The following is a 57,671-nucleotide window of genomic DNA, read 5'->3' as shown; positions in this document are numbered from 1 at the left end:
CGGAGGGACGGCTGCCATGACAGGCAGCCCCGAGGATCACTCTTCCGGCTGGTACTTGTAACCGACGCCGTAGACGGAGCGGATGATCTCCCGCTCGGGCCAGATATCGGCGATCTTCTTGCGCAGCTTCTTGATATGGCTGTCCACGGTGCGCTCGGAGACGATGCGGTGGTCGCGGTACATGTGGTCCATCAACTGCTCGCGGGCGAAGATTCGCCCCGGCGAGTGCATCATCACCTTGAGCAGCTGGAACTCCACCGCGGTGAGGCCAAGGTCCTGACCGTCGGCCAGGGCGCGCCAGCCGCTTTCGTCCAGCACCAGGTCGTGGTTGGCTTCGCTGTCCTGCTGGTGTGCCTGGCTGCGGCGCAGCACAGCCTTGACCCGGGCGACCACCTCGCGCGGGCTGAACGGCTTGCAGATGTAGTCGTCGGCACCCAGTTCGAGGCCCAGCAGGCGGTCGACCTCCTCGACTCGGGCGGTCAGCATCACCACCGCGATATCGGGCCAGCGCTGACGGATCTCGCGGCACAGGGTCAGGCCGTCGGTGCCAGGCAGCATCAGGTCCAGCAGCACCAGGCTGGGGCGTGACTCGGCCTCGCTGAGGTAGCCGACCACCTGGTCGCCGTGGTCGATATGGTGGGTGGCGTAGCCGCTACCCTCCAGGTAGTCCGCCACCAGACGGGCGATCTTGGGTTCGTCTTCGACGATCAGGATGTCGTCGAGACTGGCGTCGGTGTCGTTCATTCATCGTCCTCGTGCTGCTGATGGTCCGGCAGGGCCGGAAAACGCAGGGTCCAGCATAACCCGCCAAGCTCGGAAGGGGAGGGGCGCATGTCGGTGTCGTGGGCGCGGGCCAGGGCGGTGGCGATGGACAGCCCCAGGCCGCTGCCGCCGCTTGAGCGGTTGCGCGAGCCTTCCACCCGGTAGAGGCGTTCGGTCAGCCGCGGCAGTTCGTTGACCGGTACCCCGGGGGCGCTGTCTTCCCAGCGCAGCACCCAGTCGTCGGCCTCACGCCGCAGCGATACCTTGAGTCGCCCCGGCGCCTGGGTGTAGGCGCAGGTATTGTCAATCAGGTTGTTCCATAGCTGGCGCAGGCGCTGCAGGTCGCCGCGAATCCACGCCGGGCCCTGAATATCGTGCTCGAGGGTCAGGCCATGATCGGCAAGCCAGCCCTCGGCTTCGTCCAGCCGGGTGGCCAGTTGCTCGCCCAGGTCCAGCGGTGCGAGCTGGACTTCCAGTGCGCCGGCGTCGCTCTGGGACAGCAGGCGCAGGTCGGCGACCAGGCGCTCTAACTGGCCGACCTCCTGGGACAGCGAGCGCAGGTTGTCCTGGTCGAGGGCGCGAATGCCGTCCTGCATCGCTTCGATCTCGCCGCGCAGCACCGCCAGTGGGGTACGCAGCTCATGGGCGATGTCGGAAACCCAGCGGGTACGTGCCTCGCGGCTGGCTTCCAGGGTTTCCGCCAGCACATTGAAGTCGTGGGACAGGCTGGACAGCTCGTCGCGACCGCGCTCCGGCAGGCGGATGCTGTAGTCGCCCTCGGTCAGCCGGCGGGTGGCCAGTGCCATGCCGCGGGCGCGTCGGCCCATCCACCAGGACAGGGCGGCGGCCAGCAGCAGCGAGGTCAGCGCCAGGGCGATGACGATGATGGTCAGGTTGCGTTGCTGCTGGGCCAGAAACAGCCGGTCCATGCGTGCCATTAACTGCTCCGGCGGGCGATAGCCCAGGGTGCCGACCTGGCGGCCCGCGCTCATCACCGGCAGCCAGCGCAGCTCGGCGGCCATGTCGTCCTTGTCCGGGGGCAGGCCGATCACCGGCAGGCCGCTTTCGTCATGGAGCACGAAGTCCCTGGGATCGCCCAGGTCGCCTTCGATGCTCATCGGCGGCAGGTTGTCGCCGGGCCAAAGCTGGCGGCGTACCAGGTGGTGCCAGGCGCGCGGCGACTGGCGCAGCCACTGCCAGTTCTGGCGTCGCGCCCAGGCCTCGCCGAGGCCTTCCGCCAGGGTCTCGGCGCGCTGGGTCTGGGAGCGGTCGAGGTACTCGATGAAGCCCTGGTCGAGGCTGCGCGAAATCGCCACGAACACCAGCCCGGCGATGGCCACATTGACCACCAGGATGATGACGAAGAGCTTCAGACCCAAGCGTGAGAAGGCCGGGCGAAACAGGCGTTTCGCGGACATGCGACGATTCCTTGACCGAAATGGCGAAAAAGATGAACACAGCATGCCATCGTCGGCGCCAAAAAGGCGCCAATAACGGTGAAACCTTTGTGCAGCCTTCGCCGACGGATGAGTCGAGCGATCACCTCAGTCCGTAGCGGTCAGACCGTCAGGGACAGCTTTCCCCGATCAGCAGTCGCGTTCCCAATAGGCGGTTCTCGGCGGGTTCCAGACCCAGCACCATGCGCGCGGCGACGCGCCCCTTCTCGATGCTGTCTTGGCGCACGGTGGTCAGGCGCGGGGCGCGGTACTGGCCTTCTTCGATACCGTCGAAGCCGGTCAGGCGCAGGTCCTCGGGGACGCGGATGCCACGCTGTTCGGCCAGGGTCAGGACGGTCAGGGCGATGCGGTCGGACATGCACAAAAGCAGATCCGGGCGCTGTTCTGCCGGCAGGTCGAGGATCTCCTCGATCACCGTGGCGCAGACCGCGTGGGTGTTCTCGTCGATGTTCCACACCGGGACGCTGGTGGGGTCGATGTCGTGTTCGTCCAGGGCGCGGTGGAAACCGTCCAGGCGCGAGCGGGTGATGGTGCGATGGGCATCGAGACAGCGATGCTCGGCACTCACCGGGCCATTATAGGATTCATCGATCAAGCGCAGGCTGAGGATGCCGACCCGCCGTGGACGTTTTTTCAGTGCGTGGCAGGCGATGGCGTGGCAGGCCGGTTCGTTGTCGATATGGACGGTGGGGCGGGCATCGATATGGAAATCCACCCCGACCAGTGGACGCTGGGCCGGCAGCTCGTTGATCAGCCGATCCCCGGGCATCAGACCATAGACGACAAAGCCGTCGGCCATGCTGGCGGAGCCCGGGTGACAGAGTGCGTCGGCGTGACGGGGAGATTCGGGCTGACGTCCCGACAGCAGCAGCAGGGTGTGCCCGTGGGCGTCGAGCACCTCGGTGATGCCGGTCAGAAGCTCGCTTGAAACCGCGTCGTTGAGGCTGTAGGTCAGTGTCTCTGCCAGCACCACCGCGACGATGCGGGACTGCCCGGTGCGCAGGCTGCGGGCCCTGGCGTCGGGGCCGCGGTAGCCCAGGCGTCGGGCCTCCTCGAGGATGTGCTCGCGCAGGGCGCGAGACAACTGATCGGGGCGATTGAAGGCGTTGGAGACGGTGGCCGTAGAGACCCCAAGTCGCTGGGCCAGATTCTTCAGGGTGATGGGGCGGTCCTCAGGATTCACCACGGGCTTGTCTTCCTTGCTGCGTGCACTCGACAGCATAAAGCGCTGGGCCACCAGGCGTCACGGCTTGGCAGCACAACCGGGCATCTTATTCCAGCATCACAGCGCTACCGAAAAGCGCTGAATGAGTGGTTGTCGTGATCCGGCATCATAGGGCGACCATAAAGCGCTGAATGAGTGGTTGTCGCGATCCGGCATCATAGGGCGACCATAAAGCGCTGAATGAGTGGTTGTCGTGATCCGGCATCATAGGGCGACCATAAAGCGCTGAATGAGTGGTTGTCGTGACCCGGCATCATAGGGCGACCATAAAGCGCTGAATGAGTGGTTGTTGCGACCCGGCATCATAGGGCGACCAGAAACAGAATGAGTGGTGGTGACAGCAGCGACAGGATAAAGCCGCTGACCACGGCGATGGGCACGCAGCGCACGCCCCCGTGCTGCTGGATCACCGGCAGGGTGAAGTCCATCGAGGTGGCACCGCCATAACCGATCGCCAGGGGGGCGTAGCGTCGCATGACCAGCGGAATCAGCACGAAGGCCAGCAGTTCCCGGGTCAGGTCGTTGAAGAAGGCGACGCCGCCCAGAGCCGGCCCCAGGTGTTCGCCGATCAGAATGCCGGACAGCGAGTACCAGCCGAAGCCCGAGGCCATGGCCAGGCCCTCGTTCCAGGCGAGCCCGAGCATCGGTGCAGCGGCGAGTCCACCGATCAGCGAGCTTGCCGCCAGGGTCATGGCGATGAACAGGCCATGACGATTGAGAAGGATCTGTTTGAGCGGCATGCCGGAGTTGCGCAGCTGGCAGCCGATCAGCGCCAGCAATACGTAGAGCACCCATTCTGCCAGGTGTTCCGCCAGCTCGAAGGGCGTCGTCCCCCAGCGTCCCACCAGCATCAGCCCGATGACCAGTCCGGCGATCACCACCCCGACCAGTGACAACGAACCCGCCATGGCCGCCAGCTTGCTGGTCGGGGCGCCGTCGATCACGCGTTTTTCGCCAAGGTCCAGGCGCAGTCGACGCGACAGCCACCACAGGGCGGCCAGGTTGAAGGCCGAGATGACCACGAACAACAACAGCGCCTGGCCGCCCATGCGCGACAGCTGAGTGCCCAGGTCGGGCAGGCCCGCCAGGCTCACCCCCATCAACAGCAGGATCAGGTAGATCGATGCGCTGACGCCGCGATTGATCCAGGCCATGACGCTTGCGCGGCGTACCGGTACCAGATAGCCCAGCACCAGCGGCAGCAGCACGATCAACAGACCGGTGAACATGAACGAACTTCCTTGCTCGATGGAGGCGGTGCATGTCGGTCAGGCACCGCATCGATGAATTGCTGCGCTCGTGAGCCCGTCCGTCGAGGATGAGCAGGACAAATCGGTGGTCAACGGCGCGACCAAAAGCGCAATACTCTATGCAAGTTTCACAAGGGAGAAAAGACGACCAAAGCGTCAGTGGTCGGCAAGATCGGTGCCATACCTCAGACGTCGACAAGGCATCCTGGCAACGAGCCGCCGGCCTCGGCGGGGCGGAAGGCCAGATGGTGGTGAGGCAGGGCGGCTGAACGAGCGCCTGAACAAGCGGCCAAAAAGGCACCCGAAGAAGGGAAAAGCGAAGCAGCTTCAGTTGTTGGAAGTGGTCAAGGAGGTCAGGCTCAGCCGACTGACCCGCTCGCCGCGTTTGATGTAGTCCACCCCCAGCAGCAGGCCGGGCAGGTCCGGGTGGAAGGCCACGACCATGTGGCGGTCGTCCTTGCCGGGCTCGACCAGGCGGACCCGCAGGGCGTCCACCATGCGCCCGTTCACGTCGATGGCGGCGGTGGGCAGCGGGCTTGCGACCAGTGTCTCGATGTCGCCCTTGTGATCGAGATAGCGAATCTCGCAGCCGCTGGCGCAGCGCTCTCGCTGGACGCTACGTGACAGATCCACCAGAGCGGTCTGACGGTCGGGGTGACGCCGAAGCTGACGGTTGTCCAGGCGGTAGCTCTTGCCGATGCCCAGCAGACGATAGCCACTGGAATAGCCCAGCGCACGCAAGCCGTCGCCGTTCTCGGCGAAGCGCGCGGTTTCCTGACCTTCGGCGATGGCCACCTGGGCGCGCATGTCGCTGCGCCAGTGATCGCCTTCGCGGTACACCCGATGATGCACGGTGGCATCGGGCCAGCCATCCACCGACAGGTGGTAGCGGGCATCGAAGCTGGCCATCGATGCGGCTTGTGCTGCAAACGGCAGCAAGAACAGTAGCCATAGCAGCCCCGCCGCGAGGCGCGGGCGAAGAGACGGCGAGCGGTAGGCGATGGAGTTGCTGGGCATAGTAGCGTCCGCTGCTTGAGTGGCATATGGAAACGAGCTGTCACCTTGGGAGGCCGGTGCGCCCTGAAGGTTCCCCGGCGGGCTGGCAGAAGCACGGTCCAGTGGTTACGCTGCATTACAGCATGGTCGCCATCATGACCCTGCGCCGCCCCTCAATGACCAAGGAGTTTGCCACATGGCACGTTTGCTGCTGCTCGCGGGAGATTTTGTCGAGGACTACGAAATCATGGTGCCCTTCCAGGCCCTGCAGGCCATGGGACATCGTGTCGATGCGGTGTGCCCCGACAAGAAGGAAGGCGACAAGGTCAAGACCGCCATCCATGACTTCGAGGGCGACCAGACCTACACCGAAAAGGCCGGGCATCTGTTCGCGCTTAACGAGACCTTCGCCGACATCACCCTGGCCGACTACGACGCCCTGGTCATCCCCGGTGGGCGAGCGCCGGAGTACCTGCGCCTGGACGAGCGCGTGCTGGAAGTGGTGCGCCACTTCGTCGACAGCGAGAAGCCGGTGGCCGCTGTCTGCCACGGCGCCCAGCTTCTGGCGGCGGCGGTGTCACTGTCTGGGCATCGTATCTCGGCCTATCCCGCCTGCGCCCCCGAGGTACGCCTGGCGGGTGGCGAATTTGTCGACATCGAAGTCACCGACGCCATCACCTGCGGCAAGTTCGTGACCGCGCCTGCCTGGCCCGCGCACCCGGAGTGGCTGCGTCAGCTCAACGAATTGCTGTAGGCCCGCCAGTCCGGCCCCTTCTGGCCTGGGTACAGGCCCAGGCCAGGAGTGAGACCAGTCCCCCTGGAAACCTGGCCGCTGGGCTCTTGGCAGAAAGCCACTTGACGACGACTAGACGACTGGTCTAGTGTCTGGGGCATGACAACCAAGGCTCCTACACGTGACCTGTTGATACAGGTCGGCATGAACACCTTTGCCGAGCACGGCTATACGGCGACGGGCATCAATACGGTGCTCAAGGCTGCTGGCGTGCCCAAGGGTTCCTTCTACCACTACTTCTCCAGCAAGGAGGCCTTCGGCCTTGCCGTGGTCGAGGTGTTCGCCGAAGACTACGACGAGCGCTTCCAGGCGCTGCTGGTGAATTCCCACGACGCCCCCGTTGCGCGCCTGCGCCACTATTTTGAAGACGTGCGCCAGGCGATGGCCGAGTGCGGCCACACCCGGGGTTGCCTGATCGGTACCCTCGGCCAGGAAATGTCATCCCAGAGCGATTGCCTGCGCGATGCCCTGGACGCCATCTTCAAGCGCTGGGAAGGCTACTTCACCAGCTGCCTCAAGGAAGGCCAGGCCGACGGCAGCGTGCGTGACGACATCACGCCCCAGGCCATGGCGGCCTTTATTCTGGCGGGCTGGCAGGGGGCTCTGCTGCGCTCCAAGATGGCCAGAACCTGTGAGCCACTGACCGAATTCGAGAATACGTTACTGGCCTGTATCAAACGCTAACGCATCGAGGTGAAGGCGTGGCAGGGTGGGTCCTCTATTCCCCTGCCGTTTTCTTGGCCCTAAGTAATAATAGACTGGTCTATAAAACCCTCTATTTTTGTACAAAAGTGCTTGATATGTGATGCATGAATTGTACGGTAAGGGCTGAACATTCGCTAAGACGTTAGTCGAACACCTTGGGCAGCGGTTGGCGACGAGCCAACGAAGCGCCAGCCACCGTTCAGCCGTGCATCCTCGCTGAGGCCGCAGCGCCTCGTGGTATCAGCTTCACGACAGGAGGTTTCCATGAGCGAGCAAGATCCCCTCTTTACCCCGCAGGTCCTCGGTGACATCACCCTGCCTAATCGAGTGCTGATGTCGCCGCTGACCCGTTCTCGCGCGGCCCAACCGGGGGACGTGCCCCAGGCGATGAATGTCGAGTACTACCGTCAGCGGGCCGGCGCGGGCCTGATCCTGAGCGAGGCCACCCAGATCTCGCCCCAGGGCAAGGGTTACGCCTTTACCCCGGGCATCCATAGCCAGGAGCAGATCGCTGGCTGGCGCCGTGTCACCGACGCCGTGCATGACGCCGGCGGTCGTATGCACGCCCAGCTATGGCACGTGGGAAGAATCTCGCATCCGGAGCTGCAGCCCGGTGGCGCCGACCCGGTGGCGCCCTCGGCGATCAAGCCTGAAGGCGCCAAGACCTTCATCAGCGCCGAGTCCGGCATGGTGGAAGTGCCGACCCCGCGTGCGCTCGACACCGACGAGCTTCCAGGCATCGTCGAGCAGTACCGCCAGGCGGCGATCAACGCCCGCGAAGCCGGTTTCGACGGCGTCGAGGTGCACGCCGCCAACGGCTACCTGCTCGATCAGTTCATCAAGTCCGACAGCAACGCGCGCACCGATGCCTACGGTGGCAGCCTGGAAAACCGCCTGCGACTGCCTCTCGAAGTGGTGCGTGCGGTGGTCGACGTCTGGGGCAAGGGCCGTGTCGGGGTACGCATCAGCCCGACCGGCAGCTTCAACGATGTCCACGACCAGAAGCCCGAGGAGACCTTCCCGGCCTTCGCCGCCGCGCTCGACGAGATCGGCATCGCCTACCTCGAGGTCGTGGAGGATTCCTTCCAGGGCAACCACGAGAACGGTCGCCCCGAATCGATCATCAGCGCCATCCGTGAGCGCTTCAGCGGTGTCTATATCGCCAATGGCGCTTACACCGCAGAGGAAGCGCGTGAGCGCATCGCCGCCGGCAAGACCGATCTGGTGACCTTCGGGCGCCCCTTCATCGCCAATCCGGACCTGCCGGAGCGCTTTCGTCGCGGGGCAGAGCTCAATGAGCCGGACTACGACACCTTCTACGGCGGCGATGAAAAGGGCTATACCGACTACCCGTTTCTCGAAGATCGCTAGCGCTTGAAGATCGCTGGCGCGATGACATCTTTTTCTCGATGACCGCCAAGCGGTTCGCCGTCTTGCAAAAGTCATCGATCTGGAACATTTCAAGGGGCCTTGGAGGCCCGACAGGAGGACAGCATGGACGTGAACAACCTGAATACCGACGGTATCAAGGACAAGGTCGTGATCATCACCGGTGCCAGCAGTGGACTGGGTGAGGCCACCGCCAAGCGCCTGGCCAAGGGTGGCGCCCGCCTGGTGCTGGGCGCACGTCGCGAGGACCGCCTCAAGGCACTGTGCGACGACATCAAGGCAGACGGTGGCCAGGCCGTCTACCGTGTCACCGACGTGACCAGCCGTGAGCAGGTCGAGGCCCTGGCCAAGCTCGCCCGCGATGAATTCGGGCGTATCGACGTGCTGGTCAACAACGCCGGGCTGATGCCGCTTTCGCCGTTGGACAAGCTCAAGGTCGACGAGTGGGAGCAGATGGTCGACGTCAACATCAAGGGCGTGCTCTACGGTATCGCCGCTGTGCTGCCGACCATGCGCGAACAGCACGAAGGCCACGTGATCAATCTGTCTTCGGTCGCCGGGCATGTGGTGTTCCCCGCCGCGTCGGTCTATTGCGCGACCAAGTTCGCGGTCAAGGCGCTGACCGAGGGCCTGCGTCAGGAATCCAATGGCGAGATTCGCGCGACCAATATCTCGCCTGGCGCGATCGACACCGAATTGACCCGGACGATCAGCGATGATGAGACCGCCGAGGGGGTCAACGAGCTCTACACCCTGGCCATCGATGCCGATGCAGTGGCGCGGGCGATCGCCTTTGCGGTAGAGCAGCCGGGGGACGTCGACGTCAACGAACTGATCCTGCGGCCCACTCGCCAGGAGCTGTAAGGGCTGGCGTTCGACTGGCGTCGCCGTCCCGGGAGACGCCAGTCCGGCCGCGGCGCAATACGCCAGGTCGCTCCGAGGTGCTTCGTCTGACGCTATTTTTCGCTAGGCTTGTGTATCTTTACTGCATCAATGAACCCGGCGGTGCCGGGTGGTGCCCCACTCAACGAGAAGGAACATCATGAGCAACGATGCCGAGTATCAGCCGCCGAAGGTCTGGAAGTGGGAAGGTGAGAGTGGCGGCCATTTCGCCAGCATCAACCGTCCCATCGCCGGTGCGACCCACGACAAGGCGCTGCCGGTGGGCAAGCATCCGCTACAGCTCTACTCCCTGGCCACGCCCAACGGGGTCAAGGTCAATATCCTGCTCGAGGAACTGCTGGCGCAGGGCCACGATCAGGCCGAGTACGACGCCTGGCTGATCCGTATCGGCGAGGGCGACCAGTTCTCCAGCGGCTTCGTCGAGATCAACCCCAACTCCAAGATTCCGGCCCTGCTGGACCACACCACCACGCCGCCGACCCGGGTCTTCGAGTCGGGTTCGATCCTGCTCTACCTCGCCGAGAAGTTCGGCGCCTTCCTGCCGACCGAGCACAAGGCGCGTACCGAAGCGATGAGCTGGCTGTTCTGGCAGATGGGCTCGGCCCCCTACCTGGGCGGTGGTTTTGGCCACTTCTACGCCTACGCGCCGGAAAAGTACGAGTACCCGATCAACCGCTTCACCATGGAGACCAAGCGCCAGCTCGACGTGCTCGACCGGCATCTGGCCGAGCACGAGTACCTGGCCGGTGACGAGTACAGCATCGCCGACATGGCGACCTTCGCCTGGTACGGTCAGCTTGCTCTGGGGCGTCTGTACGACGCGGCGGAGTTCCTGTCCGTGCACGAGTACGAGCACGTCCAGCGCTGGGCCAAGGCCATCGATGCGCGCCCGGCGGTACAGCGTGGACGCATGGTCAACCGCACCTTCGGTGAGCCCGAAGAGCAGCTCCATGAGCGTCACGACGCCAGCGATTTCGAACTGCGTACCCAGGACAAGATCGGCGACGACGCTTGATCCTTTGAACGACAATCTGTCGTTTCAGCACCGACAAGGGCGCCTCCGAGGAGGCGCCCTTTTTTTGTGAATCAATCTGGGGCTTGATCCGGGGGCGGGCCTGGAACGCGAGACGATCGCCGCCTCGTTCCTTACCGGCCCTCGCTGGCACTTGCCGGCTCCTGGGTCAGTAGCCCGCGTCGGGGTCGACGGTCTCGATGTCCTCGCCCTTGTCCAGGGCGTCGAGGCTTGCAGCGACCTGATCGAGCGCTTCGCTCAACGGTGTCGGTCCCGCCATGTGAGGGGTGACGACGACCCGCGGGTGGCGCCACAGCGGGCTGGATTGCGGCAGCGGCTCTGTCGGGAAGGCATCGAGCAGCGCGCCCCGGAGGCGACCTTCCTGGCGCTGGTCCTTGTAGCCCAGCGCTGCGAGCAGGGCATCCTCGTCGATCAGGGTGCCGCGCCCGGGGTTGATCAGGCTGGCTCCCTCGCGCATCTTGCCGAGTGTCTCGGCGTTGATGATGTGGCGGGTCGAGGAGGTATCGGGCAGCAGCAGCACCAGGGTCTTCACCCGCGACAGGAGCCGGTCGAGCCCTTCGTCACCGCTCAGACATTCGATGCCGTCGATATCCTTGTGCGAGCGACTCCAGCCGAGCACCGGGAAGCCGTCGGCGGCGATGGCCCGGGCCACCTTGGCGCCGATGGCGCCGAGGCCGAGCACGCCCACCGGCCAGTCCGGCTTGTCGATCACCTCGTGCTCACGCCACTCGCACTGCTGCTGCTGGCGAGCGTAGCGGTCGAAGTCGCGCTGGAAGTGGAAAAGACCGTAACGCACGTAATCGGCGATCAGCTCGGCCATGCCAGCGTCACGCAACTTGACGATGGGAACGTCGCGAGGCAGGGCCGGGTTGCCGAGCAGGGCGTCGACGCCGGCCCCCAGGTTGACGATGCCCTTGAGTCCGGTGCACTCCCGCAGCAGCGTCTCGTCTGGCTTCCAGGCAGCCAGGAAGTCCGCCTGGGCGCGCTGCTCGCGGTCGGCCTCCTGACTCTTCCAGATGGTGGCCTGGGGCAGCCGCTCGCTTAGCGCCTGCTGCCACTGGTCAGCCTGGTCGGTGTGTACGATCACCTTCATGACAATTCCGCTCCGGTCGAATGAATGGGGTTCAGTAGACAATCTGCATCATGGGCGGCGGAGCGTCATCCAGCAGGCTGGCAAGGCGCTTGAGGCCGTCCTCGAGACGTTCGATCTCGGGCTCCGCGCCGAGGCTCAGGCGCACTCGGCGTGGCGCCGGACTCTGTTCGACCATGAAGGGGGTCGCGGTGGTGATGGCCACCCCTTCCTGTTCGGCCAGCTGCTGGAGTTCCTCGGCCCGCCAGCTACCCGGCAGCGACAGCCAGACGTGCAGGCTGGTGGGGCGGGAGGCCCTGCCATGGCTGTGCAGGATGCGTGCGGCGAGCTGCTGGCGCTCTGCCAGCAGTTCGCGTTGCTGCTGAGCCATGCGCTCGATGGTGCCGTCCTCCAGCCATAGATTGGCGACCTCGAAGCATAGCGGTGTGGCCATCCAGGAGGTCGCCCGCAGGCGGGGCAGGGTGTGGTGCAGCTGACTGCGTGGCACCGTCAGATAGCCGGCGCGAAGCCCAGGCAGGGTGGCCTTGGTCAGACTGGTGACGTGGAACGCATGGGAAGGGATGCGCGCGCTGATCGGCATCAGCGGCTCGGGCTCGAGCAGGGTGTGGACGTCATCCTCGATCAGCCACACCCCGTGGCGCTCCAGAATGGCGGCGATCTCGTCGCGGCGCCTCTCGTCCAGGGTGGCCCCGGTGGGATTGAGCTGGCACGAGGTCAGGCACACGGCGCGCGGTTTGAAGCGATGACAGGCGGCGTCGAGGGCGTCGGGTACGATGCCCTGGCTATCGATGGTGACGCCACGCAGCTGGAAGCCCAGGGTGCGAGACAGGGCGATCAGGCCATGGTCGGTCAGTGCCTCGGTCAGGACCAGGTCGCCGTGCTGTACCACGCTGGAAATCGCCAGCATGATGCCGTGGGCGCCACCGTTGGTCAGGATGCGGTCGTCCGCTTCACCGGGCATGCCCAGGCGCTCGTTCAGCCACCAGCTGGCGCGTTCGCGCTGATGGGGCAGGCCGGCGATCGGCCGGCAGGCGGTGAAGACGTCGGGATGTGCGCTGTCGGCCAGCGTTCTCAGGGCATCGCGAAAGTGCTGGTCATGGCTTGGGGGACAGACCGGATGGGCGATCGACAGGTCGATCACCGCCTGTTCGGTTCGCGGCTCGCCGGCCCTCAGGTAGGCGGATTCGCGGTTGTCATCGAGGGCGTTGATCCAGGTGCCGCTGCCGACCCTGGCCTGCACCAGGCCCATCTTTTCTGCCTGTGAATAGGCCCGTGACACCGTCTGGACGCTGACGCCTATGTGCTCCGCCAACTGTCGATGGGGCGGCAGCCGGGTGCCTGGCGTAAGCTCACCGGAACGGATCGCGCGAGAAAGTGCCCGCGCAATCGCAAGATACTTGGGTTGGCTATCGTCCAGATATGGCAGCAGGTCAATTGTCATGATCCAATAAAGCCTTTGACCGGTAGCTTATTCGTAGTGCTAGTATCAGCAAGACGGCATTGATCAGTCATTGTCATGACGTTGTTAAGAGCTTCTCATGACAATTGTGACCTGTCAGCACGCTACAGGGGATGCAATGTCGCTTCAAGGGCGCGCCGGACTCCAATGAGTCCGGTTTTTCGGTGATGACACTGTGTGGCGAGTGGTTTCATGATTCAGGTATCCCTGCCGTTCACTCGTGAGGAATACGCTCAGCGCCTGCGAAAGGTGCGTGCCGAGATGGCCATGCGAGGCATCGATGTGCTGATTGTCAGCGATCCCTCCAATATGGCCTGGCTGACCGGCTATGACGGCTGGTCGTTCTATGTCCATCAGTGCGTACTGGTGGGGCTCGAAGGCGAGCCCGTGTGGTACGGACGACGTCAGGACAGCAATGGTGCCCTGCGTACCTGCTGGATGGACCCTGACAATATCACCTACTACCCCGACTACTATGTCCAGAATCCCGAGATGCATCCGATGGAGTATCTGGCACAGTCGATCATGCCGGATCGCGGCTGGTGCGAAGGGGTCGTGGGCATGGAGATGGACAACTACTACTTCTCCGCCAAGGCCTACCAGAGCCTGATCAAGGAGATGCCCCACGCGCGCTTCCAGGATGCCAACGCGCTGGTCAACTGGTGCCGGGCGATCAAGTCACCGCGTGAAATCGAGTACATGCGCATCGCCGCGCGTATCGTCGAGGGCATGCACTCGCGCATCCTCGAGATGATCGAGCCGGGCCTTGCCAAGTCCAAGCTGGTCTCCGAGATCTATCGGGTCGGCATCGAGGGCTGGACCGACAGCGAAGGGCGCGTCTACGGTGGCGACTATCCCGCCATCGTGCCGCTGCTGCCCACCGGCAGCGACGCAGCTGCCCCCCACCTGACCTGGGACGACACGCCGTTTCGCGAAGGCGAGGGCACCTTCTTCGAGATCGCTGGCTGCTACAAGCGCTACCACTGCCCGTTGTCGCGCACGGTGTTTCTCGGCAAGCCGCCGCGGGATTTCGTGCGTGGCGAGTCGGCACTGCTCGAAGGCATCGAGAAAGGCCTGGCCGTGGCCAAGCCGGGCAACCGGACCGCGGACATCGCCCTGGCGCTCGGCGCGGCCATGGACAAGTACGGCTTCGACCGAGGCGGTGCGCGCTGTGGTTATCCCATCGGCATCAGCTACCCGCCGGACTGGGGCGAGCGCACCATGAGTCTGCGTCCGTCTGACGAGACCATCCTGCAACCGGGCATGACCTTCCACTTCATGCCCGGGATGTGGATGGACGACTGGGGGCTCGAGATCACCGAGAGCATCCTGATCACCGAAAATGGCGCCGAGCCGCTGGCGGAGTTTCCGCGACAGCTGTTCGTCAAGTAGGCCGGGGTTAGCTGAGCAGGGCTTGTCGATCAGGCCCTGTTGACTAGCCCTGTTGATTAGCCCCATGTGATCGGCCCTGTTGATTAGCCTTCTGTGATCGGCCCGGTGTGATCGGTCCTCGGTGACCGACGTTGCCCATCACCACTACAATCAAACCTGACCGTTGTCCCTGTTTCTGGAGTCACCATGAGCAAGCGCAAGAGCCCCATCTCCGCCACCGTCGACTTCGACGCCCAGGGTGTGCAGCACGGCTTTCTGAAACTGCCCATTTCCAATGACGAGTCCGCCTGGGGCGCGGTGATGATCCCGGTGACCGTGATCGCCAACGGCGAAGGCCCCACCGCCCTGCTGACCGGTGGCAATCATGGCGACGAGTACGAGGGGATCACCGCGCTGCAGAAGCTCTCGACCTCGCTCAAGGCCGAAGACGTCAAGGGACGGGTGATCATCGTACCGATGATGAACACCCCGGCGGCCCAGGTCGGCCGTCGCACCTCGCCGATGGACGGTGGCAACCTGAACCGCAGCTTCCCCGGTGACCCGGACGGCAGCGTGACCGAGAAGATCGCCGACTACTTCACCCGGGAGATGGTGCCCATGGCCGACGTGGTGCTGGACCTCCACTCCGGCGGCCGCACCCTGGACATCATTCCCTTCGGCGCCTCCCACGTGCTCGACAACCCCGAACAGCAGCGTCAGGCGCTGGAAGGGGCCAAGGCCTTCGGCGCGCCCTATGCGATGATGATGTTCGAGCTGGACGCCGCGGCGCTGTTCGACACCGTGGTGGAGAACCAGGGCAAGATCTTCATTGCCACCGAACTCGGGGGCGGCGGCACCTCCACGCCGGAGAGCCTGGCCATCACCGAGCGCGGCATCGACAATGTGCTGATCCATTTCGGGCTCAAGGACGGCGAGGTGGCCATGCCCGAGACCCAGGTCTATCTCGATATGCCGGATGCCAGCTGCTATGTGCAAAGCGAGCACACCGGGCTGCTGGAGTTGACCTACGCCCTCGGCGACAGCATTGCCAAGGGAGACGTGATCGCCCGGGTCTACGACATGACCCGCAGCGGCGCCGAGCCGATCGAGTACCGTGCCGAGCGTGATGGTATCCTGGCGGCTCGACGCTTCCCCGCCCAGGTGAACATGGGCGACACCATCGCCGTCATCGCCGAGGTGGTCGAGACCCTGGGCGACTGAACGGGCCAGGGCTCGGGATGCCGTCTTGCCCGAGCCCGCCCGCCGTTTCTCGTCATCAGCGCCCCGCCGAGAGCCTCTCGCGGGGCGGTCCCGTTCAACCACACAAGCCCGGCCATGAAACTCGACCGCTACGACCTCAAGATCCTCTCCATCCTGTCCCGCGACGGCCGCATCACCAAGTCCCGCCTGGCCGAGGCCATCAACCTGTCGGTGAGCCCCTGCTGGGAGCGCGTCCGCCGCCTCGAGAAGGCCGGCATCATCGAAGGCTACTGCGCCCGGATCAACGCAAGCGCCCTGGTCCGGCGTACCCCGGTGTGGGTTCAGATCGAACTCAAGGCCCACAATGCCGAAAGCTTCCAGCGTTTCGAGTCGCTGGTGCATGCCACCGACGCGGTCACCGAGTGTGTGGCGGTGGGCGGGGGAGTCGACTATCTGATCAAGGTCGAGTCCGAGACCATCGACGCCTACCAGCGCTTGATCGACGACTGGCTGACCTCGGATGTCGGCATCGAGCGTTACTTCACCTATATCGTCACCAAGACGGTCAAGGCTCCTCGCGAGGGAGTCGATATCGACGAGCTGGCCAACGGGGCGCTCTGAGCGCCATCGGCACAGGCCCGGAAGTTCTTGTCGGCTTGCAGGTTTTTGCTAAAACAGGCGTTGCAGAAAAAACCGCGTTTTCACGGTTCTGGACAAAAAAAACGCCATCGACAGACGGGCGCTTCAAAAAGTCCGACCCTGGCTTCTCCCTTACCATGACGGCAGTACATGGCGCTGGCCATGACGTCGTTTTCGTGTTCCGCACCCCCTGACCTTGCGGCGGGACACACTTGGGGAGGTAGTGTCATGAAACTCAGCGATCCGCGCCTGTTCCGTCAGTACGCCTACATCGGCGGCAAGTGGACCCACGGTGACGAAGGCCGCGAGGAAGCGGTGATCAACCCCGCCAATGGCGAGGTGATCGGCCATATCCCGCTGCTCGAGCCCGAGCAGATCCGCGCCAGTGTCGACGTCGCCGACGAGGCCTTTGCCCAGTGGCGGGCGCTGCGCGCCGACGAGCGTTGCGAGCGGCTGCTGGCCTGGTACGACCTGCTGCAGGCCCATCGCGAGGATCTGGCCACCATCATGACGCTGGAGCAGGGCAAGCCGATGCCCGACGCCCGTGGCGAGGTCGAGTACGGCGCCAGCTTCGTGCGCTGGTTCGCCGAGGAAGGCAAGCGTACCTACGGCGAGACCATCCCCAGCCACATCCCCAATGCGGCGCTGGGCACCATCAAGGAGCCGGTGGGCATTGCGCTTCTGATCACGCCGTGGAACTTCCCGCTGGCGATGATCACCCGCAAGGCCGCCGCCGCCATGGCCGCTGGCTGTCCGGTGATCGTCAAGCCGGCCAACGAGACCCCGTTCTCGGCGCTGGCGCTGGCGGAGCTGGCCGAGCGTGCCGGTATTCCGGCGGGCATCTTCAATGTGGTGCTGGGCGACGCCGCCCAGGTGTCCTCGCTTTTGTGTGCCGAGGATCGCGTCAAGGCGGTATCCTTCACCGGCTCGACCCGGGTCGGCCGCCTGCTGCTCGAACAGTCGGCGCCCACGGTCAAGCGTGTATCCATGGAGTTGGGCGGCAATGCGCCCTTTATCATCGGCCCCGACATGGACCCCAAGGAAGCGGCCCTGGCCGCGGTGGCGGCCAAGTTCCAGACCGCCGGTCAGGACTGCCTGGCGGCCAACCGCATCCTGGTCCACGAGTCGATCCACGACGCCTTTATCGAGCATTTCACCGAGCGCATGGCCGCGCTGACCGTGGGCAACGGCATGGAAAGTGAAGTCGATCTCGGCCCGCTGATTCACCGCCGGGCGGTGGAAAATGCCCGCGCCACGGTGGATGACGCCCTGTCGAAGGGTGCCACCCTGGTGGCCGGAGACCAGTCCCAGGCGCCGGGCGAGAACTTCTTCATGCCGGTGCTGCTGACCGGGGTGACCCAGGACATGCAGGTGTGGCGTCAGGAGTGCTTCGCGCCGGTGGCCGGTGTCACCGCCTATCGCGATGACGACGAGGTGATCGCCCTGGCCAACGATACCGAGTATGGTCTTGCCGCCTACGTCTACACCCACGATATTCGCCGCATCTGGAAGCTGTTGCGGGCGCTGGAGTTCGGCATGGTATCGGTCAACTCGGTGAAGATGACCGGCCCGCCGGTGCCCTTCGGCGGCGTCAAGCAGTCCGGCCTTGGCCGCGAAGGCGGCGCGACCGGCATCGACGAGTATCTGGAAACCAAGTACTACTGCCTCGGCGCCCTGGGCTCCGTCTCCGGCAGCTGATGCCCTGAAGGGCAGTGATCGCCGGCCCGACTGCGGACCGGCCACCTTTCGATGAACAGATGACGCCGCCCTCCCGGCGAGGGCGGTCCAAGGAAAAAAAGGAAACGAGATGAGCACCCATCAGGACCTGATCGACCGCGACCGCAAGGTAACCTTCCACGCCTCCACCCACCTGCGTGACTTCGCCCATGGCGACGCACCGGGTCGCGTGATCACCGGCGGCAAGGGCATCAACATCGTCGACAAGGACGGTCGCGAGTTCATCGACGGTTTTGCCGGGCTGTACTGCGTCAACATCGGCTACGGCCGTACCGAGGTGGCCGAGGCCATCTACCAGCAGGCGCTGGAGATGTCCTACTACCACACCTACGTGGGCCACTCCAACGAGCCGCAGATCGCCCTGTCCGAGCAGATCCTCAAGCTCGCCGGCCCCGGCATGTCCAAGGTCTACTACGGCCTCGGCGGCAGCGATGCCAACGAGACCCAGCTCAAGCTGGTGCGCTACTACAACAACGTGCTTGGCCGTCCGCAGAAGAAGAAGGTCATCTCGCGTCAGCGCGGCTATCACGGTTCCGGTCTCGCCACCGGCTCGCTGACCGGTCTCAAGGCCTTCCACGACCAGTTCGACCTGCCCATGGCCGGCATCCTGCACACCGAAGCGCCGCACTACTACCAGCGCAGCGCCGAGCAGGAAAACATGAGCGAGCGTGAGTTCTCCGCCCACTGCGCGGCCAAGCTCGAGGAGATGATCCTGGCCGAGGGCCCGGACACCGTGGCGGCCTTCATCGGCGAGCCGGTGCTCGGCACCGGTGGTATCGTGCCGCCGCCGGAAGGCTACTGGGAGGCGATCCAGGCGGTACTGAACAAGTACGACATCCTGCTGATCGCCGACGAGGTGGTGTGTGGTTTCGGCCGTATCGGTGCCGACTTCGGTAGCCATGCCTACGGCATCAAGCCCGACCTGATCACCATCGCCAAGGGCCTGACCAGCGCCTACCAGCCGCTGTCCGGGGTGATCGTCGGCGATCGCGTGTGGCAGGTGCTGGAGCAGGGCACCAGCGAGCTGGGCCCGATCGGCCACGGCTGGACCTACTCCGGTCACGCCCTGGGCTGCGCCGCTGCCCTTGCCAACCTGGCGATCATCGAGCGCGAGGACCTGACCGGCAACGCCCGTGATACCGGCGCCTATCTGCAGAGCCGCATGCAGGCCGCCTTCGGCGATCACCCGATCGTCGGCGAGACCCGCGGCGTCGGCATGCTGGCGGCGCTGGAATTCGCCGTGGACCCGGAGACTCGCCGTCCCTTCGATCCCAGCCACAAGGTCGGTGCACGCATCGCCGCCGCTGCGCTGGAGCAGAACCTGATCGCCCGGGCGATGCCCCAGGGAGACATCCTCGGCTTCGCTCCGCCGCTGGTCACCACCCGTGACGAGGTCGACGAGATCGTTGCCCGCGCCGAGCGTGCGGTGAACAAGGTCACCGACGAGCTGGTCAAGGAAGGCGTACTGCAGACGGCCTGATGCCTGGTCCGATGCCTGGTCCGATGCCTGGTTGAGCCCAGGCCGGTGTCTGGCCTGACGCCCGCACCTTGGCAGGTGCAAAAGGGGCCGCTTCCTTGAAGGAGGCGGCCCCTGTCGGTTTTCATTCAGGTAGGCGAGCGCGGAACAGGTAGGCGAGCGCCGAAGCGCCGACAACGCCTGCCCTCCCTGCCTTGGCAACCGGTCTTCACGATATGAGTTCAAGGAGAAGGTCATGAAGGTGGATTCACCCCCTTGCCCGAGTCACGGCGTGACCCTGGACGAGATATTCAAGGCCCGGGGACGCATCGCCGGTCAGGTAACGCGCACGCCACTGGTGTTGTCGCGGTCCCTGTCCGAACGCTTCGACGCCGAGGTCTATCTCAAGCTCGAGACGCTGCAGCCCACCGGCGCCTTCAAGCTGCGCGGTGCCACCAACATGATCGCCGCACTGATCGAGCGCCATGGACGCGAGGCCCTGGCCCAGGGCGTCACCACCGCATCCACCGGCAATCATGGCCGCGCCGTGGCCTACGCCGCCTCCAGCCTTGGGGTGCCGGCGGTGATCTGCCTGTCGCGGCTGGTGCCGGCCAACAAGGTCGCTGCCATCGAGGCGCTCGGTGCCGAGGTGCGTCGCGTCGGCGCCAGCCAGGACGAGGCCTTCGAGGAGGTGGCGAGGCTGGTGCAGGAAGAGGGCATGACGCTGATTCCGCCCTTCGATGATCCGCTGATCGCGGCGGGGCAGGGCACCATCGGCATCGAGATCCTCGAGGACCTGCCGCGGGTCGATCGGGTCATCGTCGGGCTGTCCGGCGGTGGTCTGCTCGGCGGCATCGGCGCCGCGCTGAAGGGCGTTCGACCCCAGGCCAGAATCAGCGGGGTCAGTCTGTCGGCGGGAGCGGCCATGTGCGAGAGCCTCAAGGCCGGCAAGCCGGTGGCGGTGGAAGAGGTCGAGAGCCTGGGCGACTCGCTGGGCGGCGGCATCGGCCTCGACAACCGCTGCACCCTGGCGCTGGTCGAAGCGGTGATGGACGACCACTGTCAGGTGTCGGAAGGCGCCATCGCCCAGGCCATGGTGGACATGCTCGAAAGCGAGAAATTGCTGGTCGAAGGCGCCGCCGCCGTCGGACTGGCGGCACTGGCCGAGGGCCACCTCGAGGTCAAGGGGGAGCGGGTCGTGCTGGTGCTTTCCGGCAACGGGGTGTCACTGGATACCCTCGATCAGGCGCGCCGCCTGGCGGCGGATTGCGCCAGTCAAGGCCAGCGATAGACCGTCAAGGCCACCAACCGACAGACAAGCCCAGCAACAACCCGATCAGGAGCCAAGGATGCAACTCTACAAGCGTGAGCAGATCAGCCAGGCGGTCGCCATCGACCAGGACGCGCTGGCGGCGGTGGAAGCCGGTTTCGCCGCCCTGGGGCGTGGCGAGGTGGTGCAACCGCCGATCCTGTCCATGGCCATCGAGGAGGCCAACGGCGAGGTCGACGTCAAGACCGCCCATATTCGTGGCAACGAGCGCTTCGCCATCAAGGTCAGCCCCGGCTTCTTCGACAACCCCAAGCTGGGGCTGCCAAGCCTCAACGGGCTGATGATGGTGTTCTCCGCGCGCACCGGGCTGGTCGATGCGGTGCTGTTCGACGAGGGCTACCTGACCATGGTACGTACCGCCCTGGCCGGCGCCATCGCCGCCAAGCACCTGTCGCGGGAGAACAGCCGCCGGGTCGCGGTGCTGGGGGCCGGCGAGCAGGCGGTCAAGCAGGTCGAGGCGCTGCGGCTGGTGCGCGACATCACCGCCATCGACGTCTGGGCGCGAAGGTCCCAGGCCGCCGAGGAATACGCTACCCGCATGCGCGCTGCGGGTCTCGAGGTGACCGTCCACGACAGCGTGCGCGAGGCCTGCCGAGCGGCCGACATCATCGTCACCACGACGCCGTCGCAGACGCCGATCCTCGAGGCGGCGGACCTGCCGGAGGGCGTCCACGTCACCGCCATGGGCTCCGACAGTCCCGACAAGCGTGAACTGGCCGAGAACGTGCTGACCCGCGCGGACGCCTTCGTCTGCGATACCCGGCCCCAGAGCGAGTCCAACGGCGAGCTCAAGGCCCTTGCCGGTCGCGAGGTGCCCTTCAAGGTCCACGAACTGGGCGCGGTCATTGCCCGTGGCGAGCGTCTGCGGCTGTCGGACGCCACCATCACGGTATGCGACCTGACCGGTACCGGTGTCCAGGACACGGCCATCGCCGGGTTCGCCCTGACGCGTCTGTCGGCTGAGGATTCGGCACGATAGGCTTTGCCGAATCAGGCATTTTTGGGGAGGATGGGGGACCCTAATCCCGACAGGAGCCCCCATGCCCTCGCTGCAGTGCCTGCTGCGCCACCGGCGCCGACTGATCGTCATCATCGCCCGCCTGGGCTATACCGCCAAGGGGCTGGTGTACCTGCTGATCGGCGTGCTGGCGGCTCTCGGCGCTGTGGGCCTTGGCGGCGACAACGTCGGTACCAAGGAGGCGCTGGCACACCTGGCTCGCCAGCCCTTCGGCACCCTGATGCTGGGAGCCCTGGTGCTGGGGCTCTACGCCTACGCCGCCTGGCGGGGCTTGCAGGGGCTGTTCGATGTCGAGCACCGCGGGCGTAGCTGGAAGGCCCTGGGCACCCGCCTGGCGCTGGTCATCAGCGGTGGCATCTACGCCAGTCTCGGCTGGTATGGTGTCGAGCTGCTGGACGATCCCCAGGAGACCACCGGCGGCGCAGAGGAGCGCACCGCCATGCTGATGTCGCACCCCGGCGGCGTCTGGCTGGTGGCGATTCTGGGGGCGATCTTTATCGGCGTGGGGCTGCGTCAGTCGTGGCGCGCGCTGGCGCGCAGCTATCTCAATCGCTGGCGTCAGCAGGACATGAGCCAACGCCAGCGTGATCTGGCCTCGGGCCTCAGCCGCTGGGGGCTGGCCGCCAGGGGGCTGGTGTTCGCGCTGATCGGCAGTTTCCTGCTGGTGGCCGCCTGGCAGGTCGATCCCGCCAAGGCCGAAGGGCTCGGCGGCACCCTGGATACCCTGGCCGCCCAGCCCTTCGGCCCCTGGCTGCTCGCCGCCGTGGCCGGTGGACTGATGAACTACGGTACCTACTGCGTCATCAATGCCCGCTTTCGCAAGGTGAAAGTGTAGCGCCTTAAGCGGCCGTTCAGGACGCCCGGGGCTTCTTGGCCCGCACGGTCAGGGCGACGCCGGCAATGGCCAGCGCCATGCCGATCAGGGATACCGGCGGCAGCCCTTCATCGAACAGCCACCATGCCTCCACCGCGGTAACCGGCGGCACCAGGTAGAACAGGCTGGCGACGCGGGACGCCTCGCCACGCTTGATCAGCATCATCAGCAGCATGATGGCGGCGATGGACAGCACCAGCACCAGCCAGCCCAGCGTCAGCACAAAGGTCAGCGACCACTCCACCTCGCGGGTTTCCAGCAGCAGGCAGCCGGCGCCAAGCAAGGCCAGCGCCCCGAGGTACTGCACCACGGTGCCGCCGAGCAGCGGCATGCCGCTGCAATAGCGCTTCTGGTACAGCGTCCCCAGCGAAATCCCCACCAGCGCCACCAGGGTGCAGGCCAGCGCCGGCCAGCCAAACCCTTCGAAGGACAGCGCCGACAGGTCCATCTTGCCTCCCAGCACCAGGCTGACCCCGGCCAGCCCCAGGGCCAGTCCCATCCACTGCAGCGCAGACAGCCGCTCGCCCAGCAGGGGGCCCGCCAGCGCAGCGGTCAGCAAGGGTTGCAACCCCACCAGCAGGGACGCCAGTCCCGCCGGCATGCCCAGGCTGATGGCGTAGAACACGCCGCCCAGATAGCCGCCGTGAACCAGACAGCCGGACACCGCCACATGCCCCCACAGACGGGGACTCGACGGCCAGGCCGAGCGGGTCAGCCAGACGATGGGGACCAGCAGCGCCAGGGTGGCGGCGAAGCGAATGCTCAGGAAGGTGAAGGGCTCGGCGTAGGGCAGGCCGAACTTGGCACCGATGAAGCCGGTGCTCCACAGCACCACGAACACCAGCGGCATGGCCGGCAACAGCCAGGACGGCAGGGCGGGGCGACTCACGGGCACCTCGCACAAGGTGCGGTAAGCGGGCACCCGACAAAAGCTGCGGTAAGCGGCCACCCGACACACGATGCGGCAAGCGGGGGCTGGGCGGTGATCACTGAGGGTGGCATCGCGGGGACTTCCTTGTGGTTCATGTCATCGGCAGGGCGATCGCCCAATCATGATGCCCTATCCCGACTCCCTCAAGGAGGGGATTGCCAAGCGTTGTTCTCGTGCTTTGGTCGTAGGTCGTGGAGGGAGAGTGAGATTGGTCTGACCACGCCGATGCTTGTTTTTGCGCAGTTTATAGGCGAAATGGCCGCTGGTCAGACCAATAATGCAGACAGGTTGCGTTGAATGGGGCCGTTGGCCGCCTGGGGCCTTTTCGCTAGCTTTCTTTTCGATGACGCCCCGGGAGGGGGACGCCTCGCTTGCATCGAAGCGATGTCCCGTTCATGCCCCGAGGAGGTCCTCGCAAGGACGCGCACGGGCAACGCCCGGCTCAAGAGCGCAGCGGCGCACATCGCTTGCAACAGGCGGGCCTCGCTTGCGGCGAAAGTGCCTCGAGCGCTCATGACGATGCCATGGATCGACAACAACAACACATCGGGTGCGGCAGATCGAGACCGCACCGATCCACCAGGAGTTATGCCATGTCCCGGCTAGACAAGCCCCAGCAAGACCTTGATACGGCCTCGCCAACGGCCTCCCTGTCCGAACGCATCGCGACCCCGGACCGCCGCCGCTTTCTGAAGGCTGCTGCGGTTGGTTCCGCCGCCGCGGTGGCGGCACCCTGGGTCGGCAACGTCCAGGCTCAGCAGGGCATCCGCATCCGCATGCAGTCATCCTGGCAGCCCGGCACCACCGGCTACCGCATCTTCGAGGAGTGGGCCGCCGGCGTCGCCGAGGCCACCAGCGGCGAGGTCACCATCGAGCCGTTCCCGGCCGGAGCCGTGGCCGGTGCCTTCGAGGTAGCCGACGCGGTGCGCAACGGCGTGCTCGACGGCCAGAACTGGTTCACCGTCTACTGGCCGGGCAAGATGCCCGCCGGGGTCTTTCTCACCGCCTATCCCATGGGCCTGTCGGTACCTCACCAGTGGGACATGATGTTCGGTGCCTACGGCGGTTTCGGCATCGCCAAGGACCTCTACCGCAAGCAGGGTCAGGAGCTTCTGGGCTACGTCCACCACGACCTCAACCTGATCCACTCCAAGGTACCGCTGAGAAGCTTCGATGACTTCGAAGGGGTGAAGATCCGCATGCCCGGCGGCATCGTCGCCGAGACCTTCGCCAAGATCGGTGCGCGTACCACGCTGCTGCCGGGCTCCGAGGTCTATCCGGCGCTGGAGAAGGGCACCATCGACGCCGCCGACTACACCGGTGCGGCGGTCAACTTCGAGCTGGGCTTCTGGCAGGTGACCGACTACATCATCATGGGCCCGCCCTCGACTCCCTGTCTGCACCAGGCGGTCGACCTGATGGATATCGCGGTCAATCGCCGGGTCTACGAGCGCATGTCCGACCAGACCAAGGACCTGATGCACGACCTGGTCGCGGCCTACTCCCGCGAGCACTACGCCGCCATCCAGAAGGCCAACGCGGAGGCCTGGCCCAAGTACCGCGAGAAGGGCGTCGAGATCATCCACCTGTCCGAGGACGACGCCGACCGCTTCCGCGACGCCGCGATCCCGCTGTGGTTCGAATGGGCCAACAAGGATCCGGACGCGGCCAAGCTGTTCCGTGCCCACCTCAACACCATGCTCGATCCGTCGGTGGCACTGATCACCGAAGAGGACATCAAGGACTTCGAGCTCAACGCCTAGGCCTGCACGTGTCGACCGGGGCGACCCGGTCGACGTCGATGAATATTCCGTGGTCGCCTGGCGTTTCGCCAGGCGACCAGCGGAGGAGCGTCAATGAATCTACAGATTGATTTCGTTCTGCCGCACTGGCTCTACTGGGCGGTGCTGGCAGGACTGCCGCTGATCGTGATGCTGCTGGTGGATCGAAGCTTCCGCCGGGGTGGCGAGGTGAGCGGTGGCGATACCGCCGAGACCCCCGTCGCGACGAGCGAGCAGGCCTACGCAGCGCCTGGCAATGTGGTGACCCGCGGCATCGACCGCATTTCCGGCTTTGCCGGGCGCTACGTGGCCTACTGGTCGCTGATCGCGCCCTTCGTGTTCACCTACGAGGTGGTGCTGCGCTACGCCTTCAACTCGCCGACCAACTGGGCTCACGAGTCGATGACCCTGATGTTCGGCATGCAGTACCTGCTGGCGGGTGCCTTCGCGCTGCGCGAGGGCGGGCATGTGCGCGTCGATATCCTCTACCAGCGGGCGGCGCCGCTCAACAAGGCCGCGCTGGACCTGGTCACCTCGATCTTCTTCTTCATCTTCACCCTGGCGCTGTTGACCACCGGCTGGCGTTTCTTCTCGCAGTCGGTCAGCGACGTCTGGTGGTTCGGTGACAGCTACGCCAACGAGGTGTCCTTCACCGAATGGGCGGTGCAGTACTTCCCGGTCAAGTTCATGCTGTTCTTCGGTGCCTTGCTGCTGCTGTTGCAGGGGATCGCGCAGTTGATCAAGGACCTCCAGGCCTATCGTCACCACCGCGAGCACCACGAAGGCTCGACGGTGTTTGCCAGCAGTCTGGTGGTGCTGGCGGTGATCCTCGGCGCCTACACCATCCACGAAATCGTCAATATCGCCCTGACCGACTACGAGAGCCTGGCGCTCAGCCTGGAGAACTCGCTGTCCACGGTGGGTATCGGCGCGCTGACCCTGTTGATGTTCGGCACCCTGATGGTGGTGCTGGTAGCGGGGCTACCGCTGGCCTTCGTTACCGGCGGTCTGGGGGTGGTGTTCCTCTACCTGGTGGGCGATCAGCACATGCTGAACCTGATGCCTTCGCGCATCTTCCCGATGATGACCAACTACCAGCTCTCGGCCATTCCGCTGTTCATCTTCATGGCCTCGGTACTGGAGAAGGCCGGCATCATCGAAGAGCTGTTCGATGTGGTCTACAAGTGGATGGGCGGTCTCAAGGCGGGCCTGGCGATCGCCACCATCATCGCCTCGACGCTGCTGGCCGCCATGGTCGGGGTGATCGGCGCGGCGGTGGTGACCATGGGCCTGATCGCGCTGCCGGCCATGCTCAAGCGCAACTACCAGCCGGAGATCGCGCTGGGGTCGATCATGGCCGGGGGCACCCTGGGCATCCTCATCCCGCCGTCCATCCTGGCCATCATCTACGGCGTCATCGCCCAGCAGTCGGTGGGCGAGCTCTACCTGGGCTCGCTGATTCCTGGCCTGTTGCTGGCCGGCATGTACGCCTTCTACTGCTGGCTACGGGGCACCCTGAACGTCAAGGTGGCGCCGCCGATGCCGGAGGAAGACCGGGTCTCCACCGCCGAGAAGCTGCGCCTGCTGCGCAATATGCTGGCGCCTATCGCCCTGGTGTTGCTGGTGCTCGGCATCATCTTCACCGGGGTGGCGACCCCGGTGGAAGCGGCGGGTATCGGCACCTTCGGTGCGCTGGTGGTGGCGGCGATGCACAAGCGGCTGACCTGGCCCAACCTGCACGCCGCCTGCATGACCACCCTGGTGGCGACCGCCATGGTCATGTGGATCATCTTCGGTGCCAGCATCTTCGTCGGCTTCTACATCCTGCAGGGCGGCCAGACCTTCGTGCAGGAGCTGATCGCCGGGGCAGGGCTTGGCCCCTACGCGGTGCTGGCGCTGATGATGGTGCTGCTGGTGGCGCTGGGGATGTTCCTGGACTGGGTCGGTATCCTGCTGCTGGCGGTGCCGATCTTCGTGCCGCTGATCAAGGGGCTGGACTTCACCGGGGTATTTGGCCTGCCCGGTGTGGACCCCGCCGACGTCTCGCTGTGGTTCGGGGTGATCTACCTGGTCAATATGCAGATGTCCTTCCTCAGCCCGCCGTTCGGCTATGCGCTGTTCTACATCAAGGGGGTGTGTCCGCCGCATATCACCATGGGCCAGATCTTCCGTTCGTCCTTTCCCTTCCTTGCGCTGCAAGCGCTGGGCCTGCTGCTGGTGATCATGTTCCCGGCGCTGGTCACCTGGCTGCCCAACCTGGCCTACGGCTAGTCGGGCGGTGTCATGACAACGCCTCCGGCCGACTCGGCCGGAGGCGTTTTTGCAAGATGGTCAGCAATGGCAGGCAACACGCCTTTTTCGGTGCTTCGCCGAAGAATTGCGTGGCGTATCATGACGCTTATCCCCATGGCCTGCCGTGGCCTCTGGCGGTTGTCGCCGACCGGCGACGCGGAGGCGAAAATGGCTTGCATTTCGTAACACGATTGTGGGGAACCCTCATGCAACTGCGTCGTCACACTGTGCGAGCGATTGACGAATTCTCAACCACCTCCTGGAGGACTTCATGCAACGATTCACCGCCCTGATCACCGCCGCCCTGCTTTCTGCTGGTCTGATGAGCGCCACCGCCCATGCCCAGGATGCAAACGCGCAGGCGTCAGGCAACGCTGACGTCGAGGCTGCCGCTCAGGCGCAGAATTTCTCTGATGCCCAGCTCGAGAAATTCGCCGACGCTTCCAAGGAGATCGCCGCGATTTCCCAGGACTACACCCAGCAGCTGCAGGAAGCCGAAGGCCAGCAGGCCCAGCAGGATGTGCGCACCGAGGCCAACCAGAAGATGGTCGAAGCCGTCCAGCAGAGCGGGCTCGAGGTCGAGACCTTCAACGCTATCGGTCAGGCCATCCAGCAGAACCCGGACATGATGAAGCGCGTACAGGAGATGGCGCAGTCGTGAGCTGACCGCCACTCGCGCCAGTCAAAGAGGCTGGCCGCCTAGATCGACGCCCGCCGCCCTCGAGGTCGGCGGGCGTTGTTGTTTGCAGTGCTGAAGATGTTTGCACAGGGCGAGGATTCGAGCGGCCGGTCGGGTGTGAAGTCGTGATCAACGAAGGATGGATCGGTCATCAGGTCGCAGTGTCAGCAATGCCTGGCTCTCCGGGCCACGCTCGATGGCTTCTGCGGCGTTTGGCGAGAGGCCGATCAAGATACTGCTAATGCTTTACAGCCGCTGGCCTCGGCTCCATGCTTCCGAGAGTCAGAGGGTGGGGGACCAGGGAGCGTCCTGCTGCCAACCACGGCGACCGCGCGGAGGACACCATGGAAGCGGAACTGTTGGAAATCAGCCAGCATATGGGGCGCTTTGCGCCCTTTGACGGGCTGTCGGAGGAGTTGCTGGACGAGGTCGCCGGGCAGGTGCAGGTCAGCTACTTCAAGGCCGGCTCGACCATTCTCGAGCTTGATGCCGTGCATCAGGAGTTCTGCTACATCCGCAGCGGCGCGGTGGAGGTCACCCGGCGCAACGGAGAGCTCTACAACCTGCTGGGGGAGGGCGACATCTTTGGCCACTTCAGCCTGCTGCGCCACAGTCGTGTGCGCTTCCCGGCCAAGGCGCTGGAAGACAGCCTGATCTACTTCATCCCCGAGGCGATGTTTCATCAGCTGTGCGAAGCCGACGAGCAGTTCGCCGAGTTCGTCGAGGTGGATCGCCCACGGCTCGAGACGGCGGTGGAAAGTCAGCGCAAGAACAACGACATGATGGTGACGCGGATCCGCAAGCTGCTGACTCGCTATCCCGTCATGGTCGAGGCGCGGGCCACGGTGCAGGAGGCGGCGCGCCAGATCAGCGAGTCCCAGGCCTCGGCGGTGCTGGTGCTGGACAAGCCCGAGAACAACCCGCGCTACACCTTCAAGGATAGTGAAGGTGGCTACTGGCAGGTCACCGGGATCCTGACCGACAGCGACTTTCGCACCAAGGTCGTGGCCGAGGGACTGTCGCCGGATACTCCGGTGGGCGAGGTCGCCGGCCGCCGCCTGATCGCGGTGCAGTCCGACGAGTCGGTGCAGGAGGCGATGCTGTGCATGCTGCGCAACAATATCCACCACCTGCCGGTGATGCACCGTCGTTCACCGGTGGGCATCGTGCACCTCTCCGACATCATCCGCTACGAGACCCAGAGCAGCCTCTATCTGGTCAGCAATATCTTCCATCAGCCGTCGGTGGAGTGTCTGGCCAAGCTGGCGCCGGACGTCCAGGCCGCCTTTGTGCGCATGGTTCACGACGGTGCCGACTCGCAGATGGTGGGCAAGGCGCTGTCGACCATCGGACGCAGCTTCACCCGGCGACTTCTGGAGATGGCGGAAGAGGAGCTCGGGCCGCCACCGGTGCCATACTGCTTCATGGCGCTGGGATCGATGGCGCGCAACGAGCAGAGCATCGTCACCGACCAGGACAATGCCCTGGTACTGTCCGATGACTTCGATCCGGCGTTGCACGACGAGTACTTCGCGACCATGGCCAAGCGGGTCAGCGATGGCCTGGCCGCCTGCGGTTATACCTACTGCAAGGGGGACGTGATGGCCACCAATCCGAAGTGGCGCCAGCCGCTGTCGGTGTGGAAGGGCTACTTCACCGAATGGATCGAGCGCCCATCACCGGAAGGGTTGCTGCACAGCTCGATCTTCTTCGATCTGGACACGGTCCACGGTGACAATCCGCTGGTGGAGGAGTTGCAGGACCTGGTCGCCACCAAGGCGTCGAAGCACAAGCGCTTTCTTTCCGCCATGGCGCGTAATGCACTGAATCGGACGCCGCCGCTGGGCATCTTCCGCACCTTCGTGATGGAGAAGGACGGCAAGCACAACAACTCAATCAATCTGAAGCGTCGCGGCACGGCGCCGATGGTGGACCTGATCCGTATCCATGCCCTGGCCTGTGGTTCCCGCGCCCAGAACAGCTTTGACCGCCTGGACGATATCGATCGTACCCAGTTGCTGGCGCCCGGGGTCAGCGACAAGCTGCGCTACGCGCTCGAGTTTCTGTCCATGTCGCGGATTCGTCACCAGGTCATCGATCTGGAGCACGAGCACGAGCCCGACAACAATATCGAGCCGGAAAACGTCTCCAGCGAGGAGCGACACAATCTCAAGGATGCCTTCCAGGCGCTCAGCAACGCCCAGAAGTTCCTCAAGTTCCGTTATCCCATGACCAGCAGGTAGCCGCCATGCCGTTGCTTCGCCCCAAGACTCGCTCGGCACCGGATTGGCACGACTACCTGGTCGCCCGACGTCAGAAGAGCCGCCAGCAGGCGCTGGTGGACTTCTTCGCCGGGGCCGACTTGTCGCCGATCCTGCCGATTCAGGAGGCGCCGCTGATGGCACTGGACCTGGAGACCACCGGGCTCGATCCCAGGCGTGACGAGATCGTCTCGATTGGCCTGGTGCCCTTTTCGCTGTCGCGTATTCGGCTCGCCGAGCGGCGCTACTGGGTGGTGCGTCCCCATCGCACCCTGAACGCCGAGTCGGTGACCTTTCATCACATCACCCACGCCGATATCCAGGGGGCTCCGCGGATCGAGGAGGTGCTCGCCGATGTCTTCCGCGCCATGGCCGGCCACCTGCTGGTGGTGCACTTTCGCCATATCGAGAGGTCCTTTCTGGACGCCGCGGTACGCGCGGCCTGGAAGGAGTCACTGAGCTTCCCGGTGATCGACACCATGTCGCTGGAGGCGCGCATCCACCGTCAGTCGACCATGGCGCGCTTTCGTCGCTGGATGGGCCGCCCACCCAGGTCGATCCGCCTGCACGACAGTCGGCTGCGCTACGGGCTACCACATTATCATGGGCACCACGCCCTGACCGACGCCATCGCCACGGCGGAGCTGCTGCAGGCGCAAGTAGCCGGCAACTACGGTCCGGAGACGCCCATCGGCATGCTGTGGAGCTGAATAAGGGAGTTGAGCTGCCCGTCGATGCGTCAGCCATCTCTCCAAAAGAAAAGCGGCAGCCCGAGGGCTGCCGCTTTTTTCGTGCACTTGCTGTCTGCGTAAGGCAGGTCTAGACCGCCTTGGGCTCGCTCATCAGGCCCTTGATGATGGCGTAGCAGGCCACCAGCAGCACCAGGGTGAACGGCAGCCCGGTCGAGACCGCCGCCGCCTGCAGGGCGGTAAGACCGCCGCCCAGCAGCAGGGCGATGGCGATGGCGCCCTCGATGATGGCCCAGAACACGCGCTGCGGCTTGGGTGCGTCGACCTTGCCGCCGGCGGTGATCGAGTCGATGACCAGCGAACCGGAGTCCGAGGAGGTCACGAAGAACACGATGACCAGCACGATGCCGATGAAGGAAGTGATCGAGGCCAGCGGCAGCTCGCCGAGCATGGCGAACAGCTTGAGCTCGAGGGCGGCGTCCTGGACGCCCTGGAAGCCATCGGTGATGTACTGCTCGATGGCGGTACCGCCGAAGGAGGTCATCCACAGCACCGATACCAGGGTCGGGACCAGCAGCACGGCGGTGAGGAACTCACGCACGGTGCGGCCACGGCTGACCCGAGCGATGAACATGCCGACGAACGGAGACCAGGAGATCCACCAGGCCCAGTAGAAGGCGGTCCAGCCCTGAACGAAGTTGGCGTCCTCGCGACCGAAGGGGTTGGACAGCGCCGGCAGCTCGGCCAGGTAGTGACCCAGGTTGGTGAAGAAGCCGGTGGCGATGGCCAGAGTCGGGCCCACCAGGATCACGAACGCCAGCAGCAGGAAGGCCAGCACCATGTTCACCTGGGACAGGCGCTGCACACCCTTGTCGACGCCAAGCATGATGGAACACAGCGCAACGGCGGTGATGCCGGCGATCAGCAGCACCATGGTGGTGTCGGTATTCGGCGTACCGAACAGCTCGTTCAGGCCCGCGGCGGCCTGGGAGGCACCGAGCCCCAGCGAGGTGGCCAGACCGAACAGGGTGGCAAATACCGCCAGGATGTCGATCAGGTGGCCCGGCCAGCCCCATACGCGCTCGCCCAGGATCGGGTAGAACACCGAGCGCATGGTCAGCGGCAGACCCTTGTTGAAGGCGAAGATGGCCAGTGACAGGCCGACGATGGCGTAGGCCGCCCAGGGGTGCAGACCCCAGTGGAAGATGGTTGCCGCCATGCCGAGATCGACCGCGGCCTGTTCGTCACCGGCGGCGGCGCCCAGCGGAGCCCAGTCGGTACGTATGCCGTTTTCGCCGACCGAAGTGCCCCCGAGCGCGGTGGAGAAATGGGTCATCGGCTCGGACACGCCATAGAACATCAGACCGATGCCCATGCCGGCGGCGAACAGCATGGCGAACCAGCCCATGTAGCTGTAGTCGGGCGTGGCCTCGGCACCACCGATGCGGACCTTGCCAAGCGGGGTGAAGATCAGTCCCAGTGCCAGCAGCACGAATACGTTGCCGCCGAGCAGAAAGACCCAGGACAGGTTGCTGGTCAGCCAGCCACGGATGCCATTGAAGAACGGCTCGGCGCCGCCCTGAAAGGCCAGGGTCAGGATCACGAAGACCAGGATCAGCAGCGATGAGACGGTGAACACCTTGCCGTGCAGGTCCACGTCCACGCCGAAGGACTTGGTGACGATATTGTCCTGACCGATAACGTAGTCCGTATCGATCAGGTTGGCTGGCCCCTCCGGGGCCGGTACTCCTTCACTACCGGTATCGGCAGATGAAGGCTTGTGGTTGGGGTCTTTTTCCACGTGCGATCTCCCTTGCGTTGAAAAATGGTAACTGTGGCGTCACGCCATCGACTCGGAGCGGGGTCGCGGCTGGCTTGCCTGTCATCGACACCGTACGGTCCAGCCTGCCTGAAGTGTGGCCTGCCTGAGCCAGCTTGCCAGTTGTGCCGTCAACGGCATCTGTTCGAAGGCCGCCCGGGCACGCCTGGGTCAGCTTGCCACGATCGTCCGAGACCCAAGGTTCTGCCGGCGACCGCTTGCACCGCGTGGGCGACGCAGGTGCTGGCCGCAACGACAGCAGGGGCGCCCCGGGGCACCCCTGACCATTGCCACAGCATCATGACGGTGGCGTGGCATCTATCGGACTCAGGCCTCGCCGAGCCACTCCTTGACCACGTCCTGGTTGTCCTCGACCCACTTCTGGGCGTTTTCGTAGGGATCGGTGTCGTCTTCCTGATTCATCAGCATGACTTCACCCATCATTTCCGTGGTCCACTCGAAGTTCTCGAGGATGGCGTAGGCCTCCGGCATGTCCTCTTCGAGGCCCTGACGGACGATGGTGTGGATCTGTTCGGCACCACCGTAGACGCCCTGGGGGTCCTCGAGGTACTTGAGGTCCCAGCGGGCGAACATCCAGTGCGGGGTCCAGGTGGTGACCACGATCGGCTCGCCACGGTCGATGGCGCTGCCCAGTGCGGCGGTCATGGTAGCGCCGCTGCCGGTGCGCAGGTCCAGGTCGAGCTCGTAGGCGTCGACCACTTCCTCGGTCAGACGCATCAGGCCGGCGCCGGGATCGATACCGATGATCTCGCCATTGAACTGGTCGGCGTGTTCATTGAGCTCATCAATCGAGTTGACCTCGGAATCTGCCGGAACCGCAAGGCCCAGCTTGGTGCCGTCGAGGTTGACGCCGGCATCGACCAGCTGGTCCTGGAGGCGCGCGTAGTAGTCCTCGTGGGTGGTCGGCAGCCAGCCGGCGAGCAGAGCGTCGGCGTCGCCGCTGGCGACGGACTGCCACATGGCCGCGGCAGACAGTGCGGAGGTCTCGACCTCGTAGCCGGCCTGTTCGAGCACAGCACGAACCACGTTGGTCGACGCCACGGTGGACGACCACTCGACGTAGGCCAGGTGCACGGAACCCTTGTCCTGGGCGTGAACACTGGTGGCGGCGGCGCTGATGGCCAGGGCCAGACCGAGAGAACGAGTTGCCTTGGGTGACATGGTGCGACTCTCCTTGCGATAAGAGGTATTAGCGTGAAGCAGGCGACAGTGTCTTGCAAATGCCGCCCCGCAGGCTCCCCCGGCCGAGGGAGCCCGCGTCGAGCGTTTACTGCTTGCGCTCCTTGCGCAGAGACTGGGTCAGGCGATCCAGCAGCATCGCCAGGATGACCACCGCGATGCCGGCCTCGAAGCCATCGCCCGGACGCAGTCGCTGGATGGCTCGCCAGACCTCGCTGCCCAGGCCATCGGCGCCGATCATGGCGGCGATCACCACCATCGACAGGGCCAGCATGATGGTCTGGTTGATGCCGGCCATTACCGTGGGCAGCGACAGCGGCAGCTGCACCTTGACTAGCTTCTGGCCGCGGGTGGCGCCGTAGGCGTCGGCGGCCTCGATCAGCTCCACCGGTACCTGACGGATGCCCAGGGTGGTGAAGCGAATGGCCGGCGGCATGGAGAAGATCACGGTGGCAAAGATCGCCGACACCGAGCCGATACCGAAGAACGGGATCGCCGGGATCAGGTAGACGAAGGCCGGCATGGTCTGCATGAAGTCCAGCACCGGCATGATCAGGCGGTAGAGTCGATCGGACAGCGCCGCGGCGATACCCACCGGCAAGGCGATGACCACCGCCACCAGGGTGGCGATGACGACCAGGGTCAGGGTCTCGATCATCGGGTCCCACAGATCGAGGTTCCAGATCAGGCCAAGGCCCAAGACCGCGCCGATGGCGAGCCTGGGGCTTGCCATCTTCCAGCACAGGCCGGCGATGATCAGCAGCAGGGCCCAGTCGGGCAGCCACATCAGGGCGTCATTGAGACCGTCGATACCGGTCTGGGTAATCCGCGAGATGCCGCGGGTGACGGCAGAGTATTCGGTGGTCAGCCAGCTCAGGCCGGTTTCGATCCAGTCACCGAGGGGAATGCGAGGAATCTCGATCGCCATTAGTGGTCTCCTGCCTGTGCCAGTTCATCCAGTACCGCGCCCTTGACCACCACGCCCAGCAGGCGTCGCTCGTCGTCGATGACGGCGATGGGGAAGCTCTTTTCGTTGAACAGCGCGAACAGATTGTGCAGCGGCTCGTCGGGCCCCACGGTGCGGAAGTCCTGGGTCATCACGCTATCCAGTCGATCCTGTCCGCTCTGGATGGCGCTGTTGGCGGCGTCGGCTTCGACCAGTCCCTTGAGCTTGCGATCGCGGCTGGTGACATAGATCGAGTCCATGGCGTTTTCTTTCATCTTGCGCAGTGCGGTACGCGGGCCGTCGTCCTCGCGGGCGGTCGCGCGCACCGGGCGCATGGCGCTCTCGGCGGTCAGCACCCGGGACATGTCGACGCCCTCGATGAAGCGCTCGACGTAGTCGTCGGCCGGCTTGGTCAGGATCTCCTCCGGCGTGCCGATCTGCACCACCTCACCGTCCTTGAGCAGGACGATGCGGTCACCGATGTTCAGCGCTTCGTCCAGGTCGTGGGTGATGAACACCGTGGTCTTCTTCATGCGGTGCTGGAGTTCCAGCAACTCCTGCTGCATATCCTTGCGGATCAGCGGGTCGAGCGCCGAGAAGGCCTCGTCCATCAGCAGCACGGTGGAGTCATTGGCCAGCGCCCGGGCCAGGCCGACACGCTGCTGCATGCCGCCGGACAGCTGATTGGGGTAGGCGTCTTCCCATCCGTTAAGCCCGACCTGGGTCAGGGCGTCACGGGCGGTCTTGGCGCGGGTGTCGGCGTCGATGCCGCGAATCTCCAGCCCGAATTCCGCGTTCTGCTGCACGGTACGGTGGGGGAACAGGGCAAAGTTCTGGAAGACCATCGAGAAGTGACGGCGGCGGCACTCCAGCAGTGCCTTGTCGGAGAGCTGCGGAATGTCCTCGCCGTCGATGATGATCTCGCCTTCGGTGGGCTCGATCAGCCGGTTGAGGCAGCGGATCAGGGTCGACTTGCCCGAGCCTGAGAGGCCCATGATCACCAGCAGTTCGCCTTCATGGACATCGAAGTCGATGTTCGACAGGCCCAGGGTCTGGCCGGTCTTGTCCAGGATTTCAGGACGCTTGAGCCCTTCATCGCGTAGCTTGAGTGCCTTCTTCGGCTGGTCGCCGAAGACCTTGCTCAGCCCGCGAACCTTGATCTTGACGGATCGGTTCTCGCTCATGGGTAGGGGTGCCTTGTTGGGTTGCGTAAACACGTCCAGCCGGTCGAACGATGAAGGTCGACGTCACGTGCATCCTGGCGTCGGCGTTCATCGTCCAGCGCTGGCGCGGCTGCGTCAGGGGCGGCACTCCTTGCCGCATCCCCACGGCTGAACAGCATGCCAGCTTTCACCGTTGAGGCGCAGAAAGGTGCAATACCCTAAAGGTCTTTGAAAGATCATTCAAATTCAGCATGGGCGCACGTTGACTGAATCGAGAAAGCCCCGATGGGTGCGGTATTGGGTAGAAGTGGGGGAGAAGCCCATGCCGGAACGGCATGGGCAAGGGGAGCTATTTCCCTGTCGCGCTTCCTGTCGCGGTCAGTATCGGCGCCGCTCAGCGTACCCGCGTCAGCCGGATCAGACGACCGGGATCGCTGTCGGTCAGCAGGTAGATGGCGCCGTCGGGGCCGAGTCGCACGTCGCGGATGCGGCCGACCTCGCCATCCAGCACCACCTCGCGCTCGATGATGCTGTCGCCCTCGAGGCGCAGGCGCAGCAGTCGCTCGCCGCGAAGCCCGCCCGCCAGCAGATCGCCCTGCCAGGCGGGAAATTCTTCACCGCTGACCACGGCGAGCCCGGACGGCGCAAAGCGTCCTTCGAACACATGCGCCGGATCGCGCATGCCCGGGGCACTGTCGACGCCCAGCGGCAGGTTGGTGGCGTAGTCGCGTCCGCGGGTCACCTCGGGCCAGCCGTAGTTCTCGCCGGGCAGAATACGATTGAGTTCGTCGCCGGTGCGCGGGCCATGCTCGGTCGACCACAGGGTGCCGTCGGCAGCCTGGGCAAGGCCCTGAGGGTTGCGGTGGCCGATCGAGTAGACCTCGGGGGCCGCGTCATCGTCGAAGCCCGGATTGTCCGGCGCGGGATCGCCGTCTGCGGTCAGCCTGAGCAGGCTGCCGGCGTGGTCTGCCGGGTCCTGGGCGCGGCTCTTGCTGACGCCGCGATCGCCGATGGTCAGCCACAGCAGGCCCTGGTCGTCGAACAGCAGGCGGCCACCGTAATGGCGGCCTGGCGTGGAAAAGCGATTCTGCACAAAAATTGGCGTTATCGCGCCCAGGGCGTCGTCCTCGAACCTGACCCGTGATACCGCCGTGGCGTCGTCCGAGTCGCCGTCCTTGCCGGGCTGCGCCCAGCTGAAGTAGAGCCAGTCGTGTGTGCCATCGCCGAATTGCGGATGCAGCGCCAGGTCAAAGAGCCCACCCTGGCCGCGGTGTGAGACCTGGGGCAGGCCGTCGAGTCTCTGGACATCACCGTCATCCACCAGCGCCAGGGTCCCGGGCTGCTCGGCGACCAGCATGCGCCCATCGGGCAGAAAGGCCAGCGACCAGGGGGTGTCCAGCTCATCGGTGATCAGCTCGAGCGCGACCGGGTGATGAAGCCCCGGCACCTGCTCGGGCAACGACGCCGCCTGGGCGCCTGCAGGCAATGACAATGTCAGCAGGGCGAGGGTGAGGCTTCGCAACATGGAGACTCCGCACGGCAAGTATGGGTTTCCGGTGGCGGACCGCTTCCCAGTCCCGGGCACGCCGAGCGGCGATGGCGTGCCAGGTCGACGGAGACGCTTTTCCTGCCAAGGTCAACAAGCGTTACAGCAGCAGCGCCAGCAGCACCGGTAGATAGATCAAGGATAGCAGTGTGGAACAGAACACCAGGCTCGCCACATAGGCGGGCTCGCGCTGGGACTTCTGGGCAAACAGATAGTTGAACACCGCCACCGGCATGCTCATCTGCAGCACCAGGATCGCCAGTGCCATGGGGGGCAGGTCAAGCCAGATGCCTATGCCCCAGGCCACGCCCGCCGCCAGGGGGATGCGCAAGAGGCTGAACCAGACGCCCGAGCGCAGGCTTCTGACCTGGATGCTGGCCAGCGACACCCCCAGGGTGATCAGCATCAGCGGCACGGTGAAGCCTGAAATCAGATCGACGCTGTTCTGCAGCCACAGCGGCAGTTCGGTGTCGGTGAACAACAGCGCGATGGAGATCAGGATGGCGTAGACCGTGGGCGTCTTGACCAGCGACTTCAGCGGATTGCCGCGACTGGCCAGCATGGTGCCCAGGGTGAACTGGAACAGCGACACCGTCACCATCACCGTGATGCCGAAGGCGAAACCTGCCTCGCCGAAGGCGTAGAGGATCACCGGTAGCCCCATGTTGCCGGTGTTGGGGTACATGGTGGGAGCCAGCAGTACCCGCCAGTCCTTGCGCAGCACCAGCGCCAGCACGAAGGCCAGCGCGGCCATGGCGCACAGCACCAGGGCGGCTGCCAGCATGGTGCGACCGAAGCTCGAGGCGTCGATCTCGGCGCCCGCCAGCGAGGCGATCACCAACGCAGGCGTACCGATGTTGAACACCAGTTTGGTGACGAAGGCCACTGGATAGTCGAAACCGCGGCGGATCCAGAAGAATCCGAGACCGGCGCCGGTGATCACCGGCGCCATCACGGCGAAGAGTTGGGCAAACATGCGAGGATCTATCTCCTTATCGGTCGACACCCGGGGCCTTGGCACCCTGTCGGTCTGGAGTACGCTGCCGGCCAGTGACGCCGACAGCAGGCGCGGCTTGCCGGGCCTGTCGAGAGCGAGCGGCCTGGTGCTCCAGCGACATCGTCAAGCGCTCTATCAGACCCGCCATCAGCCGGTACTCGGCGCTGTCATTCGTCTGCTGTTCAAGCGTCTGCAGCAGCCGGTTGCCGTATTCACGAGCTCTATCTGGTGCGTGGCCTCTGGCGCTGGCGCCGTAGTCGTCGGCGAGGGCGGCGGCAAGGTCGTCAAGGGCGAGGTCGAGCGCGTCACTGCGCCCGCCCAGGCGCCGCCGCAGATTGAGGCTGGCGTAGCCAAGGTCCAGCCCCACCAGGCCCAGCGAAAATAGATAGCGGCGTTCTTCCGGGAGACTGTCGTCGTGCTGGGCGAGCCTGAGTAGGCGGTCCGCCATGGTACCACCGAAGCGTGACTCGGCTTCATGGAAGCTACGCCGGTGAAGCCCGTGGAGGTCGTTCACCGTGGCGCTGACCAGCCGGTGCTTGCGAATGGTGGTGGGGAGTCCTGGCGCCAGGCGAAAGGCCATCACCACGGTGGAGAGCCCGAGCAGCAGGGCGATAGCGCGGCCGAGAAAGCCATCGATGGAAAAGTCCATGCCGTTGCCGGGCATGGTCAGCAGGATGTTGCCGATGGTGAAGGCCAGGCAATAGCCCATCAAGCGGGGGTTGGCGGCGCCCAGCAGACCCAGGAACAAGGGTGGCATGAACACCAGCGCGAGGGTGACGAAGTCGTTGGCCTGGGCCAGCAGTACATGGCCGAACAGCAAGGCGCTGGGCACCGCCGCCAGCATCCCCTTGAGGAAGGTGGTGGCGACCGCTGCCGGATTGTCGCGGGTCGCGAAGAAGGCCGAGAACAGGGTGCCGACCAGCATCGCGATCTGACCATTGTCCCAGGCGGTGTAGCGCCAGACGATGGCCAGCAGGGCGAACACCAGTCCGGCTCGCAGTCCGTTGAGGGCGGCTTCCAGATGATCCCGGTGAAAGGCCAGCGCCGGCGCCTTGAGGCGGCGTTTGCCGGGGGTGTGGATCGCCTCCCGCGCATCGAGGATGACCAGGGCGTGGCCGAGGGCCTCGCGCAGGCCGAGATGGATGCGCCGTTGCAGCAGCGCCTCTGGTGACTCGGTAGTGCGTGTCGTAGCGGGGTCGCTGGTGATGGGCCCACTGGGACTGCGCCCGCACCGGGCTGTGGTTTGGCCTGGGGTCTGGTCCGAGGCCAGGTCTGGGGACTGGTCTGGGGCCTGGTCTGGGGCCTGGTCTGGGGCCGGGGCTATGCCCTCGTCCGAGTCTGCGGCCATGCACTGAAGGGCGCGATGCCTGAGCGCCTGCAGCCGCTGGCGGGCCTGAGCCACACCGCTGCCCTCGGCGCTGTGGCGCAGGTCACTGGCCATGTCCTCGATCAGGCGTTTGGTGGGCGTTGGCAGCTCGCCGCCGTGGGAGCGCAGCAGTTGCTGCAGCGCGTGGAGGATCGCCAGCAGGCGGGCGGTGCGCACCGTCAGCACATGGCTGGCGCGTAGCCGGCCGATGCCTTCCGGGCCTTCGTAGCGTGCCGCCTGGCTATCGGTTTCCAGCTGGGTCAGGGGTTGCAGACTGGCGGTAAGGGTGGCTTGCAGGGCAGCGATATCGGCGCTGTTGTCCAGGCGCAGGGCGCCGTGCAGGAAGGCCTGATTGACCACCTGATCGGCCAGGTCGGCGAGATGATCACGGACCTGAATTGGCCACAGCAAGGCGCTGACCAGGGTGGCGCAGATGGCCCCTAGCGCCAGCTCCGACAGGCGCGCCACGGCCACCGCGAACAGACCCGTGGGGGCGCTGGCGGTGATGACCACGATCAGCATGGCGGTGACGGCCGCCATGATGCAGCCGAAGGAGGCGTTGTTGCGGGTCACCGAGGCGGCGTAGGCGCACAGGATGATCCAGGCGGTCAGACAGATCAGTGCAGGTGTCGGCGACTGCACGAACAGCGACATGATGGCGATGCCGGCGAGGCAGCCGACGACGGTGCCGGTGATCTGGCTGATGCCTTTCTCCAGCACCATGCCGCTCATCGGGCGAATCTGCAGAAAGGCGGCGGAAATCAGCGCCCAGTAGGGACGATCGAGGTCGCACCAGAGAGCAATGTACAGCGCCAGACCCATGGCCAGGGTGGCCTTGATGGCGAACTTGACCGCACTGGCCGGCGGCGTCAGGTAGGCCTGCCACCATACCGAAAAAGGCATTAGCGAGGCTCGGGCCGGACCCGCACCGTGGCGGTCATGCCGGCGCTCAGGTCGAGGTTCGTCGGCACCTCGTCGAGGGCGATGCGTACCGGGATGCGCTGGGCCAGGCGCACCCAGCTGAAGGTGGGCTCGACCTGGGGCAGCAGCTGGTCGTTGGGGGTGGCGTTGTCATTGGCGATGGCTCGTCCGATGCTGTCGACGTGGCCATCCAGCTCGAGGTTGCCGCTCATCAGAATGACCTTGGCTGGATCGCCCACGGCCAGGGCAGGGCGCTTGGTCTCCTCGAAGTAGGCGGTGACGTAGTAGGAATCTTCCACCACCAGCGCCATGACCGAGGTGCCCCGATTGACGTAGTTGCCCTGAGTGAGCTTGAGGTTGATCAGGTGTCCCGAGGCCGGGGCGGTGACCTCGGTGCGCTCCAGGTCCAGGCGGGCGCTGGTCAGGTCACTGCGGGCCTGGTCGAGGGCGGCGGCGGCGACATCGCGGTCACGATTGGCGCTTTCGCGATTCTCGGCGCTGATCGCCTGGCGGCTGAGTTGCTCTCGCCGCGACGCCTCGTGTTCCTTCAGTGCAAGCTCGGCCTCACGCTGGGCGACGATGGCAGAGGCCTTGGCCAGGGCGGCCTGGTAGCGAGCATCGTCGATACGAAACAGCACCTGGCCTTTTTCCACGTGGTCGTTGTCGTCGACCGCAAGGGCGATCACCCGGCCCGAGACGTCGGGTGCCACGGTGATGATGTCGGCGCCGACTCGGGCGTCACGGGTCCAGGGGCTGTACAGATAGTAGCGCCATAGCCACAGTCCGGCAGCCACGGCGGCGGCGACCACCGCCAGGGTGATCAGCACGCGCAGGGTCTTGCGCATTCAGGCGCCTCCGCTGGCAAGCGCACCCCACCAGGCGACCCCGGCGGTGCACAGAACGAAAAGAGAGGTGTCCAGCCACGCCTCGTACCACAGCCGAGAGGTGCCGCATAGGCGGTGCAGGGCGAAGCGCAGTACTGCGGCGAGCAGCAGTCCGATCAGGGCGTAGACCAGCAGTGGGCTGAAATAGACACCGCCAAGCGCGACTTCCTTGAGCGCCATGCTGGGCCTCCCCGGGATTCAACCGTGCGGTTGTGAATCGTGTAACCGAGACCAAGCGTAGCAAACATGCAAGCAAGGCGGGAGGGGCTCACCCCACCTGACGGCGGGGCAGGGCGGTGGTCTCCAGGGCTCGCCAGGCGTCCGGCACGGCGTCGCGCAGATGGTCGAGCAGGGCGCTGACCTTGCGCGGCTGATGGCCAAAACCGTAAAGCAGGGTCACCGGCAGCGGTGCCAGCGACCAGTCTTCCAGGCAGCGCACCAGTTCGCCGGGGTGATGGCGTTCGCGGGCTTCGGTGGTCCACACCGGCAGGATGCCGAGCCCGCGTCCCCGGGCGATGGCGTCGATATGCAGCATCGACTGGTCGACGCGAAAGCGTGACGCCGGTGGCTGGAAGTGCACCGTGCCGCCGTGACGGTGGGAAAGGGTGATGCCGCCCTGACTGTCGCCCATCAGGTCGATCCAGGCGTGATGGCCAAGGGCGTCGGGTGCCTCCGGGGTACCGTGCTTCGCCAGATAGTCCGGATGAGCGTAGATGCCGCGCTCCAGCGCGCCGAGGCGCTCCTGGCGCAGGTTGCCCTCGTCGGTCTCGCCAAGCCATACGCAGATGCCCTGGAAGTCGGGATCCCTTGGCGCCGTTTCGCCGGTACTCAGCGTCAGGCGTATCGCCGGATGACGTTCCAGAAAGGTCTCCATCACGCCGCCCAGCCAGCTTCGCGTCAGGGTGCGATGGGCTTCGACATGAAGCTCGCCGCTGACGTCCTCGCGCAGGCTGTCCAGGGTGCGCTGACCCTGTTCGGCCAGTTCCAGGATTTCCCGACTGATCACGTAGTAGCGCTGTCCGGCCTCGGTGGGCAGGAGCTGGTTGGCCTGACGCTTGAGCAGCGGTTGGCCCAGCCGCGACTCGAGCTGGCTGATTCGCCGGCTCAAGGTCGACTTCGCCAGACCCAGCTGGATGGCGCTCTGGGTCAGGCTTCCGGTCTCCATGACGCGGTTGAAGGCAAGCAGTTCGTCGAGATCTGGCATGGCATCACGCAAGCGGGAAGAGGGGCAACACGAACCGCCAGTATGCCACGGGATCGTGCGGATGAAAATCATTCTCCCTTGTGCTGACGGCCTCTACCGCATGCCAGCCGTGCACTTCTTGCGCGTGGAGCGACGCAAGCCGGGAGGGCAGGCGGGCAAGGCGAGTAGGGGCGGGCGAATCAGGCAGGCAAGACAGGCAAGACAGGCAAGACAGGCAAGACAGGCAAGACAGGCAAGACAGGCAAGACAGGCAAGACAGGCAAGACAGGCAAGACAGGCAAGCCAGCTTCGGGAGGGGGTTGCGAGAGTTGCAACGTCACGTTCACGAGCAATTGTGCAACTTTGATGGAAGAATCTAAATGATAAATATTCACATTCATTGTTGTGCGCAGGTCGTCTCGACCCAGGGCGGCGGTCCTGAAACGCCAGCCATTGCGCGTGCCACCGGGTGGCTTGCCACCCCTTTTCGGAGTCATGAAGAAGATGTTGCCTCAGCGCTTGTCAGCTCAACCTCTGTCATCTCGCAGCCTGTCACCTCGTTCCCTGTCGCTTCACCCTCTATCGCTTCACATTCGCCGCCTGGCGGCGGGGCTGTCGGGGATCGCCCTGTGTGGCGCAGTGCCGGCGCTCGGCGCCGAAGACATGGCGCTTGATGACGTGGTGGTCACCGCCTCAGGCTTCGATCAGAGCGTGGCCGATGCGCCGGCCTCGATCAGCGTGGTGACCCGGGAGGATCTGGAGAAGCGCTACTACCAGGACGTCACCGACGCCCTGCGTGACGTGCCCGGGGTGATCGTGACCGGCGGCGGTGGTGGCGACAACGGTTACGACATCAGCATGCGCGGCATGCCCGCGGAGTACACCCTGCTGCTGATCGACGGGCGCCGCGTCAGTACTCGTGAGACCCGCCCCAACGGCAGCGCCGGCTTCGAGCAGGACTGGCTGCCGCCGCTGCAGGCCATCGAGCGCATCGAGGTGGTGCGTGGTCCCATGGCCACCCTGTACGGCTCCGATGCCATCGGTGGGGTGATCAACGTCATCACCCGCAAGGTGGCCGATGAGTGGCACGGCAACCTGCAGCTCGACACCATGCTGCAGGAAGACAGCGCGTCCGGCGACAGTCGCCAGGCCAACTTCTATACCTCTGGTCCGCTGGTCGAGGGGCTGGCCGGGCTGACCCTCTACGGCCGTGCGACCCAGCGCGATGAAGACAATATCCTCTATGGCTACGAGGACAAGCAGGTCCAGAGCCTGACCGCGAGGTTGTCGCTGACACCCAGCGTCAACCACGACCTGGCGCTGGAGGCCAGTCGTACCGAGCAGCAGCGCGAGGCGCTGGTGGGCAACAGCGTCGATCCGGACGGTTGTCGTGGCGGCTGTGAGGACAGCTTCGACGACTACACCCAGGAGTACGTCGCCCTGACCCATACCGGGCGTTTCTCCTTCGGCACCAGCGAGACCTATGTCCAGCGCGAGGTGTCCGAGAACGAGAGCCGCGAGATGGAGATCACCAACACCAACGCCAAGTCGAGCCTGGTGGTGCCGCTCGGTGCCCATATCGTCACCGTCGGCGCAAGCTTCGAGGAAGAGGAGCTGGACGATCGTACCTCGAACCAGATCTCGGATCTCACCAATGTCCGCAACAGCCAATGGGCGCTGTTCGCCGAGGACGAATGGATGCTGCTCGACGACTGGTCGCTGACCGGTGGCGTGCGCATGGATCATGACGAGAACTACGGCTCCGAGATCAGCCCACGGCTTTACAGTGTGTGGCACATGACCCAGGACTGGACCCTCAAGGGTGGCGTGTCCACCGGCTATCGCTCGCCGGACCTCAGGGAAATCACCCCGGACTGGGGCCAGGTCAGCCGCGGCGGTGACGTTTACGGCAACCCGGATCTCGAGCCGGAGACCTCGCTCAACAAGGAGCTGGGCCTTCTCTATAACGGGGCTGGCGGGTTGTCGGCCAGCGCCACGCTGTTCCACAACGACTTCGACGACAAGATCACGCGGATCGAGTGCCCGGCCGACGTCTGTACCGACGGCCCCAACCAGTTCGGCAGCAACCCCACCTATCGGGTCAACGTCGACGAAGCGGTCACCCAGGGGGTGGAGCTGTCGCTGTCGACGCCGCTTGGCGACTCGCTCGAGCTGTCGGCGAGCTACACCTACACCGACTCCGAGCAGAAGAGTGGCGAGTACGAGGGCGAGCCTCTGACTCAGCTGCCGGAGCACGAGTTCTCGGCCAGTCTCGACTGGGAGATCAACGATCGCCTGTCCCAGTGGACCCGGGTCACCTACCGTGGCGACGAGAGTCAGCCCACCACCGGCCCGCCCCAGAGTGAAATCGTCGCGCCGGACTACACCTTCGTCGACACCGGCCTTGGCTATCAGTTGACCGACGCCGCCCGCGTCAACGTCGGCATCTACAACCTGTTCGATGAAGACATCGACTACGACGAGTATGGCTACGTCGAGGATGGCCGCCGGCTGTGGCTGGGGCTGAACGTCGATTTCTGACCCTCTGAGGGACCAAGGCAAGAAATGAGAATGCCTGTCCGCCATGATCGAACGCATCGTTGCGCGAGCCTGGACGAGAAGGGCAGGTATTCTCAAACGAGATTGATTACTATAAGCGTCAATAGTGATGCCCCGCCCCATTGCGGGGGAACCGACAAGGAAGATGAGCATGCGTGGAATGTCACCCCTGGCCCGAGGCGCCGTCGCGCTGGGCCAGAAAGTAGGTCCGGGGATCGGCCTGGCACTCGGACTCAGCCTGGTCACCCTGGGGGTGGCCAGCGCCCAGGAGGAACCTCGCGTCCTCGACACCGCCTTCGGTGAGGTCGAGATCCAGGGCCAGCCCGAGCGGGTTGTCACGCTCTACGAAGGGGCACTGGACACCTCCCTGACCGCCGGGGTGACGCCGCTTGGCGCGGTGGCGACCCGCGCCGCCGAGGACGTGGCCGACTACCTGAAGGATGAGGTGCCCGACATCCAGATCGTGGGCACCGCCGGCGAGGTCAATGTGGAAGCGGTGGTCGGTCTCGAGCCGGACCTGATCCTGGCTTCCTCGCGACTGTCCGAGGATACCTACGCGCTGCTGTCGCAGCTTGCCCCCACCGTGGTACCGGCGACCGAGGGCTTCGACCCCGAGGCCTGGAAGGACGAGGCGCGGCTGTTCGGCAGGGCGCTGGGCCACGAAGGCGAGATCGATCGCGCCATCGAGACGGTCGAAGCGCGCGCCGCCGAGCTCGCCGCTACCTTCGAGGCACAGACGTCCCAGGACAACGCCTTCCTGATTCGCTGGATGCCCCAGGGGCCGCTGGTGATGTCCACCGAGCTTTTCACCACCGGCCTGCTCGCCGCCGCCGGCCTCGACGTCCAGGACGATCAGCTGGTGCCGCAGGGACGGCCCCACAGCGACCCGCTGAGCCTGGAGGCGCTGTCCCGGGTCGACGGTGACTGGCTGTTCGTCGCGACCCTGGACGCCAACGGGGCCGAGGCGCTGGATCAGGCGATGCAGAGCGACGCCTTCAAGCGTCTGGCGGTGGTCGGCAACGACCGTGTGGTGGCGGTGGACGGCCAGTTGTGGACCAGTGCCAGCGGTCCCATCGCTGCCCAGGCGGTGCTCGATGACATCGAGCAGGCCCTGGAGGGCGTCGTGACACCGTGAGTGCAGAGCGCAGCGTACCCGCAGGAATCCTGTTCGGCCTTGTCGTTCTGCTTGGGCTCGCCATCATGGCGAGCCTTGTCGTGGGTGCCGGGGAGATCGGTCCGGTGCCGTCGTTTCAGGCGCTGCTGGGCCTGGGCAACGAGGAGGCACGCTTCGTGGTGTGGGACCTGAGGCTGCCGCGGACCCTGGTCGGCCTGGTGGTCGGGGTGGCGCTGGGTGTCTCCGGTACCCTGCTGCAGTCGATCACCCGCAATCCCCTGGCCGAGCCGGGCCTGCTCGGCGTCAGCGCCGGCGCCGCCTTTGCCGTCGCGCTGATGTTGCTGCTGGGTGGCAGCCTGCTGGAGCTGCGCATCGGCGTGGCCCAGCTGGGGGCCTTGCTCGGCTGTCTGTGCGTGCTCGGGGTCAGCCGCATCCGTGGGCTCGGCGCCGATCCGGTGCGCCTGGTGCTGGCGGGGGCAGGCTTTTCGGGGCTGCTTGGCGCGATGACCTCGTTGATCCTGATCACCGACCGGCGCGCCGCCGACGAGATTCGTTTCTGGGTGGTGGGTAGCCTGTCGGGACGGCGGCTCGACGACCTGCTGGCGGTACTGCCAAGCATGGCGCTGGCGGCGCTGGTGCTGGTGATGGTGATGGTGGTGCGGCCGCTGGCCAGCCTGGCGCTGGGCGAGCGCGCCAGCGCCGGTCTCGGTCACCATCCGGGGCGACTGCGGCTATTGGCCATCCTGATCGTCGCCCTGCTGGTGGGCGGGGCCACCGCCATCGCCGGGCCGATCGCCTTCGTCGGCCTGGTGGTGCCCTTTATCGCCCGTGCCATCGCCGGCCCGGAGCTGCGTCGCACCCTGTGGCTGTGCCTGCCGCTAGGGCCTCTACTGGTGCTGACCGCCGACGTGATCTCGCGCCGCCTGGTGGCGCCCTCGGAGATGCCGCTGGGGGTGCTGACCGCGCTATGCGGGGCGCCGGTGCTGATCAGCGTCGTCCGCGCCCGCCGCCTGCCGAGCCTGTGACCATGCTGGATGATCGTTCCTTGTCTGCCGCCGCCACCCGCTCGCCGGATGTATATCGCGACTGTCACGGCCGCCGCGATGCCAGCGCCACCCCCGACGGCATGTGGCTGCTGCGCAGTGGGCGGTTCAGCCTGCTGGTCGATCGACGCCAGCTTTTCGGCGCCCTGTTGCTCGCTGTCTTGCTGGTCGGGGCGAGTCTGGCCTATCTGTGCCTCGGCGAGAAGCCGCTGTCGCCGGGTAAAATCTGGGCGGTCATCAATGGGCAGGGCGCGATGCTCGATACCTTCGTGGTGGAACAGCTCCGCCTGCCACGGCTATTGGCGGCGCTTGCCAGCGGCGCCGCCTTCGGGCTGTCGGGCTGCCTGATGCAGACGCTGGCGCGCAACCGTCTGGCCACGCCCGGCATCATCGGCATCGACAACGGCGCCACCGCCTTTGCGGTGGCCTCGGTGGTGGGGATGGGCTTGAGCCTGGCGCCTTCTGCCATGGCGTTGACCGGGGCTGCCACCGCAGCGGCCCTGACCTTCGGTCTGGCCGCCGGGGGCGGTGCCAAGGGCTATCGCTTTATCGTCGCCGGCATCGGCGTCGGGGCGATCTTCGCCGCGGTGACCCAGCTGATACTGTCGCGTGCCGCCATCGATGCGGCCAACGCCGCCTACCCCTGGACCGTGGGTACCCTGAACTCACGGCCGGCCGGAGCCGTCGTCGTTCTCGCCATCGGTCTTGCGCTGCTCACCCCGGTGGCGCTGTGGCTGTCGCGCTCGCTTAGCCTGATGCGTTTCAGCGATGCCGTGGCACTCGGCCTGGGGACGCCGCTCAAGCGTCGCAGGCTGCAGGTACTGGTGGTATCGGTGGCGTTGACGGCGCTGGCGGTATCGGTGGCGGGGCCGGTCGGCATGGTGGGGCTTTTGGGTCCGGAAATCGCGCGCCATCTGTGCGGCAACCGTCAGGTCCCGCTGACCGCTGCGGCCCTGGCCGGGGCGGCGGTGATGGTGCTGGCCGACCTGGCGGGACGATTGATGCTGGCGCCGCTGGAGCTGCCGGTGGGCATCGTCACCGCCGTGGTCGGTGGCCCCTGGCTTCTGTGGATACTGATTCGCCGCTGAATTCATATTGACCCGCTCCCGGGCCAATGGCGGCCGGGGGCGCTTGTGCAAGGGGACCTTGATGTCACTGACGTTGTCTTCACGATCCGATGGGATTCCTCGGGCTGAGGTGGCTTCGCACCCGGATTCGGGCCAGCAGCGGGACACCGCAGTGCCGCATCCCTATGTGGTCGAGGATCTGGTGCTCTGCCACGGCCGTCACAAGGTCATCGATGGTCTCGACCTGACGATCCCGCGGGGCAAGCTCACCGCCATCGTCGGCCCCAACGGCTGCGGCAAGTCGACGCTGCTGGCCGGGCTGTCCCGCCTGCATGCACCAAGTGGCGGGCGCGTCTGGCTCGAAGGCCAGGACCTCAAGCGGTTTGCGGCGCGCAAGCTGGCCCGCTGCATCGCCCTGTTGCCCCAGGAAGCGTCGGCCCCGGAGGGGCTGAGCGTCAGCGACCTGATTCGCTTCGGGCGCCAGCCCCACCAGGCCTGGTATCGCCAGTGGAGCGAGGAGGACCAGGCGGTGGTGGCGCGCGCCATCGCCGCGGCGGGGCTTGAGGACCTGGCCGAACGCGCCCTCGATACCCTGTCCGGCGGTCAGCGCCAGCGCGCCTGGATCGCCATGACCATCGCCCAGCAGACGCCGATCATTCTGCTCGACGAGCCCACCTCGGCGCTGGATCTGGGCCACCAGCTGGAGGTCTTCGAACTGCTGCATCGGCTGGTGGAGCGGGGACGTACGGTGATCATGGTGGTCCACGATCTTTCCAGCGCCTGCCGCTACGCCGATCACCTGGTCGCCATGCGCGATGGGCGCCTGGTGGCAGAGGGCGAGCCGGAAAAGGTGGTGACGCCGGCACTGGTCAGGCAACTCTATGACGTGGACTGCTCGCTGGTGGAAGACCCGCTGACCGGCAAGCCATTGCTGGCTGGGCTTAGTCGGAGAGCTTAGTCGGAGCGCCTAGTTGGCGCGAGGCCTAGTCGCCAGGTCTTGGTCGGCAGGGCCTGGTTGGCGCGAGGCTTAGTCGGCGCGAGGCATAGTCGGCGGCGGGTCATGGTTGGCGGGGCCGAACGGGTATGCAGGCCTTTAGGGAAGCGAATTCGGGGAGCCAGACGCAACACACCCGGCGCGAAGGCCGGGTGTGTTCGCTGACTGACGGGTGCTGCCCGTCAGCTTCGGATCGCTCTTAGTTGGTAGCGTCCTGAGCGGCGTCCTGGGCATTGTCGCCCGCACCTTCGATGGCGTTGCCGGCGCTGGTCAGGGCGTTGGCGGTAGCAGACTTGGTGGTCTGCCAGGCGCTCTGGGCGCCTTCCTTGGTGTCCATCCAGGCCTGCTGAACGCTGGACTTGGTCTGGTTCCACCAGGTATCGGTGTATTCGGGCAGCTGGGACACCTCGTCCTGAGTCATGTCCAGATGAACGCTGTACTCGATGTTGTCGAGGCTGTCGCCGTTGGCAGTCTGCACGGTGAAGTTGCCGGTTTCGACCACATACTCGCTGCCGCCGAGGTCAAGCAGGTCGCCCGCTTCGACGACGATGGCGCGGACCTTCATGTCATTGTCGAGAAGGATGTCCTCGACTTCGCCCACTTCATCCTCGCTCGAACCCTTGGCGAAAACGTCGGCGTCCATCAGCTCATCGGCGGAGTAGAGGCCCTGAGCCTGCTGCTGGTTACCGGCGCCATTATTCTGAGCGGTGTTCTGCTCGGCGAAGGCGTTGGTGCCCACGGCCATGGTGCCGGCGAAGACGGTGCTTGCGATAGCGGTAGTCAGCAGATTCTTGCGGATCATTCCATTTCTCCTTCTCGCGGATGGTTCCAGCGATGTCATCGGTCGCAGCGGGTTCCTGTGCTGCGACTTGCGATGTTGCACGAATCATTGTGGAGGTTATGTACAAGATTTCAAGCCAGTCTTGTGAAAGAAACATGCAAGGCTCTGTTGCCTATCGATGACGCCGCCATAGAGCTTGTTTCAAACGTGCACGAAAGAGCCGACCTGGCGCTATTTCAGGAATGATCCCTGTTTGAAAAGTCAGGTGCGCATGCGGCTTTCCATGGTGTGTTGCCTCTGGGACAATACCGGCCCCTTGTCCGCATTATCATGGCCAGGGCGACGATCGACACCGTTTAAGCGGTGCGAAAGCGCCGTCCGGCCCGCCCCTCGAGGTCCTGTTTCGTGGAATTGTTGAGCGTCGTCTTTCGTCATTATCGCTGGCCCTTTATCGGCGTCATGCTGCTGAGCCTTGCCAGTGCCGGACTGGGTATCGGCGCCATCGCCTTTATCAACCGCCGCTTGATCGAGGTGTCCGGAGATGCGCTCGGCGTGCTGCCGCAGTTTCTCGGGGTGATCGTGGCATTGCTGGCCGTGACTCTGGCCTCTCAGCTGGCCTTGACCACCCTGGGGCATCATTTTGTCTATGGCCTGAGAGGCCGCCTGGTCAAGCAGATCCTCGATACCGATATCGAGCGCCTCGAACGCCTGGGCAGCGCCGAATTACTGGCCAGTCTGTCCAGCGATATCCGCAATATCACCATCGCTTTCGTACGTCTGCCCGAGCTGGTTCAGGGCATCGTGCTGACGCTGGGCTCGGCGTTGTATCTCGGCTGGCTGTCCCCCGGGCTGCTGTTGGTCACCGCGCTGTGGGTCACGCTGACCATGGCAGGAGGGGCCTGGCTGGTAGGGCGGGTCTACCGCCATCTGGCCCAGGTTCGTGCGACCGAAGATTCGCTCTATCGCGACTATCAGGCGGTCATCGATGGACGCAAGGAACTGGCGCTCAATCGTGCCCGGGCGCGAGCCCTGTTCGAGGACACCTACGACCATGATGCCCGCCGCTATCGTCACCATGTCATCCGCGCCGACACCTATCACCTGAGCGCGGTCAATGTCTCCAATATCATGATGCTCGGCGCCATCGGGGTGGTGTTCTATCTGGCCAATGGGCTTGGCTGGGCCACCACCGAGGTGGCGGCGACCTTCTCGTTGACCTTGTTGTTCCTGCGTACCCCGCTGATCTCGGCGGTGGGCGCACTGCCGACGCTGCTAAGCGCCCAGGTGGCCTTCGACAAGCTGCGTGGACTCGATCTGGCCGAGGCCAAGGGCGACTTCGGCGTGCAGGAGGCAGAGGGCGAGCGTTGGCAGCGACTGCACCTTGAAGGCGTGGCCTTTCGCTACCCCGAGCCCGCTAAAGCGTCCGACGAAGACGACGGGGCAGGACGAGCGTCGAAAGGCCCGGGTTTCGCCGTGGGGCCGCTGGACCTGACCCTGCGGCGTGGTGAACTGGTATTTCTGATCGGCGGCAACGGCAGCGGCAAGTCGACCCTGGCGAAGCTGCTGACCGGTCTCTACCGGCCCCACCAGGGGCGTCTCTTGATCGACGACCAGGAGGTGGGGGCCGCTGAGATGGGCGCCTATCGCCAGCGCTTTTCCGCGGTCTACACCGACTTCCACCAGTTCGACACCCTGATAGGCCCCGGCGGTGACAAGGCCGACCCCGCGCTGGTCGAGGACTGGCTCGAGTACCTGGCGATGCGCGAGAAGCTTCACTTCGACGGCCAGCGGGTCACCAACCCGGAGCTGTCCCAGGGGCAGCGCAAGCGGCTGGCGCTGTTGATGGCGGTGGCCGAGGAGAGAGATATCCTGCTGCTCGACGAATGGGCCGCCGACCAGGACCCGCAGTTCCGACGGGTGTTCTATCGTGAGCTGCTGCCGCGACTCAAGGACATGGGCAAGACGGTGTTCGCCATCAGCCACGACGATCACTACTTCCAGCACGCCGACCGCTTGTTCGAGATGCGCTCGGGGCAGCTTGTCGAACTCACCGGGTCCAGCCGCGAGGCTGCCAGTCGTGACGCCGTGGCCCGGCTCGATCCGCTGTAGGGCTTGTCCGAAAAATGCCTGCGCTCCTCGACCTTGCGGGCGGTGCTCGGCACATCCGGAGCCTCACGGTGTCGCGGGTGTTGACCTTGTATAGACTTGGTCAGTACGAAGTGGCAATGAAGGGGACACAGCGATGACCAAGCAAGCCGTGTTTACCATGAAGCTTGAGGCTGAACTGCACGAAGCCTTCATGGCCGAGGCGGCGGCGGTGCACCGGCCGGCGTCCCAGGTGGCGCGAGACCTGATGTGCGACTTCATCGAGCGCCAACGTCAAGTGCGTGAGCATGACGACTTCCTGCGCAGCAAGGTGGAAGCGGCGCGGGCTTCCAGGCGGGCAGGGCGTGGTCGTTCGAACGAGGAGGTCGAGGCCGACGCTGTCTTGCGTCGAAAACACCTGCTGCAGCAGGCCGACGAGTCCAGTGAGTGAGGGTCGTCTGAACGCCTGAAGCCGAGGCCGATCGGCGTCACGCCGTCGATTATATCGCCGAGGACAATCCGGTGGCCGCCCTTCGAATGGATCAGTTCATCAGCGATGCAGCCGCTGCCCTTGCCTCCTTTCCCATTCAGCGATTCGTCCACAACCCCTGCCTGGCACCCTCGCCCCCGAGCACGGCTGGCTCGGGCCTTCGCCTGCCTGCGGTTGACGGGACGCTCTGGTGCCGCTGATGGCGCGAGGTGGTTTCGCAGTCCTTGATCGACATCGGCCTTTGGTGGAATTCCTGTAAATGAAAGCTGGTCTTGATTGCGTGTAAAAATGAAAACAATTAGCATATCGAGCATGTTTCACGAACGTTCAACGTCGTTCGTTGTCGTCTTCGATGCGCTCCGAGGCCTACCGCATGCAACCCGACAGTCCCCGTCCATCCGCCAGTCCACGGTTCACCGACTTCCTGCGCGGCAGCCCTGTCTCCCGCCGCCCGCTAGCCATCGCCGTGCGCCTTGCGCTGGGGCTGGCGCCACTTGCCGGGGCGGGGATGGCGTTTGCCCAGGAGGAGTCTGCGTCCTATGTCGCGCAGGACGACATGGTCGTCACCGCGACGGCCCTGAAGGTGGATACACCGCTGCTCGAGACGCCCCGCTCGGTATCCAGCGTCGACAGAGAGGAGCTCGACGAGCGCAACGTCCAGCAGATCGATGAGGCCTTTCGCTACCGCGCCGGTGTTCTGTCGGGTCACTATGGCTCCGACAACAACACCGACTGGTTCAAGGTGCGTGGTTTTGATCAGGCGACCTATCAGGATGGTCTGCGCATCTACCGCGAAGGGTTTTACCAATGGCTACCGGAGCCTTTTGGGCTCGAGCGCATCGAGGTGTTCAAGGGGCCGGCATCCATCCTCTACGGTGAGGCGCCCCCTGGCGGCCTGATCAACGCCGTCAGCAAGCGCCCCACAGCGGAACCCCAGGGCGAGATCCAGGTACAGGTGGGCAATCGTGATCACCGTCAGATTGCCTTCGACAGCTCTGGTCCGGTGACCGAAAGCGGCGATGTGCGCTATCGCTTTGTCGGGCTCTACAAGGAGCGTGATGGTGATCTGGACGATACTTACAACGATCGCTACTACATTGCTCCGAGCCTGGAATGGGACCTGTCGGACGACACCCAGTTGACGCTGCTGACCAGCTTCCAGAAGGATGACGGTGTTCCGACCAACCCCTTCAAGACGCCCTACGGCACCGTGCATGATACGCCGTTCGGTACCATCGACCGGGACACCAACTATGGTGAGCCGGGCTACGACAAGGATGAACATACCCAGATGTCGCTGGGTTACGAGTTCCGCCACCGCTTCAGTGACACCTGGCGTTTCGAGCAGGACCTGCGCTACAGCGAGCTCGACCTCGACCTGCGCAGCACCTATATGTTCTTCGCGGACTCTCCGACCACTGGCGCGCGTGGTCACCTGCAACGTGACGGTGACATCGACAGCTTTACCGTGGATAACCGCATGGTGGGGACCTGGTTCACCGAGCGTACCGAAAACACCCTGCTGATGGGGGTGGATTACCAGGATCTGAGCCTCGAGGGAGAAGAGACCGACGTTTTTCCCTTCGGCGACTCCATCGACCTGTTTTCGCCTGAATATGGCAATTTCACGGCACCCACCAGTGACCAGGCCATCGATCGTGTAATCGACAAGGACCAGCTGGGCATCTACGTGCAGGACCAGCTGCGTATCGATGATCGCTGGGTGTTGCTGGGGGCGGTGCGCTACGACGACGCCGAGACCGACAACGAGGTTCGCGGCGGAGCGGTGCAGCGTGCCGATGACAGCGAAGTGACCTGGTCGGGCGGGGTGATGTACCTGAGCGATATCGGTCTCAACCCCTACCTCAGCTACACCGAGTCTTTCCAACCGCTGGCCAGGACCGACGATGGCGGCTCGCTTTATGAGCCACTGGAAGGAGAGCAGTGGGAACTCGGCATGAAGTATGCGCCTCCAGGATGGGATGGCTATGTGTCGGCCGCCTATTTCGATCTTGAGGAAAGCAATAGCCTGGTATCAGGGCCTACCGGGACGCCGATCCAGAAGGGTGAGCGAGAGTCCAAGGGGATCGAGCTCGAAGGAGTTGGCTACTTGACCGACAACCTGCAGCTCACTGCTGCCTACACCTATACCGATGCCCGCGACGAGAACGACGATCGTGCCTCGCTGATTCCTCGCCATCAGGCGTCTGCCTGGCTGGATTACAGCTTTGTGGGCGGACGGCTCGATGGTCTGGCGCTTGGCGGGGGTATCCGTCACGTCGGCGAGTCGGTGGATGGTGACATCAATGTCACCGACTACACCGTTTTCGATGCCATGGGCCGCTATGACTTCGACGAGCACTGGCGTGCCCAGGTCAACGTCTCCAACCTGACCGATGAAAAGTACGTCGCCTCCTGTGACTACTGGTGCTACTACGGCGAATCGCGAAGCGTGATCAGTAGCCTGAGCTATCGCTTCTAGAAAAGGCCGAAAGGGTTCGATCGACAAGGTCGATGCAAAGACGCCCGACCGGGTTTTCCCGGTTGGGCGTCTTGGCATGGAGGCTGCCGGTGGAAGAACAGCGGGCCTAGGCGGGCCGAGTGCTATCGCTATTCCTGTCTTTTTATAGCCATCTCTTTCTCTCTCTAGCTCTGGCCCTGGCTGCCCTCCGCCGTTACCCCGGCCTGGGCCAGGCGCTCGTCGTCGGCGACGTCGCCGAAGCGCTCGAGCAACAGCTTGAGTTTTGGGGTGATCCAGCGTTCGCAGAAGGGCCGCGACGGGTCACTGTAGAAGTAGTCCTGGTAGTCCTCCTTCGAGGCGCGAAAGTCCACCAGCGGCAGTACTCGGGTGAGAAGGGGCGCGTCGAAGTCATCCTGCAACTGGGCCAGGGTGTCTCGAGCAGAAGCTGCCTGAGACTCGGTCAGCACATAGACCGCCGAGCGATAGCGGTCGCGGCGCTGGTGGTCTGCGGTGGCCCGGTGAGTGTAAAGGTGGATCTCGATCAGCACGTCCAGGGGCAGTCTCGAGGGGTCATAGTCCACCACTACGGCTTCATGAAAGTCCGAGTGCTCGCCGTCGGCGGCGACCCAGCCCTGGTGGACCGATTCGACCCCGCGCAGCGACTGATAGACCGCCTCCAGGCACCAGTAGCAGCTACCGCCGAGGGCCAGACGGGCGAGGGAAGGACGGAGCAGGGGCAGGCTGTCGTGCATCGGGATTCCCTCGTTGGCGGAGCGGTTTTGTCACCGAAGACACCTTTAGCTTACAACTTTCGCAGCCCCCACATGAAGTAGCTGCCGCCGATCAGCGAGGCGACCAGGCCTGCCGGGATCTCCTGGGGAAACAGCAACTGGCGGCCGACCCAGTCGGCCAGCACCATCAGCAGCGCCCCGATCAGCGCCGCCCCGGCCAGGTGCGCGCGAGCCCGGGACAGCCCCAACAGACGTGCCATATGAGGCGCCAGCAGGCCGACAAAGGACAACGGACCGACGATCAGGGTGGCCACCGCGGTCAGTATCGCCACCGTCGCCAGCAGGCCCAGGCGGGCGCGCTCGACGTGGATCCCGAGCGCCTTGGCGGTGGCAGCGCCCAGCGGCAGGATATCCAGCCAGCGAGTCAGCGCCTGAGCGGCGACGGCGGCCAGCGCCCCGATACCCAGTACCACCAGCGCCGAGACCGGGTCGACGTAGTAGGTCGACCCTGACAGCCAGGCGATGACCTGCTGGCCACGTGGGTCGCCGCCGGCCAGCACGATCGAGCGCACCGCGTCGAACAGCGCAGTGATGGCCACGCCGCTGAGCAGCAGGCGTTCTGGCTGGAAGCCGCTGGCGCGATTGAGCGCCACCAGCACGCCGAGCACGACCAGCGCACCGACGGTGCCGGCGCCCACCAGCGTCAGGTTGCTCGGCGCTGGCACCAGGAAGATGGTGAGAATCAGCGCAATCGCCGCACCACCGCTGATGCCCAGCAGTTCCGGGCTCGCCATGGGATTGGCGGTGACCCGCTGGATCAGGGTGCCGGCGATGGCCAGCAGGGCGCCGCTGCCGGCGGCGGCGAAGATGCGCGGCCAGCGCCAGTCGAGAACGTCGCTGTGAAGGCTCAATGCCCAGCCGCTGCTGGACTGGCCGATCAGAATGCCGACCAGGGTCGCCAGCGCCAGCAGCACGGCGAGCACCAGCAGCAGGCGCCCGGG

At 65.0% G+C, this 57,671-nt stretch carries 47 protein-coding genes and 1 pseudogene; 27 read left to right on the top strand and 21 right to left on the bottom strand.

The genetic code is table 11. The features are described 5' to 3' along the window. Positions 1 to 36: 36 nt before the first annotated feature. The 5 genes from NH448_RS14120 to NH448_RS14100 form a co-directional block, all read right to left on the bottom strand. A complete protein-coding gene (locus NH448_RS14120) occupies positions 37 to 744 on the bottom strand; it encodes a response regulator (protein WP_045994066.1) in 708 nt (235 codons plus the stop codon). Continuing rightward, a complete protein-coding gene (locus NH448_RS14115; protein ID WP_045994065.1) occupies positions 741 to 2,180 on the bottom strand; it encodes an ATP-binding protein in 1,440 nt (479 codons plus the stop codon). The genes NH448_RS14120 and NH448_RS14115 overlap by 4 nt, the downstream gene beginning before the upstream one ends. Before the next feature lie 148 nt (positions 2,181 to 2,328). Next, positions 2,329 to 3,456, bottom strand: a complete 1,128-nt coding sequence (locus NH448_RS14110) for a LacI family DNA-binding transcriptional regulator (protein ID WP_231498612.1) — start codon at positions 3,454 to 3,456, stop codon at positions 2,329 to 2,331. A gap of 290 nt (positions 3,457 to 3,746) precedes the next feature. After that, positions 3,747 to 4,673, bottom strand: coding sequence for a lysine exporter LysO family protein (locus NH448_RS14105; RefSeq protein ID WP_222570125.1), 927 nt, complete (start codon positions 4,671 to 4,673; stop codon positions 3,747 to 3,749). A gap of 348 nt (positions 4,674 to 5,021) precedes the next feature. Continuing rightward, entirely contained in the window at positions 5,022 to 5,711 is a 690-nt protein-coding gene (locus tag NH448_RS14100; protein ID WP_253028907.1) for a hypothetical protein, read from the bottom strand. Positions 5,712 to 5,886: 175 nt separating this feature from the next. Between NH448_RS14100 and NH448_RS14095 the strand changes: the two genes are divergently transcribed. From NH448_RS14095 to yghU, 5 genes are all read left to right on the top strand, one after another. After that, positions 5,887 to 6,444, top strand: coding sequence for a DJ-1/PfpI family protein (locus tag NH448_RS14095; RefSeq protein WP_045992037.1), 558 nt, complete (start codon positions 5,887 to 5,889; stop codon positions 6,442 to 6,444). Positions 6,445 to 6,582: 138 nt separating this feature from the next. After that, complete coding sequence (locus NH448_RS14090; RefSeq protein WP_108132469.1) at positions 6,583 to 7,167, top strand: TetR/AcrR family transcriptional regulator; 585 nt, start codon at positions 6,583 to 6,585, stop codon at positions 7,165 to 7,167. 285 nt (positions 7,168 to 7,452) lie between these two features. After that, positions 7,453 to 8,559 carry an alkene reductase gene (locus tag NH448_RS14085; protein WP_045992035.1) on the top strand — a complete coding sequence of 369 codons (1,107 nt, stop codon included), beginning with the start codon at positions 7,453 to 7,455 and terminating at the stop codon, positions 8,557 to 8,559. A gap of 123 nt (positions 8,560 to 8,682) precedes the next feature. Then, positions 8,683 to 9,441, top strand: coding sequence for an SDR family oxidoreductase (locus tag NH448_RS14080; RefSeq protein ID WP_045992034.1), 759 nt, complete (start codon positions 8,683 to 8,685; stop codon positions 9,439 to 9,441). A gap of 178 nt (positions 9,442 to 9,619) precedes the next feature. Further along, positions 9,620 to 10,495: a glutathione-dependent disulfide-bond oxidoreductase gene (yghU, locus tag NH448_RS14075; protein WP_253028906.1), complete on the top strand. Its 876-nt coding sequence runs from the start codon at positions 9,620 to 9,622 to the stop codon at positions 10,493 to 10,495. A gap of 166 nt (positions 10,496 to 10,661) precedes the next feature. On the opposite strand, the gene NH448_RS14070 is transcribed toward yghU, so the two are convergent. Further along, complete coding sequence (locus NH448_RS14070; RefSeq protein ID WP_253028905.1) at positions 10,662 to 11,606, bottom strand: glyoxylate/hydroxypyruvate reductase A; 945 nt, start codon at positions 11,604 to 11,606, stop codon at positions 10,662 to 10,664. A 31-nt stretch (positions 11,607 to 11,637) separates the two neighbouring features. Beyond that, positions 11,638 to 13,044, bottom strand: coding sequence for a PLP-dependent aminotransferase family protein (locus NH448_RS14065; RefSeq protein ID WP_045992031.1), 1,407 nt, complete (start codon positions 13,042 to 13,044; stop codon positions 11,638 to 11,640). A gap of 210 nt (positions 13,045 to 13,254) precedes the next feature. Between NH448_RS14065 and doeA the strand changes: the two genes are divergently transcribed. The 8 genes from doeA (at position 13,255) to NH448_RS14025 (ending at position 22,648) form a co-directional block, all read left to right on the top strand. After that, entirely contained in the window at positions 13,255 to 14,454 is a 1,200-nt protein-coding gene (gene doeA / locus NH448_RS14060) for an ectoine hydrolase DoeA (RefSeq protein ID WP_045992030.1), read from the top strand. Positions 14,455 to 14,640: 186 nt separating this feature from the next. After that, complete coding sequence (gene doeB / locus NH448_RS14055; RefSeq protein ID WP_045992029.1) at positions 14,641 to 15,654, top strand: N(2)-acetyl-L-2,4-diaminobutanoate deacetylase DoeB; 1,014 nt, start codon at positions 14,641 to 14,643, stop codon at positions 15,652 to 15,654. 114 nt (positions 15,655 to 15,768) lie between these two features. Then, positions 15,769 to 16,254, top strand: coding sequence for an Lrp/AsnC family transcriptional regulator (locus NH448_RS14050; RefSeq protein WP_045992028.1), 486 nt, complete (start codon positions 15,769 to 15,771; stop codon positions 16,252 to 16,254). Positions 16,255 to 16,500: 246 nt separating this feature from the next. Then, positions 16,501 to 17,970 carry an NAD-dependent succinate-semialdehyde dehydrogenase gene (locus NH448_RS14045; RefSeq protein ID WP_045992027.1) on the top strand — a complete coding sequence of 490 codons (1,470 nt, stop codon included), beginning with the start codon at positions 16,501 to 16,503 and terminating at the stop codon, positions 17,968 to 17,970. Positions 17,971 to 18,079: 109 nt separating this feature from the next. Next, positions 18,080 to 19,489 carry an aminotransferase gene (locus tag NH448_RS14040; RefSeq protein WP_045992026.1) on the top strand — a complete coding sequence of 470 codons (1,410 nt, stop codon included), beginning with the start codon at positions 18,080 to 18,082 and terminating at the stop codon, positions 19,487 to 19,489. Positions 19,490 to 19,721: 232 nt separating this feature from the next. Continuing rightward, positions 19,722 to 20,756, top strand: a complete 1,035-nt coding sequence (gene eutB / locus NH448_RS14035; protein ID WP_045992025.1) for a hydroxyectoine utilization dehydratase EutB — start codon at positions 19,722 to 19,724, stop codon at positions 20,754 to 20,756. Positions 20,757 to 20,814: 58 nt separating this feature from the next. Next, positions 20,815 to 21,774: a cyclodeaminase gene (locus NH448_RS14030; RefSeq protein ID WP_045992024.1), complete on the top strand. Its 960-nt coding sequence runs from the start codon at positions 20,815 to 20,817 to the stop codon at positions 21,772 to 21,774. A gap of 61 nt (positions 21,775 to 21,835) precedes the next feature. Next, positions 21,836 to 22,648, top strand: a complete 813-nt coding sequence (locus NH448_RS14025) for a DUF1206 domain-containing protein (protein WP_045992023.1) — start codon at positions 21,836 to 21,838, stop codon at positions 22,646 to 22,648. A 16-nt stretch (positions 22,649 to 22,664) separates the two neighbouring features. Here NH448_RS14025 and NH448_RS14020 read toward each other — a convergent pair whose 3' ends face one another. Beyond that, a complete protein-coding gene (locus tag NH448_RS14020) occupies positions 22,665 to 23,537 on the bottom strand; it encodes a DMT family transporter (protein ID WP_045992043.1) in 873 nt (290 codons plus the stop codon). Between the two features lie 674 nt (positions 23,538 to 24,211). Here NH448_RS14020 and dctP point away from each other — a divergent pair. The 5 genes from dctP to NH448_RS13995 all read left to right on the top strand — a co-directional run bounded on the left by dctP (position 24,212) and on the right by NH448_RS13995 (position 31,341). Continuing rightward, on the top strand, positions 24,212 to 25,381 hold the full coding sequence (gene dctP / locus NH448_RS14015) for a TRAP transporter substrate-binding protein DctP (RefSeq protein WP_083970293.1): 1,170 nt from the start codon (positions 24,212 to 24,214) through the stop codon (positions 25,379 to 25,381). Positions 25,382 to 25,474: 93 nt separating this feature from the next. Beyond that, a complete protein-coding gene (locus NH448_RS14010) occupies positions 25,475 to 27,670 on the top strand; it encodes a TRAP transporter large permease subunit (RefSeq protein ID WP_052704293.1) in 2,196 nt (731 codons plus the stop codon). A 292-nt stretch (positions 27,671 to 27,962) separates the two neighbouring features. Next, on the top strand, positions 27,963 to 28,352 hold the full coding sequence (locus tag NH448_RS14005; RefSeq protein ID WP_045992022.1) for a DUF4168 domain-containing protein: 390 nt from the start codon (positions 27,963 to 27,965) through the stop codon (positions 28,350 to 28,352). A 362-nt stretch (positions 28,353 to 28,714) separates the two neighbouring features. Beyond that, positions 28,715 to 30,613 (top strand): DUF294 nucleotidyltransferase-like domain-containing protein, encoded by a 1,899-nt coding sequence (locus tag NH448_RS14000; RefSeq protein ID WP_045992021.1) that lies wholly within the window; start codon positions 28,715 to 28,717, stop codon positions 30,611 to 30,613. Positions 30,614 to 30,618: 5 nt separating this feature from the next. Further along, positions 30,619 to 31,341: a 3'-5' exonuclease gene (locus tag NH448_RS13995; protein WP_045992020.1), complete on the top strand. Its 723-nt coding sequence runs from the start codon at positions 30,619 to 30,621 to the stop codon at positions 31,339 to 31,341. 109 nt (positions 31,342 to 31,450) lie between these two features. Here the strand turns inward: NH448_RS13995 and NH448_RS13990 are convergent, their stop codons facing one another. From NH448_RS13990 to NH448_RS13945, 10 genes are all read right to left on the bottom strand, one after another. Then, the gene (locus NH448_RS13990; protein ID WP_045992019.1) at positions 31,451 to 33,121 is read right to left on the bottom strand and encodes a BCCT family transporter; all 1,671 of its coding nucleotides are present in this window, start codon (positions 33,119 to 33,121) and stop codon (positions 31,451 to 31,453) included. A 345-nt stretch (positions 33,122 to 33,466) separates the two neighbouring features. After that, positions 33,467 to 34,321, bottom strand: coding sequence for a glycine betaine ABC transporter substrate-binding protein (locus NH448_RS13985; RefSeq protein ID WP_045992018.1), 855 nt, complete (start codon positions 34,319 to 34,321; stop codon positions 33,467 to 33,469). A gap of 106 nt (positions 34,322 to 34,427) precedes the next feature. Then, positions 34,428 to 35,261 carry a proline/glycine betaine ABC transporter permease gene (locus NH448_RS13980; RefSeq protein ID WP_045992040.1) on the bottom strand — a complete coding sequence of 278 codons (834 nt, stop codon included), beginning with the start codon at positions 35,259 to 35,261 and terminating at the stop codon, positions 34,428 to 34,430. Positions 35,262 to 35,266: 5 nt separating this feature from the next. Next, positions 35,267 to 36,469, bottom strand: coding sequence for a glycine betaine/L-proline ABC transporter ATP-binding protein (locus NH448_RS13975; protein ID WP_045992017.1), 1,203 nt, complete (start codon positions 36,467 to 36,469; stop codon positions 35,267 to 35,269). A gap of 373 nt (positions 36,470 to 36,842) precedes the next feature. Continuing rightward, positions 36,843 to 37,973: a PQQ-dependent sugar dehydrogenase gene (locus NH448_RS13970; protein WP_052704292.1), complete on the bottom strand. Its 1,131-nt coding sequence runs from the start codon at positions 37,971 to 37,973 to the stop codon at positions 36,843 to 36,845. A gap of 121 nt (positions 37,974 to 38,094) precedes the next feature. After that, positions 38,095 to 38,970 carry an AEC family transporter gene (locus tag NH448_RS13965; RefSeq protein ID WP_045992015.1) on the bottom strand — a complete coding sequence of 292 codons (876 nt, stop codon included), beginning with the start codon at positions 38,968 to 38,970 and terminating at the stop codon, positions 38,095 to 38,097. A gap of 16 nt (positions 38,971 to 38,986) precedes the next feature. Further along, a complete protein-coding gene (locus NH448_RS13960; protein WP_045992014.1) occupies positions 38,987 to 41,260 on the bottom strand; it encodes an FUSC family protein in 2,274 nt (757 codons plus the stop codon). After that, entirely contained in the window at positions 41,260 to 42,123 is an 864-nt protein-coding gene (locus NH448_RS13955) for an efflux RND transporter periplasmic adaptor subunit (protein ID WP_045992013.1), read from the bottom strand. The genes NH448_RS13960 and NH448_RS13955 overlap by 1 nt, the downstream gene beginning before the upstream one ends. Further along, on the bottom strand, positions 42,124 to 42,342 hold the full coding sequence (locus NH448_RS13950) for a DUF1656 domain-containing protein (RefSeq protein WP_045992012.1): 219 nt from the start codon (positions 42,340 to 42,342) through the stop codon (positions 42,124 to 42,126). Positions 42,343 to 42,430: 88 nt separating this feature from the next. Further along, on the bottom strand, positions 42,431 to 43,366 hold the full coding sequence (locus NH448_RS13945; protein WP_045992011.1) for a LysR family transcriptional regulator: 936 nt from the start codon (positions 43,364 to 43,366) through the stop codon (positions 42,431 to 42,433). A gap of 618 nt (positions 43,367 to 43,984) precedes the next feature. Between NH448_RS13945 and NH448_RS13940 the strand changes: the two genes are divergently transcribed. The 5 genes from NH448_RS13940 to NH448_RS13920 all read left to right on the top strand — a co-directional run bounded on the left by NH448_RS13940 (position 43,985) and on the right by NH448_RS13920 (position 50,086). Then, positions 43,985 to 45,886, top strand: coding sequence for a ligand-gated channel protein (locus NH448_RS13940; RefSeq protein WP_253028910.1), 1,902 nt, complete (start codon positions 43,985 to 43,987; stop codon positions 45,884 to 45,886). A 169-nt stretch (positions 45,887 to 46,055) separates the two neighbouring features. Then, a complete protein-coding gene (locus NH448_RS13935; protein WP_045992328.1) occupies positions 46,056 to 47,039 on the top strand; it encodes an iron-siderophore ABC transporter substrate-binding protein in 984 nt (327 codons plus the stop codon). Positions 47,040 to 47,068: 29 nt separating this feature from the next. After that, positions 47,069 to 48,043, top strand: coding sequence for an iron ABC transporter permease (locus tag NH448_RS13930; protein WP_290442785.1), 975 nt, complete (start codon positions 47,069 to 47,071; stop codon positions 48,041 to 48,043). 101 nt (positions 48,044 to 48,144) lie between these two features. Then, positions 48,145 to 49,149, top strand: a complete 1,005-nt coding sequence (locus NH448_RS13925; protein WP_045992338.1) for an iron ABC transporter permease — start codon at positions 48,145 to 48,147, stop codon at positions 49,147 to 49,149. Between the two features lie 151 nt (positions 49,150 to 49,300). Further along, on the top strand, positions 49,301 to 50,086 hold the full coding sequence (locus NH448_RS13920; protein WP_045992327.1) for an ABC transporter ATP-binding protein: 786 nt from the start codon (positions 49,301 to 49,303) through the stop codon (positions 50,084 to 50,086). Between the two features lie 235 nt (positions 50,087 to 50,321). On the opposite strand, the gene NH448_RS13915 is transcribed toward NH448_RS13920, so the two are convergent. Next, on the bottom strand, positions 50,322 to 50,924 hold the full coding sequence (locus tag NH448_RS13915) for a hypothetical protein (protein ID WP_052704314.1): 603 nt from the start codon (positions 50,922 to 50,924) through the stop codon (positions 50,322 to 50,324). 384 nt (positions 50,925 to 51,308) lie between these two features. Between NH448_RS13915 and NH448_RS13910 the strand changes: the two genes are divergently transcribed. The 4 genes and pseudogenes from NH448_RS13910 (at position 51,309) to NH448_RS13895 (ending at position 55,960) form a co-directional block, all read left to right on the top strand. Continuing rightward, positions 51,309 to 53,012 (top strand): multidrug ABC transporter permease/ATP-binding protein, encoded by a 1,704-nt coding sequence (locus NH448_RS13910; protein WP_045992326.1) that lies wholly within the window; start codon positions 51,309 to 51,311, stop codon positions 53,010 to 53,012. A 133-nt stretch (positions 53,013 to 53,145) separates the two neighbouring features. Beyond that, on the top strand, positions 53,146 to 53,439 hold the full coding sequence (locus tag NH448_RS13905) for an antitoxin of toxin-antitoxin stability system (RefSeq protein ID WP_253028904.1): 294 nt from the start codon (positions 53,146 to 53,148) through the stop codon (positions 53,437 to 53,439). A gap of 23 nt (positions 53,440 to 53,462) precedes the next feature. Further along, positions 53,463 to 53,678 (top strand): annotated as a pseudogene (locus tag NH448_RS13900) (type II toxin-antitoxin system RelE/ParE family toxin); the annotation flags it as partial. A 308-nt stretch (positions 53,679 to 53,986) separates the two neighbouring features. Continuing rightward, entirely contained in the window at positions 53,987 to 55,960 is a 1,974-nt protein-coding gene (locus NH448_RS13895) for a TonB-dependent siderophore receptor (RefSeq protein ID WP_045992336.1), read from the top strand. Between the two features lie 164 nt (positions 55,961 to 56,124). On the opposite strand, the gene NH448_RS13890 is transcribed toward NH448_RS13895, so the two are convergent. Next, positions 56,125 to 56,691 (bottom strand): peptide-methionine (S)-S-oxide reductase, encoded by a 567-nt coding sequence (locus NH448_RS13890; RefSeq protein WP_045992325.1) that lies wholly within the window; start codon positions 56,689 to 56,691, stop codon positions 56,125 to 56,127. A 50-nt stretch (positions 56,692 to 56,741) separates the two neighbouring features. After that, a partial coding sequence (locus NH448_RS13885; RefSeq protein ID WP_253028902.1) for an iron chelate uptake ABC transporter family permease subunit occupies positions 56,742 to 57,671 on the bottom strand: 930 nt, incomplete at its 5' end.

Origin of the sequence: Halomonas sp. OfavH-34-E, from assembly GCF_024124525.1 — a bacterium.
Lineage (GTDB): Bacteria > Pseudomonadota > Gammaproteobacteria > Pseudomonadales > Halomonadaceae > Halomonas > Halomonas litopenaei.
Note: the sequence above shows the minus strand (reverse complement) of the source record. Positions and strands in the feature narration are given on the sequence as shown.

Coding starts and splice junctions, on each gene's coding strand:
- NH448_RS14120 (WP_045994066.1), bottom strand. CDS start 744: ATGAACGACACCGACGCCAGTCTCGACGACATCCTGATCGTCGAAGAC.
- NH448_RS14115 (WP_045994065.1), bottom strand. CDS start 2,180: ATGTCCGCGAAACGCCTGTTTCGCCCGGCCTTCTCACGCTTGGGTCTG.
- NH448_RS14105 (WP_222570125.1), bottom strand. CDS start 4,673: ATGTTCACCGGTCTGTTGATCGTGCTGCTGCCGCTGGTGCTGGGCTAT.
- NH448_RS14100 (WP_253028907.1), bottom strand. CDS start 5,711: ATGCCCAGCAACTCCATCGCCTACCGCTCGCCGTCTCTTCGCCCGCGC.
- NH448_RS14095 (WP_045992037.1), top strand. CDS start 5,887: ATGGCACGTTTGCTGCTGCTCGCGGGAGATTTTGTCGAGGACTACGAA.
- NH448_RS14090 (WP_108132469.1), top strand. CDS start 6,583: ATGACAACCAAGGCTCCTACACGTGACCTGTTGATACAGGTCGGCATG.
- NH448_RS14085 (WP_045992035.1), top strand. CDS start 7,453: ATGAGCGAGCAAGATCCCCTCTTTACCCCGCAGGTCCTCGGTGACATC.
- NH448_RS14080 (WP_045992034.1), top strand. CDS start 8,683: ATGGACGTGAACAACCTGAATACCGACGGTATCAAGGACAAGGTCGTG.
- yghU (WP_253028906.1), top strand. CDS start 9,620: ATGAGCAACGATGCCGAGTATCAGCCGCCGAAGGTCTGGAAGTGGGAA.
- NH448_RS14070 (WP_253028905.1), bottom strand. CDS start 11,606: ATGAAGGTGATCGTACACACCGACCAGGCTGACCAGTGGCAGCAGGCG.
- NH448_RS14065 (WP_045992031.1), bottom strand. CDS start 13,044: ATGACAATTGACCTGCTGCCATATCTGGACGATAGCCAACCCAAGTAT.
- doeA (WP_045992030.1), top strand. CDS start 13,255: ATGATTCAGGTATCCCTGCCGTTCACTCGTGAGGAATACGCTCAGCGC.
- doeB (WP_045992029.1), top strand. CDS start 14,641: ATGAGCAAGCGCAAGAGCCCCATCTCCGCCACCGTCGACTTCGACGCC.
- NH448_RS14050 (WP_045992028.1), top strand. CDS start 15,769: ATGAAACTCGACCGCTACGACCTCAAGATCCTCTCCATCCTGTCCCGC.
- NH448_RS14045 (WP_045992027.1), top strand. CDS start 16,501: ATGAAACTCAGCGATCCGCGCCTGTTCCGTCAGTACGCCTACATCGGC.
- NH448_RS14040 (WP_045992026.1), top strand. CDS start 18,080: ATGAGCACCCATCAGGACCTGATCGACCGCGACCGCAAGGTAACCTTC.
- eutB (WP_045992025.1), top strand. CDS start 19,722: ATGAAGGTGGATTCACCCCCTTGCCCGAGTCACGGCGTGACCCTGGAC.
- NH448_RS14030 (WP_045992024.1), top strand. CDS start 20,815: ATGCAACTCTACAAGCGTGAGCAGATCAGCCAGGCGGTCGCCATCGAC.
- NH448_RS14025 (WP_045992023.1), top strand. CDS start 21,836: ATGCCCTCGCTGCAGTGCCTGCTGCGCCACCGGCGCCGACTGATCGTC.
- NH448_RS14020 (WP_045992043.1), bottom strand. CDS start 23,537: ATGCCGCTGGTGTTCGTGGTGCTGTGGAGCACCGGCTTCATCGGTGCC.
- dctP (WP_083970293.1), top strand. CDS start 24,212: ATGTCCCGGCTAGACAAGCCCCAGCAAGACCTTGATACGGCCTCGCCA.
- NH448_RS14010 (WP_052704293.1), top strand. CDS start 25,475: ATGAATCTACAGATTGATTTCGTTCTGCCGCACTGGCTCTACTGGGCG.
- NH448_RS14005 (WP_045992022.1), top strand. CDS start 27,963: ATGCAACGATTCACCGCCCTGATCACCGCCGCCCTGCTTTCTGCTGGT.
- NH448_RS14000 (WP_045992021.1), top strand. CDS start 28,715: ATGGAAGCGGAACTGTTGGAAATCAGCCAGCATATGGGGCGCTTTGCG.
- NH448_RS13995 (WP_045992020.1), top strand. CDS start 30,619: ATGCCGTTGCTTCGCCCCAAGACTCGCTCGGCACCGGATTGGCACGAC.
- NH448_RS13985 (WP_045992018.1), bottom strand. CDS start 34,321: ATGTCACCCAAGGCAACTCGTTCTCTCGGTCTGGCCCTGGCCATCAGC.
- NH448_RS13975 (WP_045992017.1), bottom strand. CDS start 36,469: ATGAGCGAGAACCGATCCGTCAAGATCAAGGTTCGCGGGCTGAGCAAG.
- NH448_RS13970 (WP_052704292.1), bottom strand. CDS start 37,973: ATGTTGCGAAGCCTCACCCTCGCCCTGCTGACATTGTCATTGCCTGCA.
- NH448_RS13965 (WP_045992015.1), bottom strand. CDS start 38,970: ATGTTTGCCCAACTCTTCGCCGTGATGGCGCCGGTGATCACCGGCGCC.
- NH448_RS13960 (WP_045992014.1), bottom strand. CDS start 41,260: ATGCCTTTTTCGGTATGGTGGCAGGCCTACCTGACGCCGCCGGCCAGT.
- NH448_RS13955 (WP_045992013.1), bottom strand. CDS start 42,123: ATGCGCAAGACCCTGCGCGTGCTGATCACCCTGGCGGTGGTCGCCGCC.
- NH448_RS13950 (WP_045992012.1), bottom strand. CDS start 42,342: ATGGCGCTCAAGGAAGTCGCGCTTGGCGGTGTCTATTTCAGCCCACTG.
- NH448_RS13945 (WP_045992011.1), bottom strand. CDS start 43,366: ATGCCAGATCTCGACGAACTGCTTGCCTTCAACCGCGTCATGGAGACC.
- NH448_RS13935 (WP_045992328.1), top strand. CDS start 46,056: ATGCGTGGAATGTCACCCCTGGCCCGAGGCGCCGTCGCGCTGGGCCAG.
- NH448_RS13925 (WP_045992338.1), top strand. CDS start 48,145: ATGTGGCTGCTGCGCAGTGGGCGGTTCAGCCTGCTGGTCGATCGACGC.
- NH448_RS13915 (WP_052704314.1), bottom strand. CDS start 50,924: ATGATCCGCAAGAATCTGCTGACTACCGCTATCGCAAGCACCGTCTTC.
- NH448_RS13905 (WP_253028904.1), top strand. CDS start 53,146: ATGACCAAGCAAGCCGTGTTTACCATGAAGCTTGAGGCTGAACTGCAC.
- NH448_RS13895 (WP_045992336.1), top strand. CDS start 53,987: ATGGCGTTTGCCCAGGAGGAGTCTGCGTCCTATGTCGCGCAGGACGAC.
- NH448_RS13890 (WP_045992325.1), bottom strand. CDS start 56,691: ATGCACGACAGCCTGCCCCTGCTCCGTCCTTCCCTCGCCCGTCTGGCC.